Raw genomic sequence first — 57,671 nt, 5'->3', positions numbered from 1 at the left:
TATAGATGTAAAAAGTAAGAAAAAAGTGGCGCGGCAGATGCGCCGCGCCAAGTTTTATTTTGCAATATCATATGCACGAGATTCACGAATAACAACCACGCGAACCTGTCCGGGATACTCCATCTCTTCTTCAATCTGTTTTGCAATATCATGAGCAAGAACAGTAGCTGCAGCGTCGGAGATTTTCTCGGGCTCAACCATAACATGGAGCTCTCTACCTGCTTGCATAGCATAGGTACGAGCAACACCTTCATGCGCGTTAGAAATCTCTTCAAGTTTTTCGAGACGTTTAATATAATTTTCAGCCGACTCACGACGAGCACCTGGACGTGCAGCAGAAATAGCGTCTGCAGCTTGCACGAGGACATCGAGTACCGTTGTAGGTTCGATATCTGCATGGTGAGCCTCAACTGCATGCACAACTTCGGGCTTTTCGCCATAGCGTCTGCAAAGCTCAGCACCAATAACGGCGTGCGGTCCTTCAACTTCGTGATCAATGGCCTTACCAATATCATGTAATAAACCAGCACGCTTTGCAGGACCTGTTTCAAAACCAAGTTCTGAAGCCATAATGCCGCACAAAATTCCAACCTGAACACAGTGCTGCAAAACATTTTGCCCAAACGACGTACGATACTTAAGTGCACCTAACACGCGCATAAGCTCGGGATGCATATCATGAATACCTACATCAAACGCAGCCTGCTCGCCAGCTTCTTGAACTTGCTCGCGAACCTGAGCTTGAGCTTTTTTAAACATCTCTTCAATACGTGCAGGATGAATGCGGCCATCGGCAATTAAATTCTCTAAGGTAACACGTGCAATTTCACGGCGAACGGGACTAAAACTAGAAAGAACAACAGTTTCGGGTGTGTCGTCGATAACAAGAGAAACACCAGAAATCTGCTCAAATGTTCTAATGTTGCGACCTTCACGACCAATAATGCGACCTTTTAGATCGTCTGATGGTATGTGAACGGTAGTTACCGTGATTTCGCCAGCTTGATCGGCAGCACAACGCTGAATTGCAACGGAGATAATCTCGCGTGCCATTTTATCTGTTTGAAACTTAATACGGGCTTCGGAATCACGAATAATCTGAGCTTCTTCTTTAAGCGTGCTTTCGCGAACTTTTTGTAACAACTCATTGTGAGCTTCATCACGCGTAAGCGTTGAAATTCTCTCAAGTTCTGTAGTTTGTTTTACAAACAACTCATCTACATCGTGTTTCTTGCGATCAAGCTGACCTTGCAGGCTAGAAAGTTGATGTTCTTTCTTATCTAGGGTTTCGCTTCTTCTATCAAGTGTTTCTTCGCGTTGCATGATGCGATTTTCCATGGATTGCAAGTCACGCTTGCGTTGTTTCTCTTCGGATTCTGCTTTTTGTTTGAGCTGATAAATTTCTTCTTTTGCTTCTACAAGCGCAGTTTTCTTCGTAGTTTTTGCTTCGCGTTCAGCGTCGCGAATAATACGATTAGCATTTTGCTCTGCTGTTGAAATGTCGCGTTTTACCTGTTCAAGCTTGGAAGTTCCCACCTGAGTAAGGTAGGCATAAACACACAAAGCTGCAACGACAAAACAGACAACACCAACTACAACTAATAAAACTATATGATCCATATAAACTCCTCAAATGAAAATAAATATGAGTTCAGGAATCCGTAACGGAGCCCGCCATTTGAGGCATATCTCGCCTAGAGCAAGTATTCGAAACATAATAAAACTGCAGTTAAAAGGCAGCATTTAATAATCAAAACAAATCGAACAAAGTTAGTGCAGTCATAGTGACCTGCGAGAAATATCTCAAAAGACTATTTTATAGTACGGTTATATGTAGTTGATGTCAATATAAGAGTGGTGTTGTAGGAAAAACGCGAAAAAAATCCATTCACATGTACGTTTTTGCTCTGTAAAGCCCTAGTTCTGCAGGTGATGCCAACTGTAATACGAAACAATCGTCTAAATAACGTGTATATATTCGTAGGCAAAAGCACAATTACGAGCGCAATTGTTACCATTTGGAAAACTAGTTGACGAAAACACTAACAGGTTCTTTAATATGATTCGATCGAATAGCACCTAAACCGTTGATGCGGAGATAACGGCAATTTAAGCCCATACAGAGAGTCTGCGATGCTGAGAATCAGGCTGGAAACAAATTTTCAAATGGACCGCTGAGGGCGCAGTCAAATAGAGTTCTTGGTTTTACATCTTGGCTCTAGAGTATTCTGTGACGTCAGACACGCGTAAGTTGTCGGGAATATGATGGTATTCTTTAAGTGCGCGCAGAGCTTAAGCGCATGCGCGAATTCAAGGTGGCACCGCGGATTTTTATCTTTTTGCATACGTGCATAAAAGCTAAGAAGTTCGTCCTTGATAGAACGTAGTTTCTGTTGGGGGCGTATTTTTTTAACAAATTTGCTTGCCGCTTCAATCTGCGGATGAGCGTTTGTTGTCAACGCAACGTAAATGCACGTGCTTCGGGTTGTGCTTAACCTGTTTTACTCCCCCATAGACCATAGACTGTGGAGGAGGAATTTTATGGAAGCACAGCCACTTGCTGCAAACTTAAGTTTTGCGCAACTCTTGCGCATCAAAGATGAGGCTCGCTACAAACAAGTACCCCTTGTTTATGCGCTCCCTATGCACAATTACACGCCTACTCAGGTGTTACGTGTGCTTAAAGGGATATCAACACATTGTTATTTACTTGGGTGTAACAGGCGAACGGAGTCAATTTTCAAATAACTTAGCCGACATGATTGCACTTATTAGGAAAAATACAAACCTTCCCTGTGTTATTGGATTTGGTATCTCTACCCCCGCGGCGGCAGAAGACATGGCTCGATTAGCCGATGGAGTAATTGTAGGATCTGTTATCGTAAAAATGGTTGGTCACTACCAACAAGATGCTCCTGGGCATGTTGGGAAATTTGTACATGCCATGAAAGATGCGTGCCGCTTGGCTTCTTAAAGCTTAACTCTTGAGACTAAATGCAATGTGTAGCTGGTTATACAAGTGTTAAAGCACCAACAAAGCATGTAAAAAAGTAAATGAGAGGGGTCAAATTGAACATTTAGTTCAACGAGACCCCTTTGAAAGATTGCAGATTACCTCTAATGAGCACACACGTAGTACCGTGAGCGTTTTACTAAGTCAATACTTTTGATACTACATGGTAAAACATGCTTATATGCATTCCTATTCATCTTTGTCACAAGACAATAAACGCTTGGCAACTTTATAAGCAACCGAAGGAGAAAATCCTTTTGAACAAACAAAGCGGACTATCTGAGCATAGGGATCACGAGCATGAAAAACTTTATGTTGACAGATGCGCCAAGCAGTTTGAAATTCGTCTTCTTCTAGTCCATAAGCGGCACATGCTTGATCGATGATCGAAGAATCTATTCCGCGCCGTCTGAGTTCTAACGAGATTTTCTTTGGTCCCCAACCACTAGCATGCTTTTGTTGAACAAAAATACGTGAAAAGCGAAGGTCATCTATTAAACCAACTTCTTGAGCATGACTGAGAATCTCTTGTACTAAGCTGTTTGAATACCCCAAACGAATAAATTTTTCTTTAAGTTCAAAATATGAATAATCACGCTGGTTGAGAGCCGTTTCTAGGAGCTGATGAAGCATGTTACGAGAAAGCACATCAATCTTTGTTCTAAGCTCTTCCTCTGAAGAAAATAAACATTGCTTGTTACGAGTAAGCGTGCAAAGCTTACGGCCCACTGCCACTGGCACTGAAAACTTAACCTCAGCACCATTTGGTTGAGAAACAATAATGTTTGCACGCTTTTTCGCTGATCGAGTATTCAAGGTATCACAGGTTAGCTTTGGAAATTCGACGCTCCATTTCCATGTAGTGTTATCTGTACACACGTCAAACTCTTTTCACTTCAATGATACCTTGCACATACTGAAAGCTTAAGGCAATAATTTACTTCTCTGCAGGCGCAGCTTCCACGGGAGCAGGTGCAACATCATCGTCAGCAAACTCTAAGCCGCAGGCAACTTTAACTTTATTGGTAAGTTCTTCTAATAGATCGGGATTTTGTACAAGAAATTCCTTAACAGCTTCGCGACCCTGACCCAAACGCTGTTCTCCATAGTTAAACCATGCACCACTTTTTTGAACAATGCCAAGCTCTGCGGCCATGTCTAAAACGGTTCCCTCTTTTGAAATGCCTGTTCCATACATAATGTCAAATTCTGCTTGCTTAAATGGAGGAGCAACTTTATTTTTTACAACCTTTACGCGTACACGGTTGCCGATCATATCGTTATTCTTTTTAAGGGTTTCAACACGACGAATATCCAAACGTACAGAGGAGAAAAACTTAAGTGCACGTCCACCAGGAGTGGTTTCAGGATTGCCAAACATAACACCAATCTTTTCACGTAACTGATTGATGAAAATACAGGTGGTTTTTGATTTAGATAAAGAACCTGCCAATTTACGCAATGCCTGACTCATTAAGCGCGCTTGAAGACCTACGGTTGTCTCCCCTATCTCACCTTCAATTTCGGCGCGCGGAACTAACGCAGCAACGGAGTCGACAACAACAACATCAATAGCACCTGAGCGTACCAACATGTCACAAATCTCTAATGCCTGCTCGCCGGTATCGGGTTGCGAAATTAATACTTCATCAATATCAACACCTATACGTGCAGCATAATTAGGGTCGAGCGCATGCTCTGCGTCGATAAATGCAACAACGCCACCTAAAGCTTGAGCCTCAGCAAGAATTTCAAGAGATAGTGTCGTTTTACCCGATGACTCAGGACCGTAAATTTCTATAATACGACCGCGAGGAACTCCGCCGATACCCAAAGCAACATCCAAAGAAAGCGCGCCTGTTGGTATAGCTTCAACTTCGAGATCTGGACCCGAATCCCCATACTTCATAATAGAGCCTTTACCAAAACGCTTTTCAATTTCAGCTGTAGTGGTTTCCAGCTGTTTATCGCGTTCTTCGCCATAGGTTTTTGCATGTATCTCACGTGAAACTTGCTTGGTTTTGCTCATGGCTTCTCCTTATATCGATTTATCCGACAGTATATAACGAACATGCGTTCTATGTCAATTACAGTTTTATAATACTCAACAAAACATGCACATAACTTGGCGCTAACTTGCACGATTAGAGAATAGCCACCATTCGGTCGACAAATGCAACAATACCTGGAACACAAACAGAAAAGATCAGCCAATACAAAGCACAAGCACAACAGATGTGCAGCTTAAAGCACAATCAGTCACTTATTGTATTTTGGAACAAGCATGAGCATCTTGTGCACCAAGATATTCATCAAGCACATCAGACATCATAGAGAGAGCAACCTTTGTGGTATATGCACGTACTGCAAATCTGGTGCCTTTGGCATGAATGCAGCGCAAGGTAGTATGCCAAGCAGAGCTTGCACAAATCCAAACGGTACCAACGGGCTTATGAGGCTCTTCTCCACCAGGTCCTGCAATACCAGTAACTGACACGCTTACATCGCTTAAAAACTTTTTACGAACGCCTAAAGCCATTTGAAGTGCGCAAAACGAAGAAACAGCACCTAAAGACTGAGTATCAAGCAGCGTTGACGACACCCCCAAAATGCGTTTTTTTATTGGGGTGGCATAACTAACGCATGAACCTAAGAAACACGAAGATGAACCAGGAACGGCTGTAAGAACTGTTGAAATCATGCCACCCGTGCATGATTCTGCGGTACTCATGGTTAATCCTGCTTGGTTAAGTTTTACAAGGACTTGAGAAGCCACATCAGTTAGATCTTGTGAAATTCCCACAAAGGGCTCAACCATAGCTTGATACGATGATTCATCAACCTGTCTATAGCTATCAGGTAATGCGGGTGTCTCTAAAGCCACATAAGGTACAAGAGTGCCCAGTTGTGAATTTTGATCATAGCTGCACTGTTTAAGAGCTTTTCCCATCTGTTATCACACTCCAGGACTTTACTACATAATCAATTCCCGACCAAACCGTAAGGGAAACAGCAAGAAGCAATTCAAAAAGACCAATAGACTGAATGACTATTTGGATATTGGCCCAAGGCAAGCAAGGTCGCAGTAAAAGTGCGCATATTGCCACTAAAGTGAGGGCTGTTTTTGCCTTCCCAAGACCAGATGCCGCTACCACAACGCCACGGGAAGCAACAAGCATACGAAGCGCAGAAATCAAAAATTCGCGGCTTACAATTACCATGAGCATCCAGGCAGGATAAACAGATTTTTCCAGTAAAAAGATGAGTGCAGTCACAACTAAAATTTTATCTGCAATAGGATCTAAAAATTTACCGAAAACCGTAATCTCATTACGACTTCGTGCAAGGTAGCCATCGAGTTTATCGCTTAATGACAAAATGACAAACACAAGAAACACTATAAGTGAGCCAAGGTCAAAACACGAACACGCACCAGGCTGCTGGGTTGTTTGCGCCATGGCATCACAAGGTATCAAGCACAAAACATTATTGTTCCATACATAAGACGCTAAAAGAGCCCAGATGGGAACAAGGACAACGCGTGCAATGGTAACAATATTAGCTGATGTCCATATTCTATATTCAGGTGCAGTAGTGTTTTGAGTGTTTTTCATCGGTGTTACACCAACTCTCCCACTAATTCATAACAATAGGCTTCTTTAAGTTTAACACGTACAACGTCACCAGGATTGGCGTCTGTATCTAAAATATGAACGCAGCCGTCGCAGTCTGGTGCCTGGAACCAAGCATGACCAATGCGCTCTTTATCAGGTGAATCCATGTCGATGCTGTCAATAATAACATCAACAACTTCGCCGACGTGTCTAGCAGTTGCTGCAAATCCAAGCTCTTCCGCAGTATCACGGAGTGTTTGTGTGCGCTCGAGCTTTGTGTCGGCGCTGATCTGATCACGCATTTTAGCAGCGGTTGTTCCAAGCTCTTGGGAATAAGAAAACACCGACATATAATCAAATTCTTCTTGTTTAAAGAAATCAACAAGCTCTGCTGCTTCTTCATCGGTTTCTGTAGGAAATCCTACCATACCGGTGGTACGCAGTACCATGTGTGGAATTTCATGACGCAAATGTGCAAAGAGCTTATGAAGCTGCGGAGCCGAACCACTTCGTCCCATCTTCTTTAAGAGACGCTCATTACAGTGCTGAATAGGAATATCAATGTAAGGCAAAACTTCAGGCGTATCGCGTATTGTAGCGATGAGGTCTTCGGTCATACCTTCGGGCTGCAAATAGAGTACGCGAATCCAAGCTTTATACGGACGAACAATGCGCGCTACTTCACGGAGCAGCCACGCAAGATTCATGTGCTCGCGTTGTGCGTCGGCTTTGGCAGAACTGCTTGCAAACGAAGGATCATGAAGACCAGAATCCTTTTTTAACGCAGAAGCCGCACCGCGTGACGATAAATCTTCTCCCCAAATACCTGTGTCTTGGCCGATGAGAATAATCTCTTTAACGCCACCTTCCATAAGCATGGTAATTTCAGAGAAAATTTCTTCTGGACAACGTGAGGCATAATGACCACGAATAAAAGGTATTGCACAAAATGCGCAGTATCTATCACAACCTTCAGAAATTTTAACAAACGCGCTGGTACCTTCTATAGTTCTGAGTGCACGTGCAGAGAGTTCTTGCGAAAAAGAGAACGTTGGATGCTCGATACCCAACACATCAGATACGATGCCCACAATGGAGTCCTCATCAGTAGCTTTCACGAATGCAGATACTTCAGGCAGCTCTTTATCAAGAGCAGCTCCGTAACGAGAAGGAACGCATCCGCACATAATAATCGGCAGTTTTTTGATGCCTGATGTTCTCTTTTGTGCTAAATCGAGGGTAACTTCAATGGACTCAGATGTAGCGGATTCCAAAAATGAGCAGGTATTAATAATAACCACATCGGCAGACTCAGCGTCACGGCTTTCTTCAAAACCGCTTTTAAGTAAAAGAGCACGCATGCGGTCGGTGTCAACCTGATTTTTAGCGCAGCCAAGTGTTACAAATAAACAACTTGCTTTAGGTTGTTTTGAAACACCTGACGGCTCAGCTGTTTTGTCTTTGGAAGATACAGCAGTTGAAGAAACATTTGATGGTAATGTGTCCTTAGATGTATTCATAATTAAAAAAGAAATCCTTTGTCCGAAAGTATAACCAATGAGCTAAACCTGCCATAACGCATAGCCATACAAGGATGTACATGCGTAAAATATGGGCTATGCTGGGTAAATAACTGCACAGAAAGTAAGCTTATCGATAATTAGTAAATTGCAGAGGCTGACCGTAATCTTGCTCTTTTAAAGCCGCAATAACTGACTGCAAAACATCACGAGAAGCAGAACTCACACGTAATTTCTCACCCTCAACTACAGCTTTACATTTAAGCTTTAAATTACGAATATCTTGAGCAATCTTTTTTGAGACTTCCTTAGAAATGCCTTGTATAAGACTTGCAGTTTGACGAACCGAAGCCCCAGAAGCACTTTGTGGCTTATTTACCTTAAGTGCTGATAAATCGATGGAGCGTTTAGCAAGTTTAGTACGCAAAACATCAATAACCTGCGAAGCAACGAATTCTGATGGAGCTTCAATGGTAAAGAGAGCATCTTGTTTAGAAAATTCGATGCTGGCGCCTGTTTGCTTGAGGTCATAGCGTTGCGTAAGTTCACGCGCACATTGCTGAAAAGCATTGTCTACTTCTTGCATATTTACTTCCGAAACAATATCAAAACTCGCTTCTTTGGCCATAACCTTTCCTTTCCTGTAAAAATTGCATGTACAATGAGTTTTACGCTTGTGGTCATAACGTAGTCAAACAACTAGTTATGAGTCTTTTTATTGGAAGATCCGTTTTGTTGCTTTTTCTGCTTTTGCTGGTTTTGCTGTTTTTGAGAAGAGCTTTGATCCTTCTTTTTAGAAGCATCTTTTTTCTGGGAAGCGTTGTTGGAATCAGCCGCATCAGATGAATTATTATCATCTCCATCTGATTCATCATCAGGTTTTGTGCCCTTAATGGTAACCGAGCCAATACCAGCAGTTTTTGTATCAAATTTGACAGGTGTTCCATTCTTTGTAACACGAACTGCACCAGGATTACTTACCTGAATAGTAATGGTATCGGTAACAACATAGCTTTGATCCCAAGGGCCTGTTACCTGTTGCGCTATTTGACTTTTTCCATCATTTACGATTTCAACCCAGCTCACTTCGCCGTCATTTACACTGACCTCAACCTCGGTTTTGTTGTGAGATTCTTCCTCTTCTTTTGCAGCTTTATCTTTAGCGGCTTGAGAAGCAACATCGTCAGCCTGAGCATCAGCCTCTTGCTTTTTTGAAGACGAAGACGTATCTGCCGCAGTAACCGTAACAGTTTTTCCTGATGAAAGCGAATTTTTAACACAGGAATTTATAGAGAAAATAATAACGCAGGATAAAAGAAACACACAGATGATTGCGCCTAGTATTCCCAGTCGTCGTGGATCGTCGAAAAACCACAATATAATATTTTTCCATAGAGGTTCAGTTGTTGCTTGACGAGAATTACGAGACGAAGAACCACGTCTGGATTGTCTTTGAACATGAGGACGTGTTGCAGGCGCAATATTGCGTGAACGCCTCCGTCCCATCTGCGATGACGCAGCCTCATATGGATGAGCTGCGTCATAACGCAGATCATCAACATAGTTATAATCAAGCGCAGATCTTGCTTGTACAGAATCGCTGTCATAACCCTCAGGCTCAAGTTGAGCGTTACGGTTGCGTCGCAGGTTGTTTTCTGTTTGGGTCATGTAGCTTGATTGACGATTAGTAAAAGGACGATCGAGATAGCTTCCACGAGAGCGCGGCGTTGATTGCATAAGTGATGAAGTGTTATAGCGACCGTAATGACGTTCTGGCAAACTAGATATCGTTGACCCAGTCTCGCGTGAATGAACTTCACTTGTGGTTGCAAAATCATGCATATCCCCTGCATATCCACCTGATGTTGGCAAAAGACCACTTCTGCCTTGAAAATCTTGAGGGGTTTTCGTAGAAATAGTACCGCTTAACTTTCTTGATGACATGCGCGCCGTGGTATCGATATCGCTTCCAGTTGCTCGTGCGCCATGAGTTGCTTCAAAAGCTTGTAAGTCACAGCTAAACTGACTCACAATTACACGCGTATTAAGCCCTAAATAACGAGCATATGAAGACAACATTCCTTGTGCGTATCCGCTTTTGGGTATAGAAGGAAAATCGCCATCTTCAAATGCCTGTAAAACTTGAGGCTTAAGACGCAAAACGCGAGACGCTTGTGCTATCGATAAACCAAGTTGACGTCTTCTATCAAAAAGCATTTCACTAAAACGTGGTCGTGACATTCTTAAACCTCCTTATAAGCAGCTTCTTGTGTTTTAAATTCTTCAAGTTGATCCTTATTCATAAGTACATCACGAGGCTTTGAACCATTGGGCGGGCCAACTATTCCTTTTGCCTCTAGCATATCCATAATTCTACCAGCACGCGCGTATCCAACACTTAATCTTCTCTGAAGATTTGATGTTGCTCCTTGTTGAGAATCAACTACGATTTGTGCAGCTTCCCAAATGAGCGGATCATCATCACTGCGGTCTTGCCCAGAGCTCGAAGCATTAAGCTGGCTTGGAATAACCTGCGAAAGAATCTCCTCGTGATAATCAGGCTCTGCCTGCGCACGGATAAAATCAACGACCGAATTAATCTCAGCATCAGAAGTATAACAGCCTAGCACACGTTTGGGCTCAAGTCCTCGATCCTTAAACAACATATCTCCATTGCCTAAAAGACGTTCAGCACCAGTTTCGTCCAAAATAACACGTGAATCTATACCCGAAGAAACCTTTAGAGCAACGCGTGAGTCAATATTTGACTTAATTAATCCAGTTACAACATTTGCACTTGGACGCTGTGTTGCCACAACAAGGTGAATACCTGCTGCACGAGCAAGTTGCGCAATGCGAACAATTGAAGCCTCAACGTCTTTTCCAGCAACCATCATAAGGTCTGATAACTCATCTATAATCACGACGAGATATGGAAGCGGATCAACGGTTTTTTCTTCATCATCAAATTTGCCCTGCTTAACCATTTTGTTGTAACTCAAAATATTACGAGCTCCTGCACGTTCAAAAAGCTTAAGGCGGCGCTCCATTTCTGAAACCGCCCATTGCAAGGCCGAAGCTGCTTGGCGTGGCTCCGTAACAACTGGCACATAAAGATGTGGCAAACCGTTATATGCACTAAATTCAACGCGTTTAGGGTCAACCATAATAAGACGTACCTGTTTAGGTGTTGTCCTCATTAAAAGCGACATAATCATCGAATTGATCATAACCGACTTACCAGAGCCCGTTGTTCCTGCTACCAGCATATGTGGCATTTTAGAGATGTCGGTAATAACAGGTTTTCCGCTTGAATCACGACCAACTGCAACTTGCAAAGGACCACCTGTTGCAAAAGGAAGTACATCTCCTAAGCAAACATTTTGACGTACTGCATTAGGAATTTCGATACCAACATAGGAAGTACCCGGAATAGGTGCAAATATACGAACTTTTTCGGCGGCAAGGGTGAGCGCAATATCGTCTTCAAGATTGCGAATTTTATTAACGCGTTCGCCCTCCCCCATTTCAACTCGAAACGTTGTAACAAGGGGACCCGATACATAATCGACAACTGTGCTATGTAAACCAAATTCAAGCAGCGTTCCCTGCAAGCGCTCCATAGTATTTTCCAAATCTTGAGTGCTCGAAGCGCTTTGCGCACTTTTGGGATTAGAGTTAAGCATTGAAAGACTTGGCAATTTATAATCTGAGTCACTATCACCAGGACGCGTAACTGCAGGCTGTTTGGTGTGCATAACAGACGCAGGTGTTGCATCGTGGGTTTGTGTAGTAGCTGCTGCCTTGGTTGAGCGTGAAGCCGACGCACTCATACCACGTAAGGTTTTTGAGACAGATGAAGTTTCACAAGCAGTATCATGGGCATTTTTTGCAACTTTATTTCTAGGCTGTGTAGGAATATGTTGCGCCGAAGACGCCAAATGAGGTGTACGCAAGAACTCTGGAATATCATCTGCGGGCGTATCAGCTGTTTCCTTATCATTTTGCACGTGTTCTGCCGATTTTTGTTGAACCACTTTATCATTTTGGGTATGAAAAGGTATAAGTTTTGATAAAAATGGCTGTTTGGACGTGCCTGGAGTATCGTTTTCATCATGTGATGCATGAGATGCCGCTGGCGTAATAACATTGCGTCTGAGTAATTCTGTTTTTTGAGCTTGAGACTCTTCTGTTGAATTTTTGGTTTCAGAAGCTGTAACAGCAGACGCTACACGAGGTGTGCGCTCAAGAACGGTTGTCTTACGTGCGCCTAAAAATGTTGTTTTCATATCATCAGCATCTTGAGAACGTTGAGCCCTTGAAGAAGCAACGTGCGGCGAATCTGCCGACATTGCATAATGATTGTCCTCAAAAACAGAAGGATGACGTTGCATGATTTGAAACACGTGTTCACAGAAATCATGTAATGATGCCACCAGCACATTCAGTAGTGTTGAAAGAGGTAATCCGCATATAACAGCACCAATAAGAATTGTGCTGCACATAAGTGCAAGGCCAACAACTTTGCCTAAGTATTCATACAGTATCCAGCCAATAGCTGCGCCGCAGATACCACCTTGATGCATAAAAACTTCTGAGCTTAGGATAAAGTCGCGCGTTGCGTAAGGCTCAATACAAATAAGTGTTACCGAAGCAAGCAGACTCAAAAATATAAGCGCCAACCCAACGCACACTCGTGAAAAGCGAATGCGCTGATTATTGGTAAAAAATGTATAGCTAAGCACATACAAAGCGTACGCCAAAAGTTGAGCACAAACACCAAAACAAAATTCAAGTGCATCTTTAAAGCCTTTTGTAACCAATGCTTGTGTTCCTATAAACAAAGAAAAAAGGATAACCGTAGCAACGGTAGCAATAAGGATGCCTATAATATCGCGAACTGGCGCAGAAAGTTGATTTGTTTGTTGAGTATGTTTAGTTCGTTTAAGTTTTCTTCCTTGTGCCTGAGCCATTTAAACCTCCATAACCACAGGAATGATCATGGGACGGGTACGAGTTTGAGACCACAGGAGCTGAGAAAGTGCTCGACGAATACCTTGTTGATATGACTCTATGGTTACATTTTCATGTTGTGCTTTTACTTCAACATAGTTTTTAATGGAGTTAAGCGCCTCTTGTGAAATGTCGTCCAAATTAAATGAAACACCACGGCATGACAGCTCAACATCGGCCAATTTATGCTGATTGGTAACAGTTGCAACACAGAAGAATATACCATCGCGCGAGAGTTTTTGACGGTCACGGAAAACAACAGGATTAGCATCGGTTACTGATAAACCATCAACATAAATAACGCCCGAATTGACAGGATCTCCCCAACTTAACTTATGATTTTTAAGAATGAGTTCGTCGCCATTATCAGCGATAAATATGTGATCGGGTTTAATGCCCATCCTTTGTGCAAGTTTAGCATGCTCGCGCTGGTGCACTGCCTCACCATGCACGGGAACAAAATAGCGCGGATGCGTCATAGCAAGCAAGAGTTTAAGTTCTTCCTGACTTGCATGACCCGAAACATGCACCAACGTTTTACTGCGGTCATAGACATCGCAACCAGTTTTTGATAGAAGGTTTATAACTCCTTGAACACTTTTTTCATTGCCAGGAACAGGTGTGGCCGAAATGATAACGGTATCAGAGGCGGTAATCGTTAAGGACTTATGATCTCCGGTTGCCATGCGCGCAAGTGCGCTCATGGGCTCACCTTGACTACCAGTACACATAACTACTATTTTGTCGTCTGGGAGCGTATCTAGGTCAAATGCGTCGATAATATTATTGGGAGAAATTTTTAAGTAACCTAAGTCACGCGCAATACGCGTGTTGGTAATCATAGAGCGACCCGTGACTACCACTTTTCTTCCCACAGACACTGCAGCGTCACATACCTGCTGAATACGATGGATGTGACTTGAAAATGACGCAACAAAAACACGACCTTTTGCATTTTTTATAATATGGCGCAACGATGGCCCAACACTTGATTCAGACGGCGTAAAACCAGGACGTGTTGCGTTCGTTGAATCGGCAAGTAATACGTCTATACCCTCTTCTGCAAAGCGACAAATCGCATTGAAATTGGTTGTAACGCCATCAATAGGAGTTTGATCAAATTTGAAATCACCTGTGTGTAAAAAGCTACCTGCAGAAGTCTTTACATACATTCCCAAAGCACCAGGAATAGAGTGTGTAATTGAGAAGAAATTAACTTCAAACGAACCAAGCTGAATGCGATCACCATTTTTTACTTCACAAAGCTTTGGACTTACAACCTTGTGCTCGGCAAGTTTGGCGTTAATGAAGCCTAAGCTTAGTTTGCTTGAATAAATGGGAACTTTACGATGAAGATCGGCGAGCAAATATGGGATAGCGCCAATGTGATCTTCATGTCCGTGGGTAATAAGAATTCCACGAAGCTTATCAGCATGCTCAAGAATATAAGTGTAATCTGGAAGAACAAGATCAATGCCAGGTTGATTGTCATCGGGAAACATAAGACCACAGTCGATAACGATTAAATCGTCGCCGCATTCAAATGCAGTCATGTTTTTACCAATTCCATCTAAACCGCCCAATGGAATAATCTTTAAAGCTTTAGTTTTTTTTGGCATATATAGAAAAACCCTTCTCTAGAAATTGATCCAAAATGTAATCATATGCCGCTGCATATGTTAAGTTGTAAATTAAGATGACTAAATAAGTAAGTAAAAAGTCATACGTTTATTGTACCTGAAATTAGCTTTATCAATGAAAATATCGTAAAAAAAAAGAGTCGCAAAAATGCGACTCTTTAAAAGTTAAACCAATTAAAACTGCTGCAAAGATTCAAACGAAAAACAAGCAAACCTCGTTAGTTAGTCTTCGTCATGAACTTCGTGATGACGACGCAGTTGTCTGTGAGAAGAAGGAGCAGAAGCATCTTCTTTCAGTGAAAAATGTTTGTGCTGAGCACGTGGGGTATATGGACGAGCTGTGCGTGCTTCCGGTGCATGAGCATGTTGTTCGTCTTTTTGAGCAAGTTCGGGCTTATCAAGACGGTCAAGAGAAATTTTACCCTTATCATCAACGTCTAAAACGCGAACGCGTACTTCATCGCCAACGGATAGAACGTCCTCAATTTTGTTAACACGACCTTGTGCAACACGAGAAATGTGTAATAAACCATCTTTTCCAGGAAGGAGCTCTACAAATGCGCCAAAGGGTTGAATACCTACAACGCGACCAGTGTACTCCTCGCCGACTTCTGGAACTTTAATAATTGCCAAAATACGATCTTGTGCCAGTTTGCCAGCGTCACCTACACCCGAAATGAATACACTACCGTCTTCTTGAATCTCTACGGTTGCACCCGTTTCGTCTTGAATAGCGCGAATGACTTTTCCGCCCGAACCAATAACGTCGCGAATATTATCAACAGGAATTTTCATGCTGATAATTTGAGGAGCTGTTTCTTTCGTAGAAGTACGTGTTTGAGGAACAGCAGCCAACATAGCATCAAGAATGTGCATACGACCTTCGTGAGCTTGTTTGAGGGCTTGACGTAGAATTTCTGGCGTTAATCCAGTAGCTTTATTGTCCATTTGCATGGCGGTAATACCTTTTGTGGTACCAGTAACTTTAAAGTCCATATCGCCAAGGAAGTCTTCCAAACCTTGAATATCGGTAAGAACAACTGTCTTGCCTTCTTCTTGAATAAGACCCATAGCAACTCCAGATACAGGACGCTTAATAGGAACACCTGCATCCATAAGAGCAAGAGTAGAGCCGCAGGTAGAAGCCATAGAGGATGAACCGTTAGACTCCATAACCTCCGAGACAACACGTATTGCATAAGGGAATTCTTCCTCAGAAGGAATAACGGGCAGAAGGGCTCGTTCAGCAAGATTTCCGTGACCAATTTCACGACGTTTTGGTGAGCCTAAGCGACCAGTCTCGCCTGTGCAATATGGTGGGAAATTATAGTGGTGAATATAACGCTTACCTTCAGTAGGTTCTATTGTGTCAAGGCGTTGCCATTCGCTCAGCATACCAAGTGTTGCAATTGAAAGAACTTGTGTCTGTCCACGTTGGAACAAGCCTGAACCATGAACTAACGGTAAATAGTCACCTTTTACCATAAGCGGACGAACTTCAGTGGCGCTACGACCATCGACACGTTCACCAGTTTCTACAACCATTTTACGCATAGCATGTTTTTCAAGACTTTTAAGCTCGGCAGGAATCGCAAGTTCCCATTCTGCTTGCTCGTCTTCTGTAAACTCTTCCACGATTGAAGCTTTAAGTGCTTCAACTTTATCCATACGGCTGAGTTTATCAGCGTCTTTTAAGGCAGCACTCATCTCGTCAAAGTGAGCAAACACACGATTGTGAACCTCTTCAATGGGTTCATCAAGCTCGTAGCTCTTCTTTTCGCATACGCCATTAACAGCTTCATATTTAGCAAAGAAGTTTTTCTGCTCAGCACAAAATGCTGCGATAGCCTTTTGGCCAAATGCCATAGCGTCAAGCATATCATCTTCAGAAATTTCCTCGGCACCAGCCTCAAGCATGGAAATAAATGTTTCTGACCCTGCAAGTTCAAGATCAAGATCAGAGTTTTTGCGCTCTTCATAAGTTGGGTTAACGAGATACTCGCCCGTAGTTTTATCACGACCAATGCGAACGCACGCAAGCGGTCCTTCAAAAGGTACACCACCTGTATACATAGCCGCCGATGCACCCATAACGCAAATGGTATCAACTGGATGAATTTGATCTGCAACTAAAGGCATCGCAACAATTTGGACTTCGTTTCTAAAACCATCAGGAAAAGAAGGACGAATTGGACGGTCGATCATACGAGCAGTAAGCGTTGCTTTTTCGGTTGGACGAGCTTCGCGCTTAAGATAGCCGCCAGGTATACGACCAACGGCATACATTTTTTCGATAAAATCAACCGTAAGTGGGAAGAAGTCATAATTTTTGCGTTCTTTTGAAACAACAACGGTAAGATTAACGGTAGAATCGCCACATGATACTAAGCATTGACCAGTTGCTTGTTTTGCAAGCTCGCCTGATTCTAGTTTGTAGTGTTTGTTGTACAGATCGAATTCATAGGTAACTTTTGACATAAAATCCTCGATTATCTCCTTCTACCCCATTGTAGAAGGGCTTGCCCTCTGTAAAAAAGCACCCAAAGTGGGTGCTTTTTATACAACTATTGAATGTTGTCACGAATACCCAAGCTCTTAATAAGGCTACGGTATGTTTCAACATTTTGTCGTTTGATATAACCCAAAAGGTTACGACGTTTACCAACAAGCATCAGCAAACCACGACGAGTGTGGTAGTCGTGCTTGTGAAACTTAACATGCTCGGTAAGGCCTTTAATGCGCTCGGTAAGCAGTGCAACTTGTACACTTGCAGAACCTGAGTCTTTCTCGTCCTTACCAAATTGCTTGATAAGCTCTGCTTTACGCTCTTTTGAAACTGCCATAGGAGTTTCCACCTTTCTGTAAAAAATTTGCCTTAAACTGGGAAAGCGTCAAGGTGTAGACCACAATCCAAGTTGAAGGTACGAACCTATAAAAGAATACCATCTTTTTCTTGTAAAGCAAAGAAAGTTAACCAAATACATACAGTTTCATGCTTTTCGGCTTTGTAGATAGCATTTATAGACGTATAAATTCGATGGAAAGCTTCGTCATATAAACAACACCACATATTGCAACTTACTCCCCTATGATGGGATGTTTTAAATCTGGAGAAAGAACTCAAACGCACGAAGACGCACGTCCAAATGAGTAGCTGCCCATTGATGTGCCAGAAGTCCTAAGTTATACATTGTTTTTGGGTCATAATCGTTATGTATGATCTTGTCAAACACATTTCTCAACATGAATTCTAAAAGCTGAACTTCTGAGGGCGTTATTTCTGAAAGACCATCAATATCATGAGCACAACTTGTACATATGCTGCCCCCCGAAGTAGCAGAAAAATAAGCAATATCAGCTTCTCCGCAGTAAATGCACGAAGAAAGGATGGGTCGATATCCTTCGTGCGCTAAAACTTTAAACGTGTAGGCAACAACTAATGCCAACAACGCGGTATATGAATTAATGGTCTCGCATAAGCTGAGCGCGCGCGAGCAAATGTTAAACATAAAGGGATTGGGCAAATCAGGAAACGTTGTATAACGTGCAAGCTCACAAACCACACAGGCTGCGGCAAAAGCATCAGGGAGCTCGCGCAATGTTTTATGCGGACAAATACTCACAGCTTCTTGAACAATATCTAATGAAGCACCCTCAGCTAAGAGAAAATCAGCTTCATGAGCAAATTCACAAACGCCCGCAAATCTTCCACCCGGTTTAAGAGCACCTTTTGCAATTGCTTGACGCTGCGTTCCATCATCACAGACAAGTGTGAGTATTCTATCTTTTTCTTTGAGCTTAGTGCGGTGATCAATAATAAGCGCGTGCTTTCTAATGAGTTTTCTTCGATTCATGAGCACCCAATCTGTGCTTTGCGTGTAACGCTAACGTATGCATGGTTTATAGGTTTTATATAAGAGCATGTCAGGTTTACCTACCGTGTACATCAAAAGACAAAAAAATCCAAAAGCTAGGCTAATCTTGGTGTACATAGCCTAATTTTTTAATCTCCGAAGCATCTTTTCGCCACAAAGGCACAACGCATACCACTAAATCTAAAAAGACACGTGCCCCCAATAATTTTTCTATATCCTTACGAGCCTCAACGCCAATTTTTTTAATAAGCGCTCCACGTTTTCCGATAATAATAGCCTTTTGTCCTTCACGTTCAACGATGATTTGCGCGCGAATTGCACAGACATCATGATGATGCCATTCAAATTCCGACACATCAACAGCAACGCTATGAGGGATTTCATCACGGGTAAGATTAAGAACTTTTTCGCGGATAAACTCTGCAATCAAATCTTTATCGGACATATCAACATCCATATCAGCTGGAAACCAATATGGACCAGCTGGAAGATGCTTACGTACAATTTGCAAAAAGGTATCAACGTTAAAGTTTTTACGTGCGCTTACCACCAGTGTTTCATCATAATTTGCAAGCTTTGAAGCCGCTTCAAGTTGTTTTGTAACAGTTGCAGCATCAACTTTATCTGCTTTGGTAATTACCAGTAACTTAAAAGGAGCAGAGCTCTGTTGAATATGATGAGCAACCCATGCATCGCCGCGCCCTACTTCTTGAGACACGTCGATTAAATGAGCAACTACGTCTACATCCTTAAGTTCGGCAAGCGCAGTTTGATTGAGCTCTTTGCCTAAGGCATCTTTAGGCTTATGTAAACCTGGAGTATCAACAATAACAATCTGAGAGTTGTCATCGGTAAGAACTGCACGCATGCGCCTTCGTGTGGTTTGAGCCACACGAGAGGTAATTGCTATTTTTCCTCCGTAGCATGCATTTAAAAGCGTTGATTTGCCAACACTTGGTCTTCCTACCAAACTTACAAAACCGCTGGTAAACACAAACGTTGCTCCTTTGTATTGATCTACACCAATTAAATAAAACTCTAAAGTAACCCTAAAGCTCGCAGGTATAAGCCTAAACCAACAACACCAACCATCAGGCATAATACCCAAACAGCAGCTGCTGCAATATCTTTTGCTTTCCCTGCAAGAGGATGAAACTCCGGAGACACCAAGTCGACAACTGCCTCGATTGAGGTATTAAAAAGTTCGGCCGAAATTACGCAGCCGCAACACAAAATATAGATACACCAGGCAAGTGCATCAAAACAAACGAGAAAACCCAATACACATCCTATAACACCAGCTACAAGCATAACTCGAATATTGCGCTCTTGATGAATAGCTGAGCGAAACCCCTGAATGGCAAATAAAAATGATCGTCTAAAATTGGGATGTGTGGGATGTTTGCCAGGGATCATAGCTACTCTTCCCCACGATGTCTGGTAAGCGTAACATGGCCTACATGACGGGTTGTACCAACTTCTAAAAGCAGGCGATCTTCGAGTGCTTCCATAACCTGTGCTTCATCGTCTGTTAGGTGATCATATCCTAGTAGATGAAGCATACCGTGTATCAAAAGAAGTCTGCACTCGTCTTCATGCGCCATATGGAAAGAATCTGCTTGATGTGCAATATAATTAGGAGCAAGAACAATGTCACCCAATTCGCAAACTTCTCCGTTTGCTAAATCAGGGTCATCGGGGCGTTCACATTCTAAGGAAATAACATCAGTTGGTCTATCTTGATTGCGCCACGTTTTATTAAGCGTGTGAATATGTTCGTCTGTCACAATGGAAATCGAAACATTACAGGAACGTTTTACCTGTTGATCTTGCAAAACGTAGCTGCAAATATGCATCATTTCGTCTTCTTCTAATATGCTGTCTACTTCTTCGTCGCAATAAAAGTTATACGAATGTTCCACCATGATCCACCTTTAGTTTTGTTAAACATACACGCTATTATACCAATATATACCTTACGACTCCCCCACAACGCGAGTTTTAGTAGAGATCTTAAGATCCAAGCTTTTCAAACGCATCGTAGGCATCAACAATAGAAGCAACTAAGCTATGTCGCACAATATCATTTCTGTCAAGCGTTACAAAAGCAATATCGCCAAGGTTGCCTAAAATCTTTTGAGCCGAGATAAGTCCACTTGTTCCAGCAAGATCCTTTTGCGTGATATCTCCAGTTATAACAAAGCGAGAACCAAAACCAAGTCGCGTTAAAAAGAGCTTCATTTGCGCATGTGTGGTATTTTGCGCTTCATCCAATATAACGAATGCATGGTTAAGGCTTCTTCCTCTCATATACGCCAAAGGCGCAATTTCGAGTGTACGATTTTGAATCCAGGTACCAACGGTTTGTGTTCCTTCTAAATCTATAAGTGCATCATAGAGTGGTCGAATATAGGGATCTAACTTGTCTTGCAAGGTGCCAGGCAAAAACCCAAGTGATTCTCCAGCCTCGATAACAGGGCGTGTGAGAATAATGCGCGATATTTCGTGATTTTTTAAAGCGCGGAGTGCAAAAGCAAGTGCTAAATACGTTTTCCCCGAACCTGCAGGCCCTGTTACAAAAGTTATGCTGTTATGTTGAATTGCCTGACAATACTTTTTTTGACCTACGGTCTTAGGTACAACAGCGATACCTTTGCCGCTTGTATATACAACAGACGCATCCAAAGATTCAACTTGTTTATCTGCGTGAAAATAATCGTCAATAAGTAGGCTAATTTCATCAGATGAGGGATGCAGATCTTGTTGCAATAAGCTTATCAGCTCATGAAGTACATGTAATGCTGCGTCAGTTGACGAAGCGCAGCCCTCAACAGTTAAGCGATTATGGTATACGCGCAAAGAAACGCCTAAGTGAGATTCAAGCAAACGAAGGACACAATCTCGTGTGCCAAATAGTTCTGCAAGATTTATGTCGCATGGAATGATAAGTTCTTTTTTTATAACTTCCATAGCCATCCTTTGCATATGTAAAACAGTTGTTAGCCAACCTGTCAAAATTTGGTGCTCTTTTTGCAGCTACGTTGCATACTTAGATACGCTCAACAAGTAGGCTTGCGTCTTTCATAACAGATAAAATACGCACGTCAATAAGGGTATCAAGGCTCGCTTGTTTATCTAGATGAACGTCGAACAGACCCGAGGTAACACCATAGCCTACCCCTTGGACAAGCACACGATCGGTTTGTCCAATAAGCTTCTTTGCTTGTTCATAGCGCATACGAGAAGCAAGCTCGCGCATGCGCTTACTTCTTGATGCCATGACATGGGGATCAACTTGATTGGGAGCGCTTGCTGCAGGAGTACCTTCACGTTTTGAGTACCTAAACACGTGCATCTTAGCAAAGCCCATACGCTCACAAAAGTCATAAGATGTTTGAAATTCCTCATCAGTTTCACCTGGAAAACCTACAATTAAATCGGTACCAAGCGCAATTGAAGGCATATAGGCTCGTGCATTTTCTACGGCTGCAGCATATGAGCTTGCGGTGTAGTTTCTCCTCATGCGTTTAAGGGTGGCCTCGCAACCCGATTGCAAGCAAATATGCAAAAATGGAGCAATTCTTCCTTGTGATTGAGCCATTACCCTCAAAAGCGCATCAGTTACATCAGGCGGCTCTATTGAAGAAAGACGCACTCGTTCAACTGGTGTTTCATCAAGGATAAGCTGTAGTAAATCGGGAAGCCGAACGCGAGATCCATGATAAGTTTCTCTAAAATCGCCCAAGTTAATACCAGTAAGCACTACTTCACGCGCACCATGAGCAATAGATGATCGAACTGATGCCAAAACAGACTCACAGCTCACTGAGCGCGCAGGTCCTCGTGCTTTCCAAACGATACAAAAAGAGCAACGATTATTACATCCATCTTGAACTTTAATACCGGGACGCATTCTGCCTGTTGGCGTGGGCGTCTGAACAAGATCTCCGTCATCGTCTACCGAACCTGCAATACAGCCAAATTCTCCCAACACACGCTGGCATACTCGAGCTTTATTACGTTCAACTAACACATTATCGGCAATAGAAGACAGCTCGTCAGCATGTAAATTTGCAACACAGCCCGTAGCAACAACAAAAGGTACGTTAGCAAGATTTGCGGCACGACGCACAATTTTGCGTGTTTTAGCTTCAGCTTCTCCTGTTACGGCGCAGGTATTGATAACAATAGCGTCGGCCTCATTTTGGTTAACAACCTTACAGCCTGCTCGTTCGAGCTCAGAGGCAATAACGTCGGTTTCAACGCGATTGACGCGACAACCTAAATTGATAAAAGCAACCTTAGGTACCTGCATTAGTTTCGTCCGTCTACCAGTTTTTTAATACATGCCTTATCGGCTTTTGAAAGACCTTTAGGGCTTATAACACGAACAACTGCAACAAGAGAGCCACGCGCAGAACTTTGACGGCGTGGCATACCTTTCCCAGACACGCTAATTCGTTGGCCATATTCACAAGAAGAAGGAATATGTACTTCAACAGTTTCGTCTGGCAAAATACCTGAAACCTTTTTTTTACAGCCAATAATAGCCTGCAGGGAGTCAATGGTAAGCTCACAGAAAAGGTCATCACCTTGACGTTCAAATGTTTTATGTTCGGCTATAACAATACGAAGCAGTAAATCACCTGAAGCAGCACCACGCAAGCCTGCTTCACCTCGGTGAGCTACTCTCATCGTTTGACCACTGTGAATACCGCGCGGGATCTCAACGGAAACGCGTTCGCGTGACGGAGTTCTTCCTTGGCCTTGACATGTTTCGCACGGATGATCAAATACTTTACCCATACCACCGCAAGCATTACAAACCGTTTGAGATTGTACTTGGCCAAAAATAGATTGCTGAACTTGTGTTACAACGCCTGTTCCCTTACAGTGCGAGCACGTTACTTCATGAGCGTCGGCAGCTGCTCCTTTGCCGTTACAATCGTCACAAGGAGCAAGACGTTCGTATGCGATTTTTTTACTACAACCGCTCGCTGCTTCTTCAAGTGTAATGGTAAAGTTCATGCTCATATCGCGACCGCGGTTTGAAGTAGCCGCTCCAGAAGATCTACGTGCCCCACCTGAGAAAAACGAGCTGAATATGTCGTCAACATCAAAGCCTGAACCACGAAAGAAATCGGACATATCAACATAATCACTGTGAAAACCAGCCGGGCCATCAGCGCTGCCATAGCGATCATAATTAGCACGTTTTTGTTCATCGGAGAGAACCGAGTATGCTTCGTTTACTTTTTTAAATTTCTCTTCTGCATCTGCTTCTTTGTTAATATCGGGGTGCAACTGACGAGCTTTTTTTAAGAAAGCGCGCTTGATTGTTTTAGCATCCGCGTCGTGTGCAACGCCTAATATATCGTAGTAATTTTCTTGTGCAGCCATAGTGTGTATAAATCCCCACCTTTAATAACAATTTACAAACCCAAAAGTTTACGTATCACAACAGGAACAACAGTTAAACAAAACGAGATCAACAAAGGCGTATATCCCGCTTTACCTGCGCTTCTCCACCAGCCTAAAGGATGAACAATGCCACGCTTACATAGAGTGGTTATCCCAATAATTACAAGAATTGCAGGAAATACAAAATTGTAATAGAGCGTATTAGTATACAAGCCAATCGCAAGAATTGGGATAACAAAACCTAAACAACGAGCACCAAGCCGCTCTGCAGCAATAAGGCGCTCAGACGCAACAACACATTCAATAATCAAGTCATGAGCAGGTTTATTGTAAGTACCTGCGTGTCCTTTATGCTGAAGAATAATGCGATGACCATCGTGCGTATGAGTTGGAACTAAGACTTCAACCATATCCTTTTTGAGGTTTCGTCCGCTACCTCCGCAATTTAGGCACGGATTAAGAATCAGTTTACCTGATCCTTTACAATGCGAACACACCATGGTATGAGACGACATTCCTAAAAGCATAACAAAATCGAGTTCAAGCGTTCCTTTACCGTCACAAACCGGACAGTCGAGCGTCTGCAACTCTCCTTGAGCGCCAAGTCCATGGCACGCATCGCATGCAACAAAATGTGTATAAGATATTTTTTTGGTACATCCCTGCTTTGCCTGTTTATCATCTAGATGCAGCAAAACCGTAATGTCTTTTCCTTCAACATCTTGATATGCAAACTCGTGCAACGATTCGCTCGAGCTGGTAGACGAAGGGTTTTGAGTAAAGAAATCAAAGCCAATATTTGATCCAAAACCAGCTGCGCGCAAAAAATCATCCAAATCAAAACCATCAGGCGTGGTAAACCCACCTTGTGCAAAAGGATCTTGCGAACCATAAGGAGATTGTGACATAAAAGGATTCCCGTTTAAGGAAGCATCATAGCGTCTGCGTTTTTGCTCATCGGATAGAACTGCATATGCCTCTGAAACTTCTTTAAAACGTTCTTCGGCATCAGGAGCCTTATTGATATCGGGATGAAGCTTACGGGCTTTCTGTTGAAACGCTTTACGAATCTCTGAGGACGTAGCGTTTTGGCTTACGCCTAGTATGTCATAATAATTTGTTTTTTGAGCCGATGCCATACACATTCCCATCGCATATCTTATCAATTCTTATAAATTGTACCCTTATATGACGCTTAATTGATGATGGTTTCATGGTTTAATGCTTAAGGCACCAAAACAGACTTAAGTTCCATAGGAGCTAAATCGAGCAGCGCTTCAAAAATATAGTTTCCCAAAAGCCACCCTTTATGCGTCGCTTGAAGGTATCCTTGATTATAGGTCATGAGTCCTAAATCTATCAGCCTATCAAACGTTGCATGAAGCGTTTGAGCTCCTAACACTTCTTCTGCATAGTTGATAACATCGGGTTCAATGCCTCGAGCCAAGCGTGCTTCAAGCATCAAATCCTCGGCAAGAACTTGCGGCAACGTTAAAAATTCAAGCGAAGCTTTGCGCTGCGAAAGCTCGGGATTGCAAATAAAAGAAGCGCGAGAATCGGTGCAAGTAATGCGAACTCTTACGATATCAGAAGGAAGATTTGGCAATGTTTTCCATACCTGCTTTAAGCGTCTGTAAGCCTGGGCTGTAAACATAGACGCAGCAGAAGGACCAAGTCCAATATAGGTTTGTGCGCTCCAATACCCACAATTATGGTCACATTGCTCGTTTGGCTGAGCATAACTTGAGGTTTCGTAACGCTTATATCCATACGATTCAAGCACATCATGTGCAATATCCATGCGAGCTGCTTGAACCGCCTCACTATTAAATTTTGGGTGCGTATGAGCATAGCGCGCCCAAAATGCTGTTGATTTTTCGATCGTTAACGGATAAATGCTTACATGGTCTACCTTACAATTGATAACATCATGCAGACTTTTGAGCCATGAATCATCAGTTTGCAAGGGAATGGCACACATAAGATCACACGACACCCTAAAACCCATAGCTTTGAGCGTGCAAAGCCGCTCAAGCGCGCGCTTGGGCGTATGCGTTCTGCCCAGTGCTTTAAGCTCATCGGCATTGGTAGATTGGACACCACATGAAACACGGTTTATACCTTGACGGAGCATATGAGATAAAAGATCATCACAAGCAGATTCAGGATTCACTTCACACGATTTCTCACGCAATGATGGACACGTTTCACAAGCACATTCAATAATGTCAGGTAACTCATGAGGTAACGCCGAAGGCGTGCCGCCTCCAATGTAGAGTGTTGTAGTATGATCACATACATTGGCAGCTTTAAGTTCATTGAGTTGGGCTTTAAGAGCAGCTGCGTACTCAGAAGGAACTGAGGTAGTACTTTTAAAAGGCCAGCTTGCAAAATCGCAGTATCCGCACTTTTGCGTACAAAATGGAATGTGCAGATATAACTCGTGAATATCTTTATCAACCAAACGTTGCTTGTATGCCATCATAAAATCAGTGCTCACTTGGCATTTCTTGTGGAGCGTGGGTATCTGCTTGTACCTGCTCTTTAAATGCTTGTAACAAATGTAAAAACTCATCAAGTGTGGTAGCTGTCATAAATTTTTGACGCCACAAAGCAGCATGTGAAAGACCATATAAATACCAGCTACACAAGCTGCGTGCTCGCGCCATATGAGCGTGAGTTTCCGCAAGAAGCCGAAGATGCAACTCAAGCGCGTTGAGTCGAGCTGAAATACTATGTGTATCCGTTATATGAGCATGGCGATTATGCTCGCACGCGCTCGAGTTGTATAAACCTGCGTCTAAGGGAGCAGACAACTCTGATAGATTGCCTTTATGCAGCAGTTTCTTTTCATTAAAAATTTTAAGCGCGTCATCAAAAATCCACGGATTTCCGTAGGTACCTCGTGCAATAAGCACTCCGTGTGCTTGAGTTTTATACAAAATTTTCCATGCATCTTCAGCGCTCATAACATCACCAGAGGCAATAACTGGAATATCAACAGCTTCTACAACGCGCTTAATACTTTCCCAATTGGCCTCACCTTTATAGAGTTGCTTAGCAAAGCGACCATGAACCGCAAGAGCGGATGCGCCAGCATCTTGCAGAGCTCGTGCAAACTCTCCAGCAGTTTCGTGCTCCATGTAATAACCACGCCGAATTTTACAGGTGATGGGCACTCTAACTTCGCGCAGACACGCACGAACAAGAGCGCAAGCACGATGAGGATCGCACATAAGCGCGCTTCCCTCTCCTCGTTTAGTAACCTTGGGAACTGGGCACGCCATATTTATGTCAATACAGCTTAATTTATCACCCAAAAGTTCACTTACGAGGACACACGCACGCTGAAATTGCACAGGATCAGAGCCAAATAGCTGAACAATAAGATTAGGCTCTGCGGCGTGTGGCAAACATAGTTCACGCGTAGCTTGGTTATTCATACATAATCCAGCTACAGATACCATTTCGCTGTAGGTATATTGAGCTCCACCAAGCCTATTCATAATACGATAGGCACTGTTGGTAACGCCTGCCATAGGTGCTGCTAGAAAAGGCATGTCCTTACATGAATCTAAAAAAGACTTTTGAGGAGTAATAATCTCATGCAAATCGGCAGCGGGCGCATATTCAGAAATAAGAGATTCAACATCACTTGACATGGTATATCCTTATCAATTTGGATCATAGATAATAAAACAGGAAAGCACAGGCTCTATGCAAGTTTGCAAAACGCGTTATTGGTCATCACCCACGTTGAGCACGGCAAGGAAGGCTTCTTGAGGCACTTCTACCGAACCTATGGACTTCATGCGTTTTTTACCCTCTTTTTGCTTTTCAAGCAGCTTTCTTTTACGCGAAATATCTCCACCATAACACTTTGCAAGTACATCTTTACGCCGTGCACGTACGGTTGAGCGAGCAATAATCTTATTACCAAGCGCGCCCTGAATTGGAACTTCAAAAAGCTGCTGAGGAATAATCTCTTTTAATTTATCGCATAAATTGCGCGCCATTGCATAAGCTTTATCTTTATGAATAATAAACGACAAAGCATCAACAGCATCACCTGCTAAAAGCATGTCAAGTTTTACCAAATCGGAAGTTTTGTATGAGTCCATCTCGTAATCAAGGGATGCATATCCTTTAGTACGACTCTTAAGCTGATCAAAGAAATCCAAAATGAGTTCAGCAAGTGGAATGTCAAAGTGCAGTTCAACCGATTTTTCACTCAGATAGACCATGTCTTGCGTAATTCCTCGATGCTCTATGGCAAGCTGCATAACAGCTCCTGTATACGCAGGCGGAACAATTACTTTAGCTTTAAGGTATGGCTCTTCTATATGGTCGATTTTGGTAACATCAGGCAGATCCTGAGGAGAGGTAATGCTTAACATGCGTTTGTCAGTAGTGAATACGTGATAATTGACTGATGGCGCCGTTGCAATAAGATCTAAGTTAAATTCGCGCTCAAGACGCTCTTTAACAACTTCCATATGCAAAAGACCTAAAAATCCAACTCTAAAGCCAAAACCAAGCGCTACGGAAGTCTCTGCACTCCAGGTAAGAGAGGGATCATTTACTTTAAGCTTCTCGAGCGCATCACGAAGATTTTCGTAATATTTAGTATCGGTAGGAAAAAGACCCGTAAAAACCATGGGTTTTACATCGTGATAACCTTCACAAGCGCGGGCGCACGGACGCTCAACACACGTAATGGTATCGCCAGTTTTAACCAGCTCGGGATCTTTAAGACCGGTAACAACAAAGCCAACTTCTCCAACAGAAAGCTGTGATACGCGCATTTCAGAAGGACATTTTATGCCAACATCATCACAGAGAAACGTATCTCCAAGCGCCATCATTTTAAGATTCATGCCTTTTGAAATTTGGCCATCAAAGATGCGAACAGTAGCAATGACACCACGATATTCGTCAAAATACGAGTCAAGGATAAGCGCTTTAAGCGGTGCGTTAACATCGCCTTGCGGTGGCGATATAAGATAGACCACTTGCTCAAGCAAATCGTGAATTCCTTCACCAGTTTTACCCGAAACGAGCACCGCGTCATCGGCAGGAAGAGCAAGCTCATCTTCGATTTCTTGTTTAACCTCTAAAGGATGTGCAGATGGAAGGTCTATTTTATTGATTGCAGGCACAATGTCTAAGTTTGCATTCATAGCTAAGTTGGCGTTAGAAACAGTTTGCGCCTCTACACCTTGCGTCGCGTCAACTACCAAAATAGCGCCTTCACATGCAGCCAACGAACGAGAAACTTCATAGGTAAAGTCAACGTGACCTGGTGTATCAATTAAATTAAACTGATAGGTTTGACCGTCATCGGCTTTATAGGCTACGCGCACTGCATTAGATTTAATGGTAATGCCACGTTCACGCTCGATATCCATAGAATCTAAAATCTGACTTTCCATATCGCGCGCAGCCACGGTATGCGTAAGCTCAAGAATACGATCAGAGATCGTAGACTTACCATGGTCGATGTGTGCAACAATAGAAAAGTTGCGAATATGTGATGTGTCATTGTTTTTCATAGTATTCATATCTAAGATGATAGCGTATTTTTTACAAAGTGATATACTTACTTTTTGACCTCGCCGTGTCAAATGAAGGAAAACCCCACTTTCTTCATGCAAAACTAGAGGCCTCAAGAATTGTTACCGAAAGGATCTACCGTGGCTAATATTAAGTCGCAGAAGAAGCGTATTCTTACCGCCGAGAAAGCTCGTATTCGCAACAAGGCTGTACGTTCAGAGCTCAAAACCGCTGTTAAAGAGGTTCGTTTAGCTGTTGAAGCTGCAGATCTCGAGAAGGCTCAAGCTGCTGTAAAACGTGCTGGTCGTCTGTTGGATAAGGCAGCATCTAAAGGCATTATCCACAAGAACCAAGCTGCTCAACGTAAGAGCGGAGCACAAAAACTTGTTAATAGCTTACAGGCATAAATAATACGTATGCATTTGTAACATTTTTTGAAGAATTACATGTAAAAGCTCGGGCGTTTGTCTCGGGCTTTTATAGTATATATCTTTCACCTATGAATATCTTATGAAGACACATGCAATGTTTAACTAACTTACATCTCGCCTTGACGAGGCGAACAAATCTTCTGCGCAAATAAAACCAGATCAGTAAATGTTGCACGCGATAGCTTAAAGCGCATATTTAAATCAGCAGATTCGCACAAAAGTTCGTCAAGTTCTGCAGCTTCAAAGTTATCCGCAGCCGCACGTAATTTGTTTACCTGCCAACTTTTGACATTCAACTTTTCAGGCATGTGCGCAAGTTGACCTCGCGCGGCAAGGTTCTTTGCACAAATAAGCTCACGTAAGCGCTTAGAGATAAGCGCCAACAAATATAAAGGCGACGTTTGCGCTTGTGCTTCTAACAAAGTAAGTGCGCGAGCACATTCACGAGCAGCAAGCGCATCGATAAGTTCCCAGGGTTGCTGGGCATTTGTTCTTATTACATGCGAGCACACCAGGTCTTTAGTAATTCTTAGAGGTTGAACTGTATGCACGTGCTCGGTTGAAGACACACTAACACTGTGTTTGAGTATTTCAAGTTGTTTTTCGAGAACAGAAAGCGAAGTACCTACCCTATTTATAAGTTCATCTGCAGCATCAAAGTCAACGCTTACGTTTAACTTTTTTTCAAGTACAGACAAAGTACGATGCGCTTGAGAAGCCGTTTGTGGCTCGCAATTTATAATTGCCTTTGGATCCACTGCAGAAATAGCTTTATATAGCTTTGAATTTTTTGCAAGACGTTGCATACATAAGCAAACAATACAGCTCGGATTAGGATGTTTAAGATAATCTATAATGTCTGCAATAACGTCTTTAGGTAACGCTTCTGCCTCGTAAATAATTGCCAAGCGCCTTGTATCGCAAACAGGCATTTGAAGAAAGACGCTCAACAAAGTTTGACTGTCTTTAATATCAACCGCATGCCATTCGTTACAATTAAAAAAACTCATTTGAGGCTGAATGTAGAGCTTAAGACGACGAACAATCTCTGCCATTTTTGCCGTATCGGTACCAAGAGCAACATATACAGGCAACTTTGGGGCGTTTTCCTGTGCCATAAGACTCCTTTACGTTACTGGTGCAGCAAAAACCCATATGCACACAAACGTTTTCAAACACTACGGTGAGCTTGGATTGGTGAGACTAGTATACGTCATGTGTCCCAGGACGAGGCCACTTATAAGCAATAACCACAAGGAATACAGCTGCACTGAAAGCTAAGCCTGCAGAAAGTCCATCGGTTGAAACGTACGCAATTGGAAATTTTGAGAAGAGCTTAAGCGCCAGTAAAATTGCCGACGTAGCATAAGATCCTACGCATAAAAGCAGCTCTGACACAGGCGCGCAAGGCGCGCACATGATGGTTATTACTGCTAAAAGAGCTGCATACACCATACAGGGCACAAGTAACACATTACTTAAAACCGCTATAAAAGAAACTCCCTGAAAAAAGCCGACTGAAAACGGCAGCGTACTCACCTGCGCACAAAGCGACACTGAGGCAACTTGAAGAACTGAAGTAAGAGCTTTTGCTTGTATTGTATGTATCAAAAGTTCTAGTATGCGCTTAAGATACCCTTTTGAGCGAGCACACACATATAACAAGGTACGTAGCAGTTTTATATACGCCCATTCAACAAGAAAGTTTACATAGTTTCCAAAAAGTGCAAGCCCAATAACGCAGCTTACCGATAATATAAAACTTACATCGCAGGCACACCAAGGATTTAAAGCAATCATAACCAAAGCCGTACACGACACAGTTGATATAACATGTCTTTGCGCCCGAAAAAAGTCTGCAAACACGCTACAGGCAACCAAACCCCAAGCTCTTATCGCTGAAAGCGGCATACCACAACTCATAACAAAGACCATACTTAAACACAGGGTAAGTATACGTTGCGTAAAAAGGGAAAGCGGCATGTGGCTTAACATCTTAGCAATTAGAAGCGAAAAAAGAGCCAAATGTGTTCCAGAAACACAGACAACATGAGAAATTCCGCACACCCTAAATAAATCAGTCATACCAAGCTGATGCATAGGCTCTTTGTATCCGCAAATACTTGCAAGCATGAGTGCACTATGTTCTGGTGTTGAGCATTTGAGCATATTCATACATTGCAAACGAATAAAACTTGCTAACCCATAAAGCCCCACTGGCTTTTGAACATGGTGTACGCTTCCAATAGTCACGGACCCTAAAATTCCTTGAGCACATGTTGAGAGTTTATTGGAATCAGATGTATAAGCCTTAAACTGTCCTTGAACCGTATACGTGCTATAGAGTTCAAGGGCTTCTTTGCTGATGAGCTCACAAGTTCCCATATAGCTATCATTCACAAAAATTTTAGCAGGTGTCACATAGCTATGAAACACTGACCTACTATCTGCTATGCACATACATGTAAGCTCATTACGAGCGCTTATATGCTGCAATACATGTTGACGAACACAAGTCTGGTATACCAAAAAGATACCAAGAACGCAACTTATACCAGCTGTTAAAATGATCATCCACCCAATTTTTTGTGCACGTTTCAAAAACATATACCAAGGCGCTGCGACGTGCGCATATCGATATAACAAAACAGTACATCCAACGCACGCACTACCTATACATGCAGGTATTATTGAGTAACTACACTGCAAACTTAATGCAGATGATAGATATACCATGAGCTTCTGAGCGCGAGCGATTTCATATAAACGCCCGTCACGCAGTACCAAAAACAAAACAAGATGGGCCGTTATATACACAGCTAATATAGGAGGAATATATGGTTTTGTAAAACAAGGAAGACTAAATTTATCCTCTTTGTCCTGGCTTATGTTATACATGGAGATACTTTCGGAGCTTTTCAAATTTCTTTGAGCCAATACCTTTAACACGTTTCAGATCTTCAACATGCTTAAATGGGCCGTGTTCACGACGATCGACAATAATCCTATCTGCCATGGCAGGGCCAACTCCTGGAAGCTCTAAAAGCTCATCTTTTGAAGCTTTATTAAGTGAGATAGGACGCGTTGGCGCGTGTCCTTTGCGCGTTGTAGAAGTGCCTTTGTCTTGCCGGTATGAATCACCAGACGAAGAAGAAGTCCCCGTTGAATCTTGCGTGAGCGTTGTGTCTTCCCCAATGCGTGGTATATGAACTTTTTCACCGTCATGAAGCTCAGATGCTAAATTTAATGCAGCTACATCAGCGTCAGCAGTTAAGCCACCAGCACGCTCAATACTATCTTTCACGCGCGCGCTTGCAGGAAGTTCATAGACATCGGGATGTGCAACGCAGCCGTCAATATAGATGATTATGCGTTGTGATGTATCTTCTTGCGATGCTTGTGCATCGTCTTTTGATTGGTTAGCATCATCATGTTCTTCAGAAGCGCTTTGGCTTAAAGATATTTCGTCCGTTGATGTGAGGGGCGCAGGCGTTATCAAAATCGTTGAACATATCCACCAGCCAACGCATGCGATAACAACGATACTACCTACCACACATCCAATGACCTCTGATTTTGCACCGATAAGCTTGTCTTTGAAATTCTGTACAACATAAGCCAAACCGAGTCTACGTTTGTACCGATTGTCTAAAGATACGTCCCAAGAGAGCGGTACTTGCGCACTCAAAGGGTCTTCTAAAGGGTGGCGCTTATGAGAAATTTGAGCCATAAAAATCGCTTTCTTTGGATACCGACAAGACAGTAGTCCTATCGTACAAAGAAAGCGAAAAGAATAAGCGTACAAACAAAATAAGGCGTGCAGCTAACATGCTGAAAACATGCATGATTATCAGCACATATTGGTAAAATCTATGCCATGGGTGCACGTTTCAAGTAAATTTACCAAAAAAGCAAAGCTACAAGGGCTATCTACAAAGCTCGCGATGATACGTGCGTTTAGCAGAACAGCTGTGATATGCATAACACGAGTCATAATCTATGTATTCAATGTGATCAAAGAGCTCATCGATCATAGCCGCATGATCAAATGAGTCCCAAGCTGCATGTACCGCATCAAGTTTAGCGTGCGTTTCGGGCCGGCGAGGCATAAATAACGTGCAGCAATCAGGAGATGGCTTAGAACTTATATCGTAGGTACCAATTTGCAACGACCGCTTAATAATCTCTTGTTTATCAGAACCAATTAACGGACGAAGTACAGGCAGACTCACCATTTCGTTAACAGCCGCAATATTATCCAACGTTTGAGAGGCAACTTGCCCGAGTGACTCACCTGTTACCAATGCCTTTGCACCCTCTGCGAGGGCAAGTTTTTCGGCAACCGCAAACATAATGCGACGATAACAAATAATGCGAAGACTTTGAGGTACACATAAGGATATCTCGCGCTGTTGATCACCAAAGGGGCAAACATAAAGTCTTCCAATACAACCAGTAGGATCAAGAGCAGAAACAATTTGACGAGTAAGATATTCGCTTGTATCAGCTGTTTGAGGACGACCCGAAAAATGTAAAGGTATACACACCGCACCACGTCGTCCTACCATCCATGTAGCAACAGGCGAATCAAAGCCACTGGAAAGCAATGTCACAACTTTACCAGCAGATCCTACGGGCAAACCCCCTACTCCAACCAGAGATAATACTGCATTGTCATCAAACGCTTCAAAATTAAGTGCACCATATCCTGCAGCAAGCAGACTCTGCTCAACAACCGCATACACATAGGCCACATTGTTAACAACTTGAACATCCAATTGAACGTCGGGTTTATGCATCTGCACTTTTTTATCGGGAAATGCTTTACACAAAGCTTCACCTACTAGACAGTTAATCTCTAGCGTATGAAGCTCAAAATTGGTAGACGATTTATGTGCATGAACCTTAAACGTTAAAAAATGCGGAATGTGCGAAAGCGCCAACACGGCAGCTTCACAAATTTGGTCTTTGTCTTGTTCAACACAATACGCAAGAGAAACACGGGCAACACCAGGTATTTTGGCCGCGGCTCGAGCAAGCTCTGGCGTACAATCGCCATTTTTTACACGAATGCGAACATGACCCGAAATTCTGTCAACACCTGCAAGGTCAAAAGTACGCAGGCCATGTTTAAGGTTTTGAATAAGCTGGCGCTCAAAGGTAGATCTGTTCTTACCTTTTAATCCAATTTCGTGATAATGAATAAGACAAACGCGGGAAAACATACAACCAACCTTACCTTGCATTTCTTAACAAAAAAATACACGACATAATGCCGTGTATTTAACAGATAAAACTTATACACGCATGTTATAAGTTATGTTCAACACGCGCGTTGGAACCGCGAAGCTCCTCATCAAAAAGATCTTTTTGATAGCTTAAGTCACCCGAATTGATCTCATTCATAGCAGCAGAAACAGGATCTTTTCCCGAAACTTCTGTAGTAATGGTATCAATATCGTTAATTGCAGCTACACGTAGATGCTGACCGCGAATCATGCTTTTAATGTCGCATGCACGCTTAGCAGCTATTGCACAAAGCAAGAAAGGATTCTCTTCTGTTTTTTCGAGAAGACTGTTAATCTCAGGCTTTGTAATATCTACAGAAGGTGTATCACTTTTATGCATTGCCATATTTTAGGCTCCTTTAGTTTCATAAACATACATCAAATCTTTGAGGTTTTTCGCACATTCATCCAATGAATCATTGATAAGAACAGCGTCATATCTATCCTTAAGCTGCATTTCTTGACGTGCATCAGCAAGCCGTAACTCAAGTGATTCTTTAGTTTCGCTTTTTCTTCCAATAAGGCGCTCACGCAAGACGTCCATAGAAGGTGGCGCAATAAAAATAAGAACCGCAGCTGGATAAGCTTTCTGTACATTAAAAGCACCTTGAGGATCAATTTCCAAAATAACGGATTGACCGCTATGTATGTACTTTTCTACCTCGCTTTTTAATGTTCCATACCTATTGGCATGGACGTGTGCCCATTCAAGAAATGCATCTTGTTCAATTGCACGACTAAATTGCTCATTTGTAAGAAAATGATAATCAACGCCATCTTTCTCGTGTGCACGAGGAGAACGCGTGGTAGCCGAAACCGTCAAGGCAAAGCAAGGGGAAATCTGATGTAATCTACGGATTACTGTCCCCTTACCGGCACCTGACGGTCCAGAAATTACAAATAAGCGAGGTGTACGTACGATAGCTATTTTGAAAGCACCTCAAGAAGTTGCTCGCGCTGACGAGCGCCAAGACCCTTAACACGACGAGTTGCGCTAATGCCAAGTTCATCCATAATCTTGGTAGCTTTAGCTTTACCATAACCAGGTAATGACTCAATTAAAGCGGAAACCTTCATACGGCTTGCAATAGCATCGTCAGATGCAAGAACAGAAGCGAGAGAAACCTCGCCTTTTTTAATTTTCTCACGAAGCTCAGCACGAGCGTGACGTGCGGCTGCTGCCTTCTCGAGAGCTGCTTTACGCTGCTCATCAGTAAGCTGAGGTAATGCCATCGTTCCTCCAAACATATGTGAATAATGCAGTCGTAACAATGAATTGTTACGCAAGCATACAGTTTGTCAATAAACGCAGGAAATTACAAGCTTTTTTTAAAAATTCCCACGTCAGAAAAGATATTAACACAAAATCACGGCAAATAAGCAGTAAATCTGTGAGTTTTTCAGAAAAATTAGAGCTAAGAAGCACTACAAATGTCTTCAACAATTGCTTCAAAAGCATCTCCTGGGTGCTCAGCCTGTGTTATAGGTCTTCCTATAACAAGCTTAGAAGCGCCTTGGCTAAGCGCAAATTGAGGCGTTGCAACACGCGCCTGATCTTGACAAGCCTCGCCTTTTGGACGCACGCCTGGAACAACAATGAGACCTTTATCACCAAAGATTTCACGCATACGATGTGCCTCAAAAGCTGAGCAAACCATACCATGAGACCCGTGAGCAGCTGCAAGCGCACCGAGACGATCTACTTCGTTAGCAACACTGTGCTCAATTCCAATTTCGGAAAGCGCTTCGGCATCCATGCTCGTTAAAACAGATATAGCAACAAGCTTTGCATCGCAACCTATCTGTTCGTGTGCACGCTCTACGCCTTTACGTGCGCTTTCAATCATCTTAGAAGAACCCAGTGCATGAAGCGAAATTATATCGGCTCCAGCAAGCGCAGCAGAATACGCTGCTCCTTCTACCTGAAACGGAATATCGTGCAACTTAAGGTCAAGAAAAACAGAAAAGCCACGATCACGAAATTCCTGAATAAGAGCTGGACCCTCGCGATAAAAAAGCGTCATGCCAACTTTAACCCAACGGGCTTTTCCGCTCAAGAGACCAAGCAGCTCTAATGCATATTCTTTATCACAATCAAGTGCAACAATAAGAGAAGAACGTACCTCATCTTCTGTTAACATTTACAAGCTCCAATCAAATCGGAAATGCGAGTCACACCTTGCTTTTGAGCCCAATCACAAAGCTCATGTAAAATTCTAGGTGCACTCATAGGATCATAGAGATTTGCAAGGCCAACGCTTACAGCTGTTGCTCCTGCAAGTATAAACTCGGCTGCCTCGAGTCCTGTGGTAATACCACCTATACCGCACAAGGGAATCTTAACCGCCTTATGCGCTTCCCATACCATACGAACTGCAATAGGATGAATGGCCGGACCTGAAAAACCGCCGGTAGGACGCGATAGCTTACTTTTATATGAAGTAGTATCAATAGCCATTCCAGGAATAGAATTGATAAGGCTGAGCGCATCGGCACCCTCTGATTCAAGCGCGCGCGCAATTTCGGGAATATTAACGGGACCCATTTTTACCAACAACGGGCGTTTTGTGAGAGGACGAAGCCTGCGCATAATCTCGGCTGCACCTTGAGGCGTAGATCCCATAGCGGCTCCACCACAGGCAATATTTGGACAGCTAATGTTGATCTCAAAACCTGCTGCAAACGAAGCTTTTTCTTCAAACACTTCAAGCGCCGCTACATATTCATCAATAGAATGTCCTGCAACCTGGCAAATTACTTGACAGTTTTTCTGCTGTAAACCTGTAAGATAGGCTCCAGCTGTATTTATAAGGCCATTAACGCCAGGGTTTTGCAGACCAACCGAATTAATAATTCCCGAGGTAACTTCGCACATACGCGGAGCGGGATTACCTGCCCACGGTTTAATAGAAGCTCCTTTTGTTGTAATAGCGCCAAGTTGGGAAACGTCATAAAACTTTTCAAATTGTTGCCCAAACGCAAAAGTTCCGGCTGCCGTATTAACGGGATTTTTCATATGAATACCGCCGAGATTAACTTCCATTGAAACAGGTGTCTCTACCATGCTACCTCCTCGGCATTAAATACAGGTCCTACCATACAACAACCTTTATTGCTCCCGTCAACCATTTGAACGGTACACGTTGCACAAGCTCCAAAACCACAGGTCATCATACGCTCAAGTGAAGCTTGACATGGAATATGTGCAGCTTTTGCAAGTGCTGCAACACGCTTCATCATAGGTGCAGGACCGCAGGTGCATACGCATCCATAAGACGTTTCAGCAAGCAACTTTTGCATTACATCGGTTGTAAAGCCTTTTTCGCCTAAAGTTCCATCATCAGTTGTTAAAAACAAACGATCAACGCCTATTGTATGAGCTCGCTTGACACCCCAAAGCTTATCGGCTGTTTGTGCGCCTATGATGACGTCAACTGCAATTCCTTGTGACTTAAACAAAGCAGCCGCAGCAAGTACCGGAGGAGCGCCAATTCCACCACTTACCAGTAAAGCCTTCTCTTTTGATTGAGGAATATCCCAACCATGACCACATGGACCCAAAACACGTAAAGCTGTTTTTGCCTCAAGTGCACTTAAACGCTTGGTGGCACTTCCAACTACAGCATAAGCCAGGTAAATCAAACCGGCTTCTACGTCAATATGAGAAAACGAAAGCGGAATGCTCAAAAGCTCGGTTTGGCTTCCCGGAACACGAATATTTATAAACTCTCCTGGCAACATAGTGCGTGCAAGCTCATTACATACCAAAACCAACTCGTAGATGCCATCACCTACACGAGTATTTGAAACAATATATGCGGTATGTAATTTTGTATCTTTAACTGCCACGCTCTCCCCTCCCTTTTGCGCGTGTAAACTGGTGACACATAAAATGCGTCACCAGTAAGTGTACGACTTTGCAAGGCCTTTTTCGTAGCGAAAAATCAAAAGTCTTTTGCAATTACAAAACCACAAGCAACCCACGCTCTAAGAAAACCATACAAAAATAAACCGCACGTCAAAGACTTTGCACTAATGTGCTTAATTATGCGCATGAGTTTTACGCACAAATTTGTACGGCCTCCATACGTACCTTTTGGTCTATGCAACAACCTTGGTATTGCACAAGGTGCGCTTTCCAGCTACAAAGACATCTGTTGCACAGCCGCAAAAATCGTGACCAAGCCATGGTGAGTTAAGCGACTTACTTTCAAAATAGTCCTGATCAACATGAATTTTTTCGGACATACTGATAAGTGTAATATCTGCTTGCGAACCACGTTTAATAGACACCTCATTAAGACGCAGTAGTGCACGCGGGTTGATTGCCATAAGCTCTACCATACGTGACATGCTAATTTTATCGGTTGCAACCATCTTTGAAAGCATAAGAGGTACAGAAGTTTCCAATCCTGTAATGCCAAATGAGGCAATTTCAAATTCGCAATCCTTTTCGTGCTGCGCATGGGGCGCATGATCGGTTGCAATACAATCGATGGTGCCGTCAGCCACGCCTTCTTGCAGTGCAAGCATATCGCTCTTAAGACGAAGCGGTGGATTCATTTTAAAGCAGGTATTATAGCTATTATCAATGTCATCTTCGTTGAGGAACAAATGATGAGGTGTAACCTCACAACTTACTGGCAGACCTTCTTCTTTTGCGGCACGAACAAGATCTAAACTTTTTGCAGTTGAAATGTGCGCAATGTGAAGTGGACAGCCCGTAAGACGACAAAGCTCAATGTCACGATACACTTCAAGTTCTTCGGCAAGGGCGGGCCAGCCAAACATACCCAAACGGGTAGAAGCTCTACCTTCGTTTACCACACCGTGTGCAGAGAGAGATTTGTCTTCGCAATGAGCAATGACCAAACGATCGAATTGAGAAACATATCCCATGCCCGTACGCATCATACCAGCACTTTGAACGCCATGGCCGTCATCGGAAAAAGCACAAGCCCCTTCTAAGACCATATCACCAATCTCGGCAAGCGCCTCGCCTTCTTCGCCGCGTGTAAGTGCACCAATAGGACGAATGTGCGCAAGATCAGTTGCACGTGCACGATCAATTTGATATCTAATTCCAGTACCCGTGTCGGTTACAGGATTTGTATTAGGCATTGTTGCAACATCGGTAAAACCGCCATGTGTAGCTGCGCGCATGCCGCTCTCAATGGTTTCTTTATATTCGTAACCAGGATCACGAAAATGCACATGCATATCAACTAAGCCAGGAACAAGATATTTACCCTCTGCGTCTATAACTTCATCGTCAGCACGAGCCTCGAGCTGGGGAGCTACATCAACAATGGTTGAACCCTCAACCTTAACATCATATTTACCATCAAGTGATACTTGAGGGTCTACAACATGAGCACCTTTAATCAGATAAGCCATTGTTTTCTCCTCCCAAAAGTAAGTACATTTCTGCCATACGAGTAAGAACGCCTGAATTTACCTGTGTTAATATACGCGAACGTGCGCAATCAGCCACATCAGCATTAATTTCCATACCGCGGTTCATAGGACCTGGATGACAAATAATGGCATGTGGTTTCATGCGTTTAACGCGCTGCATATCAAGACCCCACAAGCGGTTATACTCACGGCGTGAAGGAATTGTTGCACCTTCCATACGCTCAAGTTGAACTCGAAGCATGTAAACAACGTCAACATCTTCGATAACGTCATCAAGTGATGAAGTTTGCTCACACGCAAACCAGTGTGGATCATCAACCTGAAACGTGGGAGGTCCAACCAAAATGACATGAGCACCCATAGTTTCTAAGGCAGGAACCAAGGACCCAACAACGCGAGAATGACTTAAATCACCAACGATTGCAACTTTAAGCCCGTCAAGATGCTTAAAGTGTTTACGAATGGTATAAAGGTCAAGCATAGCTTGCGTTGGATGTTGGTGTTTACCATCGCCTGCATTAATAACAATGGCATCGGTATTTTCAATAATTTTCTGAGGCGTACCTGCAAGACGAGCACGACATACAAACATATCTACGTTCATAGCGCTGATTGTTTGAATGGTGTCGGCAAGCGACTCGCCTTTGACAACCGAAGAGGTAGAGCCACCCATGCTTAAACTATCGGCAGAAAGCCTTTTTTCGGCAAGCTCAAAAGAACTCTTGGTACGCGTAGAAGGCTCCAAGAATAAATTAACAATGGTACGTCCACGCAATGCAGGTACTTTTTTAATTGAACGCTTGTTAACCTCTTCAAACGAAGCAGCGGTATCTAAGATTTGCGAAATATCATCTGCAGTTAAGCTGTTGGTGTCTATTAAATGTTTAACCGATAACATTAGCACTCACCTTCCTTATGCTGTGAATCTGATGTCCAAATTTCTACAGCGTCTTCTTTGTCGTATTCGTTAACTAAAACGCGCACATCTTCATCATGAGATGACGGAACGTTTTTACCAACAAAATCGGCACGAATAGGAAGCTCGCGGTGCCCTCTATCAACCATAACAGCCAACTGAACAGAATCAGGGCGACCATAATCCATCAGAGCATTCAAAGCAGAACGAATGGTTCTTCCGGTAAACAAAACATCGTCTACCAAAATAATGCGTTGTTTGTCAATTTTAAAAGGAATATTGGTAGCATGAAGAACAGGAACAATGGAGCGATTAACGTCATCACGGTAAAAACTAATGTCAAGTTCACCTGTGCGTGGACGTGTTCCTTGAATTGCTTCGATTTGCGAAGCCAGACGTTTAGCCAGCGTAGCACCTCGGCGAATAATACCGATTAAAACAACGTCTGACCCCTCATTGCGCTCGATGATCTCATGTGCAATACGCACTAACGCTCGCTGCATTGCCGTGGCATCCATAATTGATGCTTTAAGCTTAGGTTGCATAGCTCTCCTTCCTGTACGCTTAAAACGTACATATAATAAAAAAGCCTCACCTGCAAAGAGCGGATGAGACACGTAAGAAGGCTATGTTGAGTTGCTGTTTTGCAACACGTACCTTACCGGTATCTCGTACCGCGCTTAAAGGTCGTATTTAGTTTACGTGATAATGACAGAAGTAATCTTGTAAATCTTATCGTCATAAAATCATCACGATGGAAAACATGCAACCTCAATCAGAAAGCATGTATACAAGCTATGAGCAACTTGCAAGCTATGAACGCTTATGAATAAGAGTTATGCCCTTGTAAGTGCGCAAGCACACGACGCACACATGCCATAACTCCGCGCCGTTTAACATAGAGCACCACCAAATCCTTAGATGAAAGCATACGCGTTCCTTGAGCACACGCGCGCAACTTTTGTAAAAGGTGCTGTTCGGGCGTAAATTTCAAAAAACCAAATGCAGAAGCACTCATCTGCATACCATCAAGCAAACAAGCAAGCTCTGCAGCAAACCTTGACCTGTTGTGTGGAGGCTCTTGTACAAGGTCAAAGAGCATAAAATCAAGGATCCAGCTTATAAGTTCTTTTTGGGCGCGCGGCATCCACGGTTTATGAATCCAATCATTGATGATTGACTTTACCACAAGCATATGTGCTTCAATTTTTTGGGTGTGAGCCTTCGCTTTATGTAAATCATGCGCAAACGAAGACGGACGCATGGTGTAAACATATAAATGATCTTCGATGAGGATCGTTTTTTGTGAGCGCGGATAGATATACATAAAAAATACCTGATCTTCGCCCAAACCAACTGCTTCGTCAAAATGCACATGTTCGCGTTGAATAAATGAAGCAGCAAGCGCTACACGCACACCAAAAGGCCGAGAATTGCTATGAAAAATGCAGGTGTTTGAATAACCGCTAAACTCACCCGCGCGAGGTGTCTGCAATTCGCGCATGCTTATAGGCGCACACGTAGCGGGCTCAACATCAAAACCAAAGGTAATAACCTCAGGATGCTTGTCTACAAACACATCTACGATACGCTCAATTGTATAAGGCTTATAGCCATCATCGGCATCAATAAACATCACAATATCGCCGGTTACTGCCTGAATTCCACGATTGCGCGCGGCGGATGGTCCTAAATTACGTTGATTGATAACCTTAAAGCGCGCGTCACGCGTAGCAAGTTCTTGCGCAATCTCTAAAGAATTGTCCTGTGATCCATCGTTGACACATATACACTCAAAGTGGGTATATGTTTGCGCACGCAGCGAAGAAAGCGTTTGGATGAGTGTTTCTGCCGCGTTATACACAGGCATAATAACAGATACCAAAGGCATACAGGAATCGTTTTGAGACGCGTATGACTGTTCATGTAACGTATTCATGAGCGTGCACGTCTTTCTTCTAGCGCAACAAAGATGCCAAATAAGCCAGCTAAACGAAGCGCAAACACAAGTTTAGAAAGCGTTGAATCATGACGCTTTTTACGAAGATTCAAATACTTTTGTGGATTGGATATAAGTTTTTTAACGTTAAGCGCTCGCCAGCGATCTAAGTGTTCATCAAAGGCAGGATCTTTTTCTGCACGCATGCAAAAATATGTTTTAAGTGCGCCAACAAATTCCAAAGCATGTTTATCATCAAGTCTGTCTAAATACCATAAACATCCATTTACGCAGGCTGTAAGAGAAGCTGTTTGCAAAAACGGGTTATGTGGAGCAAGCTTTTGTGCCAGGGCATCAATGCGATCAAACTCGGCTAATAACAAATCCTTTTTAGTAAGAGAGTGAATAGATGATGCCTCGCGATCCTGTCGATACATAATGATAGGAAAATCATCTACAACACAGCTTTGAGCACGCGCAAACACCTCAAAGCTAAACGACGTATCTTGAAAAGATGCTCCCGGCGTAGAAGAAAATCTGATGTGATGTGCTTCAATAAGCTCAACTCGCGCGTAAAGTCCCGACCAAAGACTTGGCATGGTAAGGAAAAATCGCAAATCACATGAAGGGTTTATTACACGATTATGCATTTGCACAGGAAACTGATTAACGTGTTGTGTGATGCCTGAGTTGCTCCACCACATCTTAAAGCCACAGTGAAGCGTATCAGGGTGATAGGTACGAGCAAGCTCGCTCATATGTGAAAGCGCACCCTCGCACATACAGTCATCGGATTCTAATATGGCAAGATAATCACCGCGCGCACGCTCAATACCATAATTAAGCGTTGCACCATAGCCCGAATTTTCTTTATGGAATGCCTTAAACCGTGCATCCTTGCGAGCGTATTCATCAACAATATCTTGCGAGCCGTCGGTGGAGCCATCATCTAACAAGAGGGCTTCAAAATCTTTAAAATCTTGTGACAATAGTGAATCTAAGCAAGCGCGAAGGTATTCATTAACATTATAAACGGGTATAAGAACAGATATAAACGGCATACATGTCCTTCTTTAATGGCGAGATTGTACACGATGTTTAATAAAGGTTGCCACACGCGATAACGCATAATTGAGGCCATAGTGCTTACATAACTTGTAGGTATCGCCCATAAGCGCACACATGTGTTGTTTTTGATTAAATGCAACGCGAGAGTTATTCATAAAAGAAGCATAGCGATTACGCGCCGCACGAGAGAGATACGGCATATCCTTAACAAGTTCAGGATCGAGCTGTTGATAAAGTTTGCCAATGTAATGAAGGGCTTTATCGTGATATACCTGGAGCGCGCCATGTGCAATAGCATCCTCAACATAGGCAAAGCCAACCGTATAAAGCCCTTTAAGGATACCTGCATCACAGATATTGAGCTCTTGGGCAATATCATGCATGTCTTGCCAGCGCATAAAAGGCAAATCAAGCGATTTAAGTGCAGAAGAAGATCCAGGAGCAAGATAGCGATAATGGTAGTATGCATTATCGGTATAAACAATTGAAGATGCAAGATTAAGCACTTTAAAGTTAAAAGGCGTATCAACCCAGCCAGCACCTGGAACTTCTTGGAATCGTATGTGTCTTTCATCCAAAAATGATTTTTTGTAAAGAGCAGACCAAATTGAAGGATGATGTTCAAGCAAACGAGGACAATCTTTAAGCACAAAGGGCTCAGAGTCTATACAAAGCTTTTTATAATAGCTGCAATGTTCAGTATGTTCAGAGGCAGTATCTGGATTAAACACGCACCAAAAAGACGATTTCACGATATCAGGAAACTGATAACGCGCAGCCAGCGCAAAGAGATCGTCATACATATGAGCATCTACCCAATCATCGGGCTCAAAAATTGCAAGGTAAGTCCCTCTTGCCTCAGATATACCCCTATTAACTGTTGCACCATATCCTTGGTTTTGCTTATCAATAATGCGTATACGCGCATCTTTTGCCGCAAACTCTTTCATAATCTCAAGCGATGCATCAGTTGAGCCATCATTAATGAGTAAAATTTCAAGATCACAAACATTGTTATTAAGCAGCGATGATAAAGCCTGCTTAAGATAGCGCTGGGTATTGTAGCACGGAACAATAACAGAGACGTCGCATGAAGTGCGCTTATCGCAGGCGAGTTTTTCGCTGAGAGTAGCAGTTTGGATATCCATAGTTATCGCTCCAACTTTTTGTATGCCGCACAAACTTCTGCTGCGGGACCTAACGCACGTTGCACACCGTGCTCAATCCAACACGCACGATTACATACACGCTCGATAAGTTCAATGGAGTGACTTACTAACAGAACGGTAACGTTATCAGATTCAACCAATTCGGCAATTCGTTGTTCACATTTTTGCTGGAACAAGAAGTCCCCTACCGATAATGTTTCATCAACAATTAGAATATCTGGCTCGGTAATAGTTGCAATGGCAAACGCAATACGCGCAACCATACCAGACGAATAATTTTTAAGTGGTAACTCAAGAAAGTCTTTAAGCTCAGCAAACTCAACAATCTCATCAAAGTGCTCATCGATGAACGACTTTTTATAGCCAAGCAGAGCTCCGTTAAGATAAATATTTTCCTTAGCAGTAAGCTCTTGATCAAAGCCGGCGCCAAGTTCGATAAGCGGCGCAATCGTACCTGTTACGCTACATGTTCCCCGACTTGCACCCAAAACACCTGCAATGATTTTAAGCATGGTAGATTTTCCCGAACCGTTAGTACCCACCAAGCCAAAGGCTTCGCCCTTTTTTACTTGAAAATTGATGTGATCAAGCGCTCTAAACTCCTTAAAACGCAGTTCACGACGGGCAAGCGCAATAAAATACTCTTTTAAGGAATTAAACTGTTCGGACGCTATGTTAAAAATCATCGAAATGTCATGCACGTCAATAACAGTTGGGGTATCTTGCGTCAAATCGGCAAGTGAAGGTTTAACTAAAACAGGTCTTGAACTCTTGTGATGAGAACCATAAACAAACCAAGTACTGATTGTTTGTTGGTCGTTATTTGGGTCAAAAACATCAACGGTTATAAGATAACGTCCATCGCAAGGAAGTTCAAAATCCCAAAAGGGAGCCTGCGTGATATCACCATTTGAACCGCATAAACCTTCATCCGCTAAAAACCAGTGGTACTGATAGCTAAACGATGACGGGTGAACTAAGTTGTCAGGATCAAAATTAAAACGTCCATACAAGTCTGGTGAAGTAGTTTGACCTTCAATTGGAATAGAGGTTGTAACACGCAGCTTATCTATTCCATCAGGCGAAACTATATGACATAGAATTTGTGCCTGCCACAAAGGTTGCTTGTTTGTAGCCGCTTTAGAAGAGTCAGCATGAGAAGGCTCACGTAAAGCGGATTGGTGAATATCAGTTTGTGTAGTAGTGTGCATAAAAAACTCCAAGTGTACGAGACACTGACTTTACTATTGTACGATATTTTTTTAGATCCTAAAAGAAACATCGTATTTGATACAACTCAATAATCAAAACTAAATGAACAGGATAAATCGCTTTTCATGCGTTGAAAAAACAAGCCATCCAATTACTAGAGAAATCAACGAACATACGATACAGGCAAAATTAAGCTCCAAAGAAGGCATACGGCCGTAGAGCAAAATTTCTCGAATAAAATTGACATAGTGATACATGGGGTTAATGATTTCAAGATTTTTAAACCATAAGGGCAAAATTTCTTCTGAATAAAAAAGCGGTGTAGCGTAGGTCCAAACAGTAAGAACAATAGTCCATAGATGCATAATATCTCTAAAAAATACAACTGCTGCTGAAAGCAAAAACGAGAGGCCAATGCAAAACGCGCCAACATAGACAATAAAAAGCGGAAGAAACAACGCAAAACCCGTAGGCGCAATACCAACAAAAATCATAACAACCGCAACAGCAATAAGTGAAAACGAAAAATTAACGAGCGCAAAGAAAACTTTTTCTATAGGAAAGACAAAGCGATTAATACGAACCTTTTTAATCAGCGACGCATTATCAATAATAGAATGCATGCCGTAGGTGGTAGAATCTGCCATCAGAGAAAAGGTAATATTACCTAAAATAATATATAAAGGAAAACTTGGAATTGACGACGAAGAAAACCGCAGCATGGCTGTAAAAACAATTGCCATAACAACCATCATGAGCAAAGGATTCAAAACGCTCCACAGCACACCTAAAACGCTGCGACGAAACTTAAGCTTAAAATCGCGCGACACAAGCTGCTCAATAATAAACCAATCCCTACTCCAAGGCTCTGACCACGTTTCTTTACGAATTTGTTCATGCTTTGTATCTTGCAAAACTACCCTCTTTAACCAAATGTGAATATAAATTTAGATATATGTTACCAAGACCCACTCTTAAAGGTAAATTGGATCTTGGTCTAATGGTAACATACCTCACGCATATTCATTTAAAAAAGAAAAGCCGCCAAAGGCGGCAATTCTTACGCTTACAGACTCAAGTTCCACTACACAAGAGCATTACTGCGACACAGGTGCGGGCTCGTTTGCCTGAGCAGAAGCGCTCACATCATGGTCATCAGCAGGTGCAGCCTTGTCTGAAGATGCTGGTGCAGATGCAGCCAGGCTTGAGTCTGAAGCTTTGTCCGAATCGGCGGGTGCCTTTTGTGTTTGTGCCGTTTGGACAGGTGAAGGATTGTTAGATTCCACAGAAGCGTTTGCAGGCTCAGAGACGGGTTCAGTAGAGTCTACAGAACTTTGTGCTTGAGCAGCTTCATTCTTTCGTACGACAAGCTTATCTTTTAAAAACGAATAGGTTGTGCCGTAAATTGTAACCGTACCATCATCATTAAAGATTGCAGCATGAACCGAGGAGTTAACCGGCAATGCAACCCACGCTGTTTCAAATTCATCCGTTGTCACACCAAGTTTTTGGCATACATCAGCCTCTACACCTTCAAAGGTTGCGTTTAAGTCTCCAATCTTAGTGTAGTCTTCAACCGTCAGATGGAACTGTTTGTAAATTGAAATATCTGAAACTCTTTGAGCAGCCGTGCCGTCACCATAGAATACCCAATAAAAAATCTTGTTATATTCTTCATCTTTAACAATACGCGAAGGTTTTTTAATGCTATTATCTACAAGCCAATCTCGTGCAGAATGTCCTGCATACTCTTTTTGAAATTCTCCATTATGTTCATCATGTGGCTGGCTTTCCGGATGATCAAAAAGCCACTTTACCGTTGCGACAACATCGCGGGCACTAATGTGCTTTGAAGCAAAATAGGCTGCATCTGCCTTGACACTTTTAATTACCTCTTCAAGTGTATGTGAGTGAATGTGCGGATTACCTGCCATGTGCCATGCATAAAAACGATTGGTTTTTGTATCATATGCTCTCATATACTTAAGATCGGCAAAAACCATGTCCAAATCAGCAAGAGAAACTTTGTTTTCGCTTGCCACATCGTTATAGTCAAATAGATCACCATCTTCAACTACAACGTTATCAACATTTTTATCGTACTCCCCTACAAACGCATGCGGGAACAAGGGACTAGGATCGGTATGTACCACATATTCATGACCGTCACTATCATATACATGCCAGTGATCCTCGTGCTTTAAAATCTTTACAATATTTTTACCCTTGATTTCATCAAGACCGCTATGTACCTCTACAAGACCTGGAATATTAGGAACAGACGAAGAACTTGATGAATTTGATGACGAACCATAAGAAGGCGTAACGCTGTAATCTTGTCCGCTACCTCCGTCAAATGCAGGATGCGTATATGATTCATGGTTATGAGAACCTGTATAGGTACCTATCGTAATATTTGGATAGTAAGAGCTGGGGTCGGAATACGTTATGAACTCACGACCGTCACTGGTATACACATGCCAATGGTTTCCGTGCTGTAAAATTCTAACAACTTGGACTCCCATATCACTGAGTTCGCTGTTGGACACAACTGAATGGACATCTTGAAGATCACTTGCGGTGTGAGCACGCGTAGGATCTTTGTAGGTGATAATTTCACGCCCGTCCTTAGTAAAAACGTGCCAGTGATCACCGTGTTTTATGATTTTTACAATATCGTTTGCATCAACATCAGGAGCATCAAGCAAAACATCTGTTGTGTTATCGTCTGCATATTTCGTAGTTTTCTCTTTGAACTCAGTTGGAGTTGTTATTTCTTGTTCAAGGTTTTGAGCTAATTGCCTGGTTTTTGCGGCTTCAACATCTGTTGAAAAAACACCATTTTGAACAGCAATTATAACACCCACCGCAGCTACACCTGCAATAACTGCTCCCAATGCAACCGAAGCCGTGTGGCTTGCAAAAAATGTTGCATGAGTACCAGCATTATTTGCCGATGGAGTTTGATTTTTTGAGGTTGAAGAAGAACTCATCTCAGGGTGTTTATCACTTATAGAACTCATAGATACGCCTTTCTAAATAACGCAAACTTTCATTTCAAACATACATAAGGTGAAACACATAAGGTGCTGCGAACAGTATCAACGACGGGATTTAGGAAGCACCAGTGATATCAAAAGTACAAAGGTTGCCAAAAGAACAATAACTGATCCCGGCATGAGATTGTATTCAAACGAAATGCACAATCCTGTATAAATAACAACTAACGAAATGCCTATTGCTACAAGTAAGGTGCATTTATAAGTTTTACAAAATTGCATAGCACAGATTGCAGGAATTACCAACAACGAAGAAACAATTAACGAGCCAATGGTTTTTGCTGCAACAGAAATACACAGCGCCACTAATAACGCAAATGAAAAATTAAGCGGAGCCTGATGTATACCCATAAGAGAAGCACTTGTTGGATCAAAAACACTTAAATACAGGCGTTTATACATAAAAATATAAACAAGACAAACAACAATTGCAGAAATGATAACCAAATAAAACTCAAAGTCATCAATAGTAATAATCGATCCAAAGAGATACGAGCTAATTGATTTGGAGTTCCCAATAAAACTCGTAAAAATACCAGCTAAACCAATTGAAGCTGCCAAGACAACAACTGTTGATATTTCCTGGTATGCCTTAAGACGAGAAGAAATAGCCTCAACGCTTAACGCAGCTACAACACACGCAGCAACCGATCCTAAAAGTGGATTAAATCCAAAACAAAGACCCACGGCAACCCCAGCAAGTGATGCGTGAGCAAGTGTATCACCCATCATAGAAAGTCGCTTAAGCGTTACTGGAAGTCCAATAAGCGGCAAAATACAGGCAAGAGCAGTGCCAACAATACATGCGCGCTGCATGAAATCATATGAAAGCATATCAATCACAAACACTTACACCCTCCTTCCATACATGCGCAGGTATTTCGTTGAGTGTTTTGTCTTCAAGCTTAACTACGCGCCCTACATAGTTGGCTAATTCGTGCACATGGTGCGTAATCAATACAACCGTTTTTCCACAAGAGCAAAGATGCTGAAGAAGCTCATATAATTCTTTAGAAAACTTTTTGTCAATGCCGCTGGTTGGCTCGTCCAATAAAATGAGCTTGGCGTCTTTGAGTAGCGCAAGCAAAATTCCTACGCGCTGAAGTTGACCACCTGATAACTCTGAAAGAGCCTGATCAAGGTGATTTTCAAGTTGAACAATTTTAAGCAAATCAACAACATCTTGCTGGACATGTAAAAACGAACGATGAATCGAAACAAGCTCTTTGATTGTTGTTGGAAAATTACGATATCCAAGCACAGAATTTTGAGAAACATAAGCAATTTCTCGATGATGATTGTTCTGAGAAATGAGGTCACCAAAAAGTGAAATGCTTCCATCTGAAGGGGACAAATTGCCCAAAATAAGATTCATAAGCGTAGATTTACCAGCGCCATTATCACCTATAAGGGCAAGAAAATCCTGCGGAAAGATATCAAGTGATGCATGCGAGAAAACAGGGGTATCTGCGTATGCAAAACTAATGTCGTTTATACTGCAAACACTATTCACCAAAAGACTCCATCAATGCATCAAGATTTTTTTCCATAAGTGCTAAATATCCCATGTTTACTTCATCGTCTGTAAGGCTTTCCATGGTATACAGCGAAGATGTTTTTGCTCCAGTTGAGCGAGCAAGCGTTTCGGCAACCTTGGGCGTTGCGGTACCCTCAAAAAAGATGGTTGTAATATTGTGCTTTTTTACAAAATCAGAAATAGTTGCAAGCTGTGCCGCCGTGGGCTCATCCTCAGGAGAAATACCAGTTACTGCTACCTGTTTTAAACCATAATCGCGAGCTAGGTAATTAAACGCCGCATGAGAAGCTACAAAATAGCGTCTATCTGCAGGAACCGTAGAAAGTTTGTCTTGAAACTTTGCATCCAATTGCTTAAATTCGGCAAGAGACTTTGCATAGTTATCTTTGTAATATTGCGCATTGTCAGGATCCATCGTAGCTAACTTTTGATAAATGGTATCAAGCTCTTCCATAGCATTTTTAATGCTTAACCACGTGTGTGGATTAACATTTCCATGTTCATGTCCGTGATTGTGACTATGCTCGTGTGTGTGCTCGTGTCCGCTTTTATCAGAATCCTTAGTATCATCTTTTACCACTTGATATTCATCTGATGATGCAGCATCGTGTAGGCCGTCTTCAGCAGGCTCTGATTTATGCTCTAAAAGCTCTAAACCTTGGCTAAGATCAAGAAATTTAGAATCGTCACCAACAGCGTTTTTTAAATCAGGGATAAAGGCTTCCATACCTGCTCCGTTATACACAAACAGATCAGCCTTACTCATGGTAGCCATATCTTTTGCTTTAAGTTCAAAATCGTGCGGCTCTTGGTTACCTTTGATGATCATTTTCACGTTCATTTTGTCGCCAACGATACGTTTGGTGAGATCATACACAGGAAAAAAGGTCGTATAAATTGTTTTCTTAGATGAATCATCGGTGCTTTCTTGAGTAGATGATGCGGTCTGTGTACCCTGTTTACCTTTACACGCCACCAGTGGCAAACTTAAACAGCAGGCCATCATAACAGCGCCCAAACCCAACATAAATCTCTTATTCAATGTTGCTCCCCAACCTTTATGCTCTTACCATATTCAGATATACGGTCAAGACCACATAAACGAATATGAAATCTGTTTTCATTTCAAAGGTACTATATCAGGAATCACACCGAATAAAGCCGAGATTTTTCTGCTGGCTAAATTGTTTACGATTTATTCATATTTGGAAATGGTTTTCATTTTCGAAAACTTGATAGTATATAGATCAAGAATAAAAAACGAGCCATGCACGCAGGCATAACTCGTTCATTGATTCACAGTCTTTGGAAAGCGTTAAATCAGCCAGCGAGCATGTTCTATATGAGAGCTAGGCCAGTTAGCATCAAAATCGCAATAGCAACTACCTCATAGAATTTCAGCATACCTTTTTGTGCAAAGCCCACCGCCTGTATCAGATTTTATAAGGACGCATCATACCAATGTCCAAAATTTGCGAACTAATCATGGAGGAATACGAAGATTTTTACATAATTCGACTTTTTTCTTAATTAAGGCTTGCACTTTTTGCAATTATTAGTCATTATTATCAACGCGCTAGTTGATGGTGGGTGTAGCTCAGTTGGCAGAGCGCCGGACCGTGGCTCCGGAGGTCGAGGGTTCGAGCCCCTCTACCCACCCCATCAGTTTTAGTGGGTCGTTAGCTCAGTTGGTAGAGCAGGGGACTCTTAATCCCAAGGTCGAGGGTTCGACCCCCTCACGACCCACCATTTTTAGCAATCTTTTAAAAGAAACAGTATTCCCCTTTAATCATTCCTCTCTCAAAACATGTATTTTAAACATAGACGTATTTATTCAAAGTTCGTCATTTACGGCATTTCAATACACATTACAACGTGTCATTCATTTATTTATGGAGAAAACTACCACATACAAAACAACGCCCTTGTAACGTATCTACAAGAGCGTTGTGACCATTGAACAAGCATCAACGAGAACACGTAAAAAGCTATAAGCCGCATGGAGCGGCTTATAGCCTTATAAAATCTTACGAATTATTTTTATCGTCAGCTTTTACCTGAGCTAATGCTTGCAAAGCTTCTTTGTTTGTAATCGGAGAAAACTTAATTGCTTGGCTCTTTACAGAGAATCCATCGTCCAATTTACCTTTATGAAGATTCTCGGTCTTGAATTTAGCCACACCATTGACAATGTCCAGTGTTACTTTATCCAATTCAAAATCTCCCCTACCAGAAAGGACTTTGGAATAGATAAGAGATTTGTTATCGTCACTCAGAGTAAAGCCACTTCTTAATCCACCTGCACCCGCAACTCCATAAGGAAGAGCTTCATCTGGTGTTAGAACTGCGTCGTAGTTGGCGTTAGGAGTGAAAATCTTTATAGACGATAAAGTTCTACCATTGGTGCCACCAGAATATGAAACTAAAAGCTGAGGCACTTCAGAGTTTCCAATATTTACAAGAGCATAAGAATACTCTTTATCATCTGTTGACCTCTTATCATCTGGAAGATAAAAAGCATAGGACTTAATGTTTTCTAATACCTTTTGATAGAGCTTTGCTGCTTTCTCACTCTTGCTTTCGGTTTTTGTCTGATTTGCAGGTTTTTTACCTTCTTCAGGTTTCTTTTCCTCAGGCTTTTTACCTTCTTCAGGTTTTTTACCCTCTTCAGGTTTTTTACCTTCTTCAGGTTTCTTTTCCTCAGGCTTTTTACCTTCTTCAGGCTTTTTACCTTCATCGGGTTTCTTTTCCTCAGGCTTTTTACCTTCATCGGGTTTCTTCAATGGCTCACAAGAAATGAGACCCTTTTCAGCATCAAATACACAGGTTAAATCGCCCAATTTTGGATCATGAACAACCGTCTTGCCTACAACCATTTTGTAGTCATCACCAAGGTACCAAAGTTTTCCATCAGGGGTTCTCAACATACCCTTAAGAAGACATCCATTTTTATCAACATACATCCAGTGGTTGTCATCATCTTTTACCCAGGTATCATAAATAAGACCTTTGTAATAATCTAGGTAGTAATCATGACCATTATCTGCAACTTTACCAGTTACCAACTTGTTATCTTTATCAAAGAACCACCACTTACCATCATCGGCACGATACCAACCCTTTACAAGGCAGCCCTGTTTATCGGTGTGCATCCATTTGCCTTGGGAGTCTTTAAGCCAACAATTACAAGCAAGACCGTTAAACTCGTCCATCCAATAGTCACGGCCTTTATCGGTAACTTTACCAATTTGAAGCTTGTGGTCAGCACCAAAGAGCCACCACTTACCATTATCAGCATGGTACCAACCCTTTAAAAGACAGCCACGTTTATCGGTGCGGAGCCAATTACCCTGGGAGTCTTTAAGCCAAGAATCATACGCAAGACCATTAAACTCGTCCATCCAATAGTCATAGCCATTATCGGTTACCTTACCAACTTGAAGCTTGTTATCTTTATCAAAGTACCACCACTTACCATTATCGGCGTGGTACCAACCCTTTACAAGACAGCCCCGTTTATCGGTGTGCATCCAATTACCCAGGGAGTCTTTAAGCCAAGAATCATACGCAAGACCATTAAACTCGTCAATCCAATAGTCATAGCCGTTATCGCTTACCTTACCAACTTTAAGCTTGTGATCCGAACCAAAGTACCACCATTTACCGTTAGGAGTTTTATACCAGCCCGTTGTAAGACAACCCCAATTATCGGTATACATCCACGATTTGTCAGCATTTTTAAACCATGTGTTGAACTGAAGACCGTTATATTCGTCTATCAAATAATCATGGCCTTTATCGGTAAATTCACCAACTTTAAGCTTGTGATCCGAACCAAAGTACCACCATTTACCGTTAGGAGTTTTATACCAGCCCGTGGTAAGACAACCCCATTTATCGGTATACATCCATGATTTATCTTCATTTTTTATCCATGTGTTGTACTGAAGACCGTTAGACTCGTCCATCCAATAGTCATAGCCTTTATCGGTAACGGTGCCAGTTAGCAGCTTACCGTCGTTGTCAAAGTACCACAACTTGCCATTTGACGTCTGAAACCATTGCTTAGCATATGTATTCTCAGAAATCTGATATTTCCAGTAAGTTCCCTCTTTAACCCAACCATAACCTTGGGCAAGAGCCGTGCTTGGTTGAGATAGTGAGCATGCAATACCCAAGCCAAGAACACAGCTTAAAGGAAGTAACAAAGACTTGCGCGCGACTTGTTGCTTAAAGAAACTACTCATAAAGCCTCCTTAATTGCTTTACATTTACGTATAGTATAAACCATGGGCACATAAAGACAATTACTATCATTAATCTTTATTTTTAAAATAATCTGAAAGTACCTCCAACTTTGAAGATGCTCTTCATGTTCACTCTAAAAATCTTTGTTATGGTATCGGTACGCACATATTATATAATTGTAAGCCTTTGGTATGGGCGGTCTTAGCGTATTTGTTTATTCGGAAAACCTTACATGTACGCACCACTCTTATAGTTAGTTTCGCTGTTCTTATGTGGATTTATAAAAATAGTCTTACAAGTGATGTCAAAGACGCTATGGCAGCAATAACCGCCTAAATTTTCGTTATTAGACGGTTATTGCTTTTTATTTGCCTTATTTTTTTTGCTGCCAATTAGATTTTGAAATGCTGCATAATACATTGGTTCCACCAGCACAACCTGTTATACCGCCAGTCGTGGAAGTTCCAAAGCCACCAGTAGTTCCGCCAGCGCAACCTGTCAAGCAACCAGAGAAGAAGCCTGTTGTACATTCGGATAAACCTATTGTGCCGCTTGCAAAGACTTCCGATATTACAAATATCGGACTTGGACTTCTCGCGTTTGCCACAGGTATAGGTATCACCTCGTGTGGTATTTATAATAAACGCAAAGAGCGTAGGTAGGAATTATATATGCCTGTTATGTAGGCATGTATAAAAAAAAAGACGGCAGTCACGAAATTTGTGATTGCCGTCTTTGCGTTACAACGCATAAATGCTGTTGTTATTTAGTTTATTCCCAGTGACCTTGCTCTGGGTGTTCAACAGTTTCAACTTTTTGTAAAGTTGTGTAATTAGCAGCTTCGCCTTTTTTCCACTTATGATCAGATTCATATTTTATATTTTCTTTCATTGAATCTAAAGCATATTTTCTTATTCTAAATTCAATATCAGCTTCTGCAGGTGTTAGATCGCATATACGTTTATTAAAATGGTTAGCTTTTCCAGTCAAGGATTGTTTATGTTTGTTCCACCATCTACGCATTGGTGTATCAATAATCCATTTGTAATCAGATGAGCCTTCACTTGCCTTGTGATCTATAATATGTCCGTTCATATATTTATCAATCGAATGGTGAATCTTTTCAGTCCATGCTGGTTTGTCTACAACCCAGCGTGTTGCGCCGTAAGGCTTGTGGTTCTTATCTGTACCTAAAATTTTACCAGTTGATGAGGAAGATGCCTGGTTTGTACTCTCAGAACTTTGAGTTTGTGACGGAGTTTCGCCTTCAGCTCTGGTAGCAACCCAGCCTTGGTTAACGTCTAATGTATAGATCTTACCGTTTTCTTTAAGCTCTCCTACTTTCATGGTGTAGTCATCATTGAAGTAGAACCAATTGCCGTTGGGAATTTTATACCAGCCTGTTGTCAGAATGCCCTTGTCATTGGTACGCATCCACGAACCATCGTCTGTTTTTACCCAACCGTTATACAGAAGACCTACATTCTCATCAAGCCAGTAGTCATCACCCTTATAGGATACTTTGCCTGTTACCATCTTGTGATCTTGGTTAAAGTACCACCACCTACCGTCAGGTGCATAGTACCAGCCTGTTGTCAGAATGCCCTTATCGTTGGTACGCATCCACGAACCATCGGCTGCCGTTACCCAACCGTTATATAGAAGACCTACATTCTCATCAAGCCAGTAGTCATCACCCTTATAGGATACTTTGCCTGTTACCATCTTGTGATCTTG

The 57,671-nt window shown here is 42.3% G+C and carries 49 protein-coding genes, 2 tRNA genes and 1 pseudogene; 5 read left to right on the top strand and 47 right to left on the bottom strand.

Translation table 11 applies throughout. From position 1 onward, the window contains the following. Positions 1-54: 54 nt before the first annotated feature. Positions 55-1,620, bottom strand: coding sequence for a ribonuclease Y (rny, locus tag AC1DBT_RS00260; protein WP_480018132.1), 1,566 nt, complete (start codon positions 1,618-1,620; stop codon positions 55-57). A 1,054-nt stretch (positions 1,621-2,674) separates the two neighbouring features. Between rny and AC1DBT_RS00255 the strand changes: the two genes are divergently transcribed. Then, entirely contained in the window at positions 2,675-2,974 is a 300-nt protein-coding gene (locus AC1DBT_RS00255) for a tryptophan synthase subunit alpha (RefSeq protein WP_480018131.1), read from the top strand. Positions 2,975-3,202: 228 nt separating this feature from the next. On the opposite strand, the gene AC1DBT_RS00250 is transcribed toward AC1DBT_RS00255, so the two are convergent. The 22 genes from AC1DBT_RS00250 to lepA form a co-directional block, all read right to left on the bottom strand. Continuing rightward, on the bottom strand, positions 3,203-3,892 hold the full coding sequence (locus AC1DBT_RS00250) for a regulatory protein RecX (RefSeq protein WP_480018130.1): 690 nt from the start codon (positions 3,890-3,892) through the stop codon (positions 3,203-3,205). A gap of 58 nt (positions 3,893-3,950) precedes the next feature. Beyond that, the gene (gene recA / locus AC1DBT_RS00245; protein ID WP_480018129.1) at positions 3,951-5,042 is read right to left on the bottom strand and encodes a recombinase RecA; all 1,092 of its coding nucleotides are present in this window, start codon (positions 5,040-5,042) and stop codon (positions 3,951-3,953) included. A gap of 234 nt (positions 5,043-5,276) precedes the next feature. After that, positions 5,277-5,963, bottom strand: a complete 687-nt coding sequence (locus AC1DBT_RS00240; protein WP_480018128.1) for a CinA family protein — start codon at positions 5,961-5,963, stop codon at positions 5,277-5,279. Next, on the bottom strand, positions 5,947-6,627 hold the full coding sequence (gene pgsA, locus AC1DBT_RS00235; protein WP_480018127.1) for a CDP-diacylglycerol--glycerol-3-phosphate 3-phosphatidyltransferase: 681 nt from the start codon (positions 6,625-6,627) through the stop codon (positions 5,947-5,949). The genes AC1DBT_RS00240 and pgsA overlap by 17 nt, the downstream gene beginning before the upstream one ends. Before the next feature lie 5 nt (positions 6,628-6,632). Then, positions 6,633-8,147, bottom strand: a complete 1,515-nt coding sequence (gene rimO, locus AC1DBT_RS00230) for a 30S ribosomal protein S12 methylthiotransferase RimO (RefSeq protein WP_480018126.1) — start codon at positions 8,145-8,147, stop codon at positions 6,633-6,635. A 130-nt stretch (positions 8,148-8,277) separates the two neighbouring features. Beyond that, the gene (locus tag AC1DBT_RS00225; protein WP_416436589.1) at positions 8,278-8,775 is read right to left on the bottom strand and encodes a YajQ family cyclic di-GMP-binding protein; all 498 of its coding nucleotides are present in this window, start codon (positions 8,773-8,775) and stop codon (positions 8,278-8,280) included. A gap of 71 nt (positions 8,776-8,846) precedes the next feature. Next, positions 8,847-10,388, bottom strand: a complete 1,542-nt coding sequence (locus tag AC1DBT_RS00220) for a helix-turn-helix domain-containing protein (RefSeq protein ID WP_480018125.1) — start codon at positions 10,386-10,388, stop codon at positions 8,847-8,849. A 2-nt stretch (positions 10,389-10,390) separates the two neighbouring features. Next, a complete protein-coding gene (locus AC1DBT_RS00215; RefSeq protein ID WP_480018124.1) occupies positions 10,391-13,120 on the bottom strand; it encodes a DNA translocase FtsK in 2,730 nt (909 codons plus the stop codon). Further along, positions 13,121-14,779 carry a ribonuclease J gene (locus AC1DBT_RS00210; protein ID WP_276790188.1) on the bottom strand — a complete coding sequence of 553 codons (1,659 nt, stop codon included), beginning with the start codon at positions 14,777-14,779 and terminating at the stop codon, positions 13,121-13,123. A 243-nt stretch (positions 14,780-15,022) separates the two neighbouring features. Then, positions 15,023-17,278 carry a polyribonucleotide nucleotidyltransferase gene (locus tag AC1DBT_RS00205; protein WP_480018123.1) on the bottom strand — a complete coding sequence of 752 codons (2,256 nt, stop codon included), beginning with the start codon at positions 17,276-17,278 and terminating at the stop codon, positions 15,023-15,025. Between the two features lie 86 nt (positions 17,279-17,364). Then, positions 17,365-17,643, bottom strand: coding sequence for a 30S ribosomal protein S15 (gene rpsO / locus AC1DBT_RS00200; protein WP_480018122.1), 279 nt, complete (start codon positions 17,641-17,643; stop codon positions 17,365-17,367). A 258-nt stretch (positions 17,644-17,901) separates the two neighbouring features. Then, on the bottom strand, positions 17,902-18,654 hold the full coding sequence (gene recO, locus AC1DBT_RS00195; RefSeq protein ID WP_311444124.1) for a DNA repair protein RecO: 753 nt from the start codon (positions 18,652-18,654) through the stop codon (positions 17,902-17,904). 121 nt (positions 18,655-18,775) lie between these two features. Then, positions 18,776-19,669: a GTPase Era gene (gene era / locus AC1DBT_RS00190; protein WP_480018121.1), complete on the bottom strand. Its 894-nt coding sequence runs from the start codon at positions 19,667-19,669 to the stop codon at positions 18,776-18,778. A gap of 44 nt (positions 19,670-19,713) precedes the next feature. Continuing rightward, positions 19,714-20,091 carry a diacylglycerol kinase family protein gene (locus AC1DBT_RS00185; RefSeq protein WP_416436594.1) on the bottom strand — a complete coding sequence of 126 codons (378 nt, stop codon included), beginning with the start codon at positions 20,089-20,091 and terminating at the stop codon, positions 19,714-19,716. A 2-nt stretch (positions 20,092-20,093) separates the two neighbouring features. After that, positions 20,094-20,600: an rRNA maturation RNase YbeY gene (gene ybeY / locus AC1DBT_RS00180; RefSeq protein ID WP_480018120.1), complete on the bottom strand. Its 507-nt coding sequence runs from the start codon at positions 20,598-20,600 to the stop codon at positions 20,094-20,096. Between the two features lie 88 nt (positions 20,601-20,688). Beyond that, on the bottom strand, positions 20,689-21,645 hold the full coding sequence (locus AC1DBT_RS00175) for a PhoH family protein (protein WP_480018119.1): 957 nt from the start codon (positions 21,643-21,645) through the stop codon (positions 20,689-20,691). A gap of 79 nt (positions 21,646-21,724) precedes the next feature. Beyond that, entirely contained in the window at positions 21,725-22,990 is a 1,266-nt protein-coding gene (mtaB, locus tag AC1DBT_RS00170) for a tRNA (N(6)-L-threonylcarbamoyladenosine(37)-C(2))-methylthiotransferase MtaB (RefSeq protein ID WP_480018118.1), read from the bottom strand. Then, the gene (locus AC1DBT_RS00165) at positions 22,990-24,075 is read right to left on the bottom strand and encodes a DnaJ C-terminal domain-containing protein (protein WP_480018117.1); all 1,086 of its coding nucleotides are present in this window, start codon (positions 24,073-24,075) and stop codon (positions 22,990-22,992) included. Before AC1DBT_RS00165 ends, mtaB begins: the two co-directional genes overlap by 1 nt. A 32-nt stretch (positions 24,076-24,107) precedes the next feature. Beyond that, complete coding sequence (locus tag AC1DBT_RS00160) at positions 24,108-25,235, bottom strand: DnaJ domain-containing protein (protein WP_480018116.1); 1,128 nt, start codon at positions 25,233-25,235, stop codon at positions 24,108-24,110. A gap of 86 nt (positions 25,236-25,321) precedes the next feature. After that, complete coding sequence (locus tag AC1DBT_RS00155; protein WP_480018115.1) at positions 25,322-26,581, bottom strand: coproporphyrinogen-III oxidase family protein; 1,260 nt, start codon at positions 26,579-26,581, stop codon at positions 25,322-25,324. A gap of 4 nt (positions 26,582-26,585) precedes the next feature. Then, positions 26,586-27,758, bottom strand: coding sequence for a tRNA dihydrouridine synthase (locus AC1DBT_RS00150; RefSeq protein ID WP_480018114.1), 1,173 nt, complete (start codon positions 27,756-27,758; stop codon positions 26,586-26,588). Between the two features lie 75 nt (positions 27,759-27,833). After that, the gene (gene lepA, locus AC1DBT_RS00145; RefSeq protein ID WP_480018113.1) at positions 27,834-29,648 is read right to left on the bottom strand and encodes a translation elongation factor 4; all 1,815 of its coding nucleotides are present in this window, start codon (positions 29,646-29,648) and stop codon (positions 27,834-27,836) included. A gap of 141 nt (positions 29,649-29,789) precedes the next feature. On the opposite strand from lepA, the gene rpsT reads away from it, so the two are divergent. After that, entirely contained in the window at positions 29,790-30,056 is a 267-nt protein-coding gene (gene rpsT / locus AC1DBT_RS00140; RefSeq protein WP_006302875.1) for a 30S ribosomal protein S20, read from the top strand. Positions 30,057-30,187: 131 nt separating this feature from the next. Here rpsT and holA read toward each other — a convergent pair whose 3' ends face one another. The 22 genes from holA to AC1DBT_RS00030 all read right to left on the bottom strand — a co-directional run bounded on the left by holA (position 30,188) and on the right by AC1DBT_RS00030 (position 52,728). Further along, complete coding sequence (gene holA / locus AC1DBT_RS00135) at positions 30,188-31,198, bottom strand: DNA polymerase III subunit delta (RefSeq protein WP_480018112.1); 1,011 nt, start codon at positions 31,196-31,198, stop codon at positions 30,188-30,190. Positions 31,199-31,283: 85 nt separating this feature from the next. After that, the gene (locus AC1DBT_RS00130; protein WP_480018111.1) at positions 31,284-32,540 is read right to left on the bottom strand and encodes a ComEC/Rec2 family competence protein; all 1,257 of its coding nucleotides are present in this window, start codon (positions 32,538-32,540) and stop codon (positions 31,284-31,286) included. Positions 32,541-32,970: 430 nt separating this feature from the next. Then, positions 32,971-33,810, bottom strand: coding sequence for a helix-hairpin-helix domain-containing protein (locus AC1DBT_RS00125; RefSeq protein ID WP_480018110.1), 840 nt, complete (start codon positions 33,808-33,810; stop codon positions 32,971-32,973). Between the two features lie 196 nt (positions 33,811-34,006). Beyond that, positions 34,007-35,305, bottom strand: a complete 1,299-nt coding sequence (locus AC1DBT_RS00120) for a tRNA sulfurtransferase (protein WP_480018109.1) — start codon at positions 35,303-35,305, stop codon at positions 34,007-34,009. Between the two features lie 85 nt (positions 35,306-35,390). Next, the gene (locus AC1DBT_RS00115; protein WP_311430904.1) at positions 35,391-35,714 is read right to left on the bottom strand and encodes a DNA-directed RNA polymerase subunit omega; all 324 of its coding nucleotides are present in this window, start codon (positions 35,712-35,714) and stop codon (positions 35,391-35,393) included. Positions 35,715-35,717: 3 nt separating this feature from the next. Next, positions 35,718-36,290 carry a guanylate kinase gene (gene gmk / locus AC1DBT_RS00110; RefSeq protein ID WP_480018245.1) on the bottom strand — a complete coding sequence of 191 codons (573 nt, stop codon included), beginning with the start codon at positions 36,288-36,290 and terminating at the stop codon, positions 35,718-35,720. Positions 36,291-36,292: 2 nt separating this feature from the next. Further along, entirely contained in the window at positions 36,293-36,601 is a 309-nt protein-coding gene (gene mihF, locus AC1DBT_RS00105) for an integration host factor, actinobacterial type (protein ID WP_035434543.1), read from the bottom strand. A gap of 182 nt (positions 36,602-36,783) precedes the next feature. After that, positions 36,784-37,509 carry an orotidine-5'-phosphate decarboxylase gene (gene pyrF / locus AC1DBT_RS00100; protein WP_480018108.1) on the bottom strand — a complete coding sequence of 242 codons (726 nt, stop codon included), beginning with the start codon at positions 37,507-37,509 and terminating at the stop codon, positions 36,784-36,786. After that, the gene (locus AC1DBT_RS00095) at positions 37,503-38,432 is read right to left on the bottom strand and encodes a dihydroorotate dehydrogenase (RefSeq protein ID WP_480018107.1); all 930 of its coding nucleotides are present in this window, start codon (positions 38,430-38,432) and stop codon (positions 37,503-37,505) included. Before AC1DBT_RS00095 ends, pyrF begins: the two co-directional genes overlap by 7 nt. Then, positions 38,426-39,217 (bottom strand): dihydroorotate dehydrogenase electron transfer subunit, encoded by a 792-nt coding sequence (locus AC1DBT_RS00090; RefSeq protein WP_480018106.1) that lies wholly within the window; start codon positions 39,215-39,217, stop codon positions 38,426-38,428. The genes AC1DBT_RS00095 and AC1DBT_RS00090 overlap by 7 nt, the downstream gene beginning before the upstream one ends. Positions 39,218-39,469: 252 nt before the next feature. Continuing rightward, the gene (locus AC1DBT_RS00085) at positions 39,470-40,765 is read right to left on the bottom strand and encodes a dihydroorotase (protein WP_480018105.1); all 1,296 of its coding nucleotides are present in this window, start codon (positions 40,763-40,765) and stop codon (positions 39,470-39,472) included. Then, a complete protein-coding gene (locus AC1DBT_RS00080; RefSeq protein ID WP_480018104.1) occupies positions 40,749-41,684 on the bottom strand; it encodes an aspartate carbamoyltransferase catalytic subunit in 936 nt (311 codons plus the stop codon). The genes AC1DBT_RS00085 and AC1DBT_RS00080 overlap by 17 nt, the downstream gene beginning before the upstream one ends. Further along, entirely contained in the window at positions 41,684-42,247 is a 564-nt protein-coding gene (pyrR, locus tag AC1DBT_RS00075) for a bifunctional pyr operon transcriptional regulator/uracil phosphoribosyltransferase PyrR (RefSeq protein ID WP_480018103.1), read from the bottom strand. Before pyrR ends, AC1DBT_RS00080 begins: the two co-directional genes overlap by 1 nt. A gap of 278 nt (positions 42,248-42,525) precedes the next feature. Further along, positions 42,526-43,641, bottom strand: a complete 1,116-nt coding sequence (locus AC1DBT_RS00070) for a glycosyltransferase (RefSeq protein ID WP_480018102.1) — start codon at positions 43,639-43,641, stop codon at positions 42,526-42,528. Next, complete coding sequence (locus AC1DBT_RS00065) at positions 43,638-44,702, bottom strand: glycosyltransferase family 2 protein (protein WP_480018101.1); 1,065 nt, start codon at positions 44,700-44,702, stop codon at positions 43,638-43,640. The genes AC1DBT_RS00070 and AC1DBT_RS00065 overlap by 4 nt, the downstream gene beginning before the upstream one ends. 12 nt (positions 44,703-44,714) lie before the next feature. Then, positions 44,715-45,857: a glycosyltransferase family 2 protein gene (locus tag AC1DBT_RS00060; protein ID WP_480018100.1), complete on the bottom strand. Its 1,143-nt coding sequence runs from the start codon at positions 45,855-45,857 to the stop codon at positions 44,715-44,717. 2 nt (positions 45,858-45,859) lie between these two features. Next, on the bottom strand, positions 45,860-47,089 hold the full coding sequence (locus AC1DBT_RS00055; protein ID WP_480018099.1) for an ABC transporter ATP-binding protein: 1,230 nt from the start codon (positions 47,087-47,089) through the stop codon (positions 45,860-45,862). Between the two features lie 99 nt (positions 47,090-47,188). Continuing rightward, positions 47,189-48,004, bottom strand: a complete 816-nt coding sequence (locus AC1DBT_RS00050) for an ABC transporter permease (RefSeq protein ID WP_480018098.1) — start codon at positions 48,002-48,004, stop codon at positions 47,189-47,191. Positions 48,005-48,187: 183 nt separating this feature from the next. After that, on the bottom strand, positions 48,188-50,113 hold the full coding sequence (locus tag AC1DBT_RS00045; RefSeq protein WP_480018097.1) for a hypothetical protein: 1,926 nt from the start codon (positions 50,111-50,113) through the stop codon (positions 48,188-48,190). 78 nt (positions 50,114-50,191) lie between these two features. Then, positions 50,192-50,998: a metal ABC transporter permease gene (locus AC1DBT_RS00040; RefSeq protein ID WP_480018096.1), complete on the bottom strand. Its 807-nt coding sequence runs from the start codon at positions 50,996-50,998 to the stop codon at positions 50,192-50,194. After that, a complete protein-coding gene (locus AC1DBT_RS00035; RefSeq protein WP_480018095.1) occupies positions 50,985-51,662 on the bottom strand; it encodes a metal ABC transporter ATP-binding protein in 678 nt (225 codons plus the stop codon). The genes AC1DBT_RS00040 and AC1DBT_RS00035 overlap by 14 nt, the downstream gene beginning before the upstream one ends. Then, positions 51,655-52,728, bottom strand: coding sequence for a metal ABC transporter substrate-binding protein (locus AC1DBT_RS00030; RefSeq protein ID WP_480018094.1), 1,074 nt, complete (start codon positions 52,726-52,728; stop codon positions 51,655-51,657). The genes AC1DBT_RS00035 and AC1DBT_RS00030 overlap by 8 nt, the downstream gene beginning before the upstream one ends. Before the next feature lie 544 nt (positions 52,729-53,272). Here AC1DBT_RS00030 and AC1DBT_RS00025 point away from each other — a divergent pair. Beyond that, positions 53,273-53,348 (top strand) — tRNA-His (locus AC1DBT_RS00025). Positions 53,349-53,359: 11 nt separating this feature from the next. After that, positions 53,360-53,435, top strand: a tRNA-Lys gene (locus AC1DBT_RS00020). 278 nt (positions 53,436-53,713) lie between these two features. Here AC1DBT_RS00020 and AC1DBT_RS00015 read toward each other — a convergent pair. Then, positions 53,714-55,933: an N-acetylmuramoyl-L-alanine amidase family protein gene (locus AC1DBT_RS00015; RefSeq protein WP_480018093.1), complete on the bottom strand. Its 2,220-nt coding sequence runs from the start codon at positions 55,931-55,933 to the stop codon at positions 53,714-53,716. Positions 55,934-56,338: 405 nt separating this feature from the next. Here AC1DBT_RS00015 and AC1DBT_RS00010 point away from each other — a divergent pair, with 405 nt between their 5' ends. Continuing rightward, positions 56,339-56,596 (top strand): hypothetical protein, encoded by a 258-nt coding sequence (locus AC1DBT_RS00010; RefSeq protein WP_480018092.1) that lies wholly within the window; start codon positions 56,339-56,341, stop codon positions 56,594-56,596. Between the two features lie 109 nt (positions 56,597-56,705). On the opposite strand, the pseudogene AC1DBT_RS00005 reads toward AC1DBT_RS00010, so the two are convergent. After that, positions 56,706-57,671: pseudogene (locus AC1DBT_RS00005) on the bottom strand (hypothetical protein); the annotation flags it as partial.

The sequence above is a fragment of the Fannyhessea sp. C0108B2 genome, from assembly GCF_056583915.1.
The sequence above is the reverse complement of the archived record's forward strand: the minus strand, read 5'-3'. Positions and strand labels throughout refer to the sequence as shown.

What these genes read in the sequence shown, in the direction of transcription:
- rny (WP_480018132.1), bottom strand. Translation starts at nt 1,620, where the DNA reads ATGGATCATATAGTTTTATTAGTTGTAGTTGGTGTTGTCTGTTTTGTC.
- recA (WP_480018129.1), bottom strand. Translation starts at nt 5,042, where the DNA reads ATGAGCAAAACCAAGCAAGTTTCACGTGAGATACATGCAAAAACCTAT.
- AC1DBT_RS00240 (WP_480018128.1), bottom strand. Translation starts at nt 5,963, where the DNA reads ATGGGAAAAGCTCTTAAACAGTGCAGCTATGATCAAAATTCACAACTG.
- pgsA (WP_480018127.1), bottom strand. Translation starts at nt 6,627, where the DNA reads ATGAAAAACACTCAAAACACTACTGCACCTGAATATAGAATATGGACA.
- rimO (WP_480018126.1), bottom strand. Translation starts at nt 8,147, where the DNA reads ATGAATACATCTAAGGACACATTACCATCAAATGTTTCTTCAACTGCT.
- AC1DBT_RS00225 (WP_416436589.1), bottom strand. Translation starts at nt 8,775, where the DNA reads ATGGCCAAAGAAGCGAGTTTTGATATTGTTTCGGAAGTAAATATGCAA.
- AC1DBT_RS00220 (WP_480018125.1), bottom strand. Translation starts at nt 10,388, where the DNA reads ATGTCACGACCACGTTTTAGTGAAATGCTTTTTGATAGAAGACGTCAA.
- AC1DBT_RS00215 (WP_480018124.1), bottom strand. Translation starts at nt 13,120, where the DNA reads ATGGCTCAGGCACAAGGAAGAAAACTTAAACGAACTAAACATACTCAA.
- AC1DBT_RS00210 (WP_276790188.1), bottom strand. Translation starts at nt 14,779, where the DNA reads ATGCCAAAAAAAACTAAAGCTTTAAAGATTATTCCATTGGGCGGTTTA.
- AC1DBT_RS00205 (WP_480018123.1), bottom strand. Translation starts at nt 17,278, where the DNA reads ATGTCAAAAGTTACCTATGAATTCGATCTGTACAACAAACACTACAAA.
- rpsO (WP_480018122.1), bottom strand. Translation starts at nt 17,643, where the DNA reads ATGGCAGTTTCAAAAGAGCGTAAAGCAGAGCTTATCAAGCAATTTGGT.
- recO (WP_311444124.1), bottom strand. Translation starts at nt 18,654, where the DNA reads ATGAATCGAAGAAAACTCATTAGAAAGCACGCGCTTATTATTGATCAC.
- AC1DBT_RS00185 (WP_416436594.1), bottom strand. Translation starts at nt 20,091, where the DNA reads ATGATCCCTGGCAAACATCCCACACATCCCAATTTTAGACGATCATTT.
- ybeY (WP_480018120.1), bottom strand. Translation starts at nt 20,600, where the DNA reads ATGGTGGAACATTCGTATAACTTTTATTGCGACGAAGAAGTAGACAGC.
- AC1DBT_RS00175 (WP_480018119.1), bottom strand. Translation starts at nt 21,645, where the DNA reads ATGGAAGTTATAAAAAAAGAACTTATCATTCCATGCGACATAAATCTT.
- mtaB (WP_480018118.1), bottom strand. Translation starts at nt 22,990, where the DNA reads ATGCAGGTACCTAAGGTTGCTTTTATCAATTTAGGTTGTCGCGTCAAT.
- AC1DBT_RS00165 (WP_480018117.1), bottom strand. Translation starts at nt 24,075, where the DNA reads ATGGCTGCACAAGAAAATTACTACGATATATTAGGCGTTGCACACGAC.
- AC1DBT_RS00160 (WP_480018116.1), bottom strand. Translation starts at nt 25,235, where the DNA reads ATGGCATCGGCTCAAAAAACAAATTATTATGACATACTAGGCGTAAGC.
- AC1DBT_RS00155 (WP_480018115.1), bottom strand. Translation starts at nt 26,581, where the DNA reads ATGATGGCATACAAGCAACGTTTGGTTGATAAAGATATTCACGAGTTA.
- AC1DBT_RS00150 (WP_480018114.1), bottom strand. Translation starts at nt 27,758, where the DNA reads ATGTCAAGTGATGTTGAATCTCTTATTTCTGAATATGCGCCCGCTGCC.
- lepA (WP_480018113.1), bottom strand. Translation starts at nt 29,648, where the DNA reads ATGAAAAACAATGACACATCACATATTCGCAACTTTTCTATTGTTGCA.
- holA (WP_480018112.1), bottom strand. Translation starts at nt 31,198, where the DNA reads ATGGCACAGGAAAACGCCCCAAAGTTGCCTGTATATGTTGCTCTTGGT.
- AC1DBT_RS00130 (WP_480018111.1), bottom strand. Translation starts at nt 32,540, where the DNA reads ATGTGCATAGCAGATAGTAGGTCAGTGTTTCATAGCTATGTGACACCT.
- AC1DBT_RS00125 (WP_480018110.1), bottom strand. Translation starts at nt 33,810, where the DNA reads ATGGCTCAAATTTCTCATAAGCGCCACCCTTTAGAAGACCCTTTGAGT.
- AC1DBT_RS00120 (WP_480018109.1), bottom strand. Translation starts at nt 35,305, where the DNA reads ATGTTTTCCCGCGTTTGTCTTATTCATTATCACGAAATTGGATTAAAA.
- AC1DBT_RS00115 (WP_311430904.1), bottom strand. Translation starts at nt 35,714, where the DNA reads ATGGCAATGCATAAAAGTGATACACCTTCTGTAGATATTACAAAGCCT.
- mihF (WP_035434543.1), bottom strand. Translation starts at nt 36,601, where the DNA reads ATGGCATTACCTCAGCTTACTGATGAGCAGCGTAAAGCAGCTCTCGAG.
- pyrF (WP_480018108.1), bottom strand. Translation starts at nt 37,509, where the DNA reads ATGTTAACAGAAGATGAGGTACGTTCTTCTCTTATTGTTGCACTTGAT.
- AC1DBT_RS00095 (WP_480018107.1), bottom strand. Translation starts at nt 38,432, where the DNA reads ATGGTAGAGACACCTGTTTCAATGGAAGTTAATCTCGGCGGTATTCAT.
- AC1DBT_RS00085 (WP_480018105.1), bottom strand. Translation starts at nt 40,765, where the DNA reads ATGGCTTATCTGATTAAAGGTGCTCATGTTGTAGACCCTCAAGTATCA.
- AC1DBT_RS00080 (WP_480018104.1), bottom strand. Translation starts at nt 41,684, where the DNA reads ATGTTATCGGTTAAACATTTAATAGACACCAACAGCTTAACTGCAGAT.
- pyrR (WP_480018103.1), bottom strand. Translation starts at nt 42,247, where the DNA reads ATGCAACCTAAGCTTAAAGCATCAATTATGGATGCCACGGCAATGCAG.
- AC1DBT_RS00070 (WP_480018102.1), bottom strand. Translation starts at nt 43,641, where the DNA reads ATGAATACGTTACATGAACAGTCATACGCGTCTCAAAACGATTCCTGT.
- AC1DBT_RS00065 (WP_480018101.1), bottom strand. Translation starts at nt 44,702, where the DNA reads ATGCCGTTTATATCTGTTCTTATACCCGTTTATAATGTTAATGAATAC.
- AC1DBT_RS00060 (WP_480018100.1), bottom strand. Translation starts at nt 45,857, where the DNA reads ATGGATATCCAAACTGCTACTCTCAGCGAAAAACTCGCCTGCGATAAG.
- AC1DBT_RS00055 (WP_480018099.1), bottom strand. Translation starts at nt 47,089, where the DNA reads ATGCACACTACTACACAAACTGATATTCACCAATCCGCTTTACGTGAG.
- AC1DBT_RS00045 (WP_480018097.1), bottom strand. Translation starts at nt 50,113, where the DNA reads ATGAGTTCTATAAGTGATAAACACCCTGAGATGAGTTCTTCTTCAACC.
- AC1DBT_RS00015 (WP_480018093.1), bottom strand. Translation starts at nt 55,933, where the DNA reads ATGAGTAGTTTCTTTAAGCAACAAGTCGCGCGCAAGTCTTTGTTACTT.
- AC1DBT_RS00010 (WP_480018092.1), top strand. Translation starts at nt 56,339, where the DNA reads ATGCTGCATAATACATTGGTTCCACCAGCACAACCTGTTATACCGCCA.